Raw genomic sequence first — 56074 nt, 5'->3', positions numbered from 1 at the left:
GGGCAAGGTCAAGAATCTCGGTTGCGATGGCGACCGCTACGCGGTCGATCGCGGGCAAGCCCGCTCCTACAGATCGGTGCCGCCCGCGAGGGTTTCACAGTACCTGTGGGAGCCGGCTTGCCGGCGATAGGGCCCTAACAGACCCCAGAAGGATAAGGCCTGGCGCTTAGTTCCAGCCAGCCCGGTCCATCAAACGAATGGCCTCGGCCTGACGCTTGCCAGCCACCTCGACCGGAATGCTGTCCGCCTTGAAGCTCCCCCAGGCCGCCACTTCCTCCGAAGGCTTGACCTTCGGGTTGGCCGGGAATTCCTGGTTGATGTCGGCGAACAGCTTCTGCGCTTTCTCGCCGGTCATCCATTCCACCAGCTTCTTCGCCGCTTCAGGGTGCGGTGCATGCTTGGTCAGGCCGATACCCGACAGGTTGACGTGCACCCCGCGGTCGCCCTGGTTCGGCCAGAAGATCTTCACCGGCAGTTTCGGGTTCTGGTTGTGCATACGGCCGTAGTAGTAGGTGTTGACCACGCCCACATCGCACTGGCCCGCCTCGATGGCCTGGATCACCGCGTTGTCGTCCGAGAACACGTCGGTGGACAGGTTGTTGACCCACCCCTTGACGATCTTTTCGGCCTCAGCTTCGCCGTGGTTCTCGATCAGCGTGGCGGTCAGCGACTGGTTGTAGACTTTCTTCGCCGTGCGCAAGCACAGGCGGCCTTCCCACTGCTTGTCGGCCAAGGCTTCGTAGGTGGTCAGTTCCTCGGGTTTGACCCGATCGGTGGAGTAGATGATGGTGCGTGCACGCAGGCTCAAGCCGGTCCAGTCATGGGAAGAGGCGCGGTACTGCGGCGGAATGTTCTGGTCGATGATCGGCGACTTGATCGGCTGCAGAATGCCCATCTGCTCGGCCTGCCAGAGGTTGCCGGCATCGACGGTCAGCAACAGGTCGGCCACACCGTTCTCGCCCTCGGCCTTGATGCGCTGCATCAGCGGGGCTTCCTTGTCGGTGATGAACTTGATCTTGACCCCGGTTTCGGCGGTGTAGGCATCGAACACGGGCTTGATCAGCTCGTCGATGCGCGAGGAGTACACCACCACTTCGTCCGCCGCCTGGGCGGCGCCGCCGAACAAGGTCAGGGCCAGGGCGGCCAGTAGGGGCTTGCGTGGCAACATGGGAAGCACTCCTCGGATCGTATGAGAGGCGCAAATGGTAGTTAATCCCATTTTCTGGCTCACCTACCCAGCCGTTACCGGATGTTGCAGGCTGGGACTGCTTCGCAGTCCTTTCGCGACACAAGGCCGCTCCTACAAGGGACAACACGTTCGTGTAGGAGCGGCCTTGTGTCGCGAAAGGGCCGCAAAGCGGCCCCAGCCATCTCAGGCCCTGGCCAAATCCGGAAGATCACCACTCAACCCAAGCGCCTGACGCACGAACACCGCCTTGGCCTCCGGCATCTGCTCCACCAGCTTCAACCCACTGTTACGCAACCAGCGCAACGGCAGCGGATTGGCCTGGAACAACCGCTCGAAGCCTTCCATCGCCGCCATCAGCGCCAGGTTATGCGGCATGCGCCGGCGCTCGTAACGGCTGAGCACCTTCACATCAGCCAGGCGCTCGCCACGCTCACAGGCATTCACCAGCACTTCGGCCAGCACCGCGGCATCGAGGAAGCCCAGATTGACGCCTTGCCCCGCCAGGGGGTGGATGGTGTGCGCGGCATCGCCGATCAGGGCCAGCCCCTCATCCACATAGCGCTTGGCGTGGCGCTGACGCAGCGGTACGCAGACACGCGGGTCGGCCTCCAGCACTTCGCCCAAGCGCCCTTCGAAAGCGCGCTCCAGGGCCTTGCGGAAGACCTCGTCAGACATCCCCATGAGCTGTTCGGCCTGCTCCGGCGTAGTCGACCAGACGATCGAGCACCAGTCCTGCTTGCCGTCACGCAGCAGGGGCAGGAACGCCAGCGGCCCCTCATCGGTGAACCGCTGCCAGGCGGTGCCCTGGTGTGCGGCACTGCAGCGCACACTGGTGACGATGGCGTGGTGCAGGTAGTCCCATTCGCGGGTTTCGCAACCGGCCAGGCGCCGCACCGCCGAATTGGCGCCATCGGCGGCCACCACCAGCGGCGCACGCAGGCGGCGCCCATCGGCCAGGGTCAGCAGCCACTCGTCGCCAGAACGACGCAGTTGCTCCAGACGGGCATTGGGCAGCAGACCGATGTCGCTGTCGTGCAGGCGGTCCAGCAGGCCGTCCTGCACGACCCGGTTCTCGACGATGTGGCCCAGCGTCTGGGCATGCACGCTGGCAGCCGAGAAATGAATCTGCCCGGTGCCGCTGCCGTCCCACACATGCATGTCGGTATAGGGTGCGACACGCCGCTTGGCGATACCTTCCCAGGCGCCCAAGCGCTCCAGGATGCGCTGGCTGGCGGCCGACAGGGCACTGACCCGGGGCTCGAACGGCGCGTTGCCATCGAACGGTTTGACCGACAGCGAGCCGCCATCGAGCAGGAGGATTTCCAGGCCGCTATGGCGCAAGGCCAGGGCCAGGGCGCTGCCGACCATACCGGCACCGACAATCAACAGATCTGCGCGCATTTCCATGCCTTACGCCTGCCTCGCTTGCGGCTTGAGCCGCACGTATAGGGTTTTATCGACCCGCGCCACCAGCTCACCGGTGCCGTCGCGGATATCGACCTGCAAATGTGGCAGGTACTTCTTGCCACTGGCGGTCTGCTGGCGGATTTCCTCAAGCAGCGCGTCATCGACATGGAATTCGGCATACACCGGGCCCTTGCCTGGGGTGATGAAGTCGATGCTGGCGGCCTTGTCCCAGACGATGTACTCACGGCCCAGCTGCTCGATCAGCAGCAGCATGTAGAACGGGTCGACCATGGAATACAGACTGCCGCCGAACTGGGTACCGACATAGTTGCGGTTCCAGCGGGTGAGCTTCATGCACACCTTGACGCTGCGCATGTCCGGACTGATGTGCTGGATGCGGATACCGGCACCGAGGTACGGCGGGTAGAGGTTCAGCAGCCAGCGCAACATGCGCGCCCGGCGCGCCAGCCTGCGCGGGTCGCTCATGCCTGGCCCCGCGGATCGGGGCGAGTGCCCAGGCCCATGGCCTGGCGGGCGAACCAGCTTTTTGCCGGTGGCAGCAGGTCGAGGCCGAGCAGACCGATGTTGCGTCCAGCCGCCAGCAAGGGCTGATTGCTGCCGAACAGGCGAGTGACCTGGTCGGAGAAGCCGATGGTCAAGGCCTGGTCGAGCCGCTGGCGTTGATGATAGGCCAGCAAGGTCGCCAGGTCGCCTGGCTGCTGGGGACCGGCCAACAGCGCGTCGGCCAGCGACTGCACGTCGCGCAGCGACAGGTTGAAGCCCTGACCGGCGATCGGGTGCAAGCTGTGCGCGGCATTGCCCAGCACCACCAGATGCGGGCGTACCTGCTCCTGTGCTTCGACCAGCGCCAGCGGATAGAGGTGCCGCGCGCCGACCTGGCGCAACGCGCCAAGGCGGTAGCCGAAGGCATCCTGCAGCTCGCGCAGGAAGCTGCGCTCGTCGATTTCCGCCAGGCGACGGGCATCCATCCCCTGCCGAGTCCAGACCAATGCGCAGCGGTTTTCCGGCAACGGCAACAGGGCCATGGGGCCCTGCTCGGTAAAGCGTTCGAAGGCCTGGCCGCCATGCGCTTCGCCTGGGGAGATATTGGCGATCAGCGCACTTTGTTCATACGGCGTGCGGCGCACGTGGATGCCCAGTTGTTCGCGCAGATCGGAGCGGCCACCATCGGCCAGCACCGCCAAATCGCATTCCAGGCTGGTGTCGTCTTCCAGCTGCAGCCGGTAACCGCCTTCGATGGCCTGCATCGCCCGCACTTCGGCCGGGCAGCGCCAGCTCACCACTTCTCGGTCCAGCCCTTGCCACAGGCACTGGCCAAGCCAGGCGTTCTCGACCACGTAGCCCAGTGCCGGCACGCCTTCTTCCTGCGCGTCGAGGCGCGTGGCGCCGAAGCGTCCAAGGTCGGACACATGAATTTGCCGGATCGGCTCGGCACGCGGGCTGATCGCTTGCCAAAGGCCAAGGTGCTGATAGATCTGCTGAGTGCCGAACGACAGCGCCGACGAGCGTGCGTCGTAGCTCGGCTGGAAGCTGTCGCCTGGTGCGAAGGGTTCGATCAGCACGATTTTCCAGCCACGCGCCTTGGCCCCGGCCTGCAGTGCCAGCGCCAGGCTCGCGCCCACCAGCCCGCCGCCAATGATCGCCAGGTTGACCCGATTCATGCCGCGTCCTTACGGGCTGCCTGCATCAGCGCCTCGATCTCGGCGACCGTGCTGGGCACGCCCGAGGTGAGAATTTCACAACCTTGCCTGGTCACCACCACGTCGTCCTCGATCCTTACGCCGATGCCACGCCATTTCTTCGCGACATTCTGGTTGTCGGCGGCAATGTAGATGCCTGGCTCGACGGTCAGCGCCATGCCGGGTTCCAGCACGCGCCACTGGCCGCCCACCTTGTATTCACCGACATCGTGCACATCCATGCCCAGCCAGTGCCCGGCGCGGTGCATGTAGAAGGCCCGGTAGGCCTCACTGTCGATCAGCGCCTGCACTTCACCCTTGAGCAGCCCCAGTTCAACCAGGCCCTCGGTGATGACCCGCACGGTGGCCTCGTGGGCGTGGTTCCAGTGCTTGCCCGGTGCGATCTCGGCGAAGGCGGCGTGCTGGGCTTTGAGCACCAGCTCGTAGATGGCCTTCTGCTCCGGCGAAAAACGCCCGCTGACCGGGAAGGTGCGGGTGATGTCACTGGCATAGCAGTCGATCTCGCAGCCGGCATCGATCAGTACCAGGTCGCCTTCCTTGAGCGGTGCGTCGTTTTCCTGATAGTGCAGGATGCAGCCATTGCGACCGGCGGCGACGATCGAGCCGTAGGCAGGCATCTTCGCCCCGCCCTTGCGGAACTCGTAGTCCAGTTCGGCTTCCAGGCTGTATTCATGCAGCCCTGGCCGGCAGGCCTGCATGGCCCGTACATGGGCCCGCGCGGAAATCGCCGCGGCAGCACGCATCACCTTCACTTCCGTCGCCGATTTATACAGGCGCATGTCGTGCAGCAGGTGATCCAGCGCAACGAACTCGTTCGGCGGCTGGGCGCCGAGGCGGGCCTTGGAGCGGATCACGTTGATCCAGTCCATCAGCCGGCGGTCGAACTCGGCGTTGCTGCCCATGGCGCTGTAGACCCGCTCGCGGCCTTCGATCAGGCCGGGGAGGATCTCGTCGATGTCGGTGATCGGAAAGGCATCGTCCGCGCCGAAGTCACGGACCGCGCCTTCCTGCCCGGCGCGCAGGCCGTCCCATTGCTCGCGCTCGGGGTTGCGCTCGCGGCAGAACAGCACGTATTCGCCATGCTCGCGCCCTGGGATCAGCGCGATCACCGCCTCCGGCTCCGGGAAGCCGCTGAGGTACTGGAAGTCGCTGTCCTGCCGGTACACGTGCTCGACATCGCGGTTGCGGATGGCAACCGCGGCCGCCGGCAGAATGGCAATGCTGTTGGGGACCATCTGCGCCATCAGCGCCTTGCGCCGACGGGCATACTCGGCCTTGGGTATGTGGCTCATGGGCAGAACTACCCCCGGTTGATCAGTGCAGCGATGGTTTTGGCGCAGGCGCGGCGGGTGCGGCCAGTTCCGTGAACAGCAGCAGCGGTGCGACGCGCAGGTATTCCATGACTTCCATGTAATCGCTCTCGCCGTCTTCGGACTCTTCCAGGGCTTCCTGGACCTGGGAAATGGCCACCAGGTCCTGGAGCACTTCCTTGGCATCGGTGGACAGGTCCTTGCCGCCGGCGTTCAGCCCGAAGCCGGTGATGAAGCCCTGGCACCATTGGCCCAGCGCCGTGGCGCGGTCGGTCAGCGAGGTTTCGTCGCCCGGCAGCAGCAGGACGATGGCGATGTCTTCGCCGGTAAGCTCGGCTTTGACCATTTCCTGCAGGCCGATCAGGGCTGCGCGGACAGTGTCTTGCGGCTCGTTCTCCAGCACGCCGGCAGCGTCGGCCAGCCAGGAGTCGGGGTCGAAGCCGGCGCCGGCGCAGCTGCGGCCAATCAGCAGGCCATGCAGCTCGGCAGGGGAGACAGGGTGGCCGTTGCTCGAGAGCAGTGCGGCGAATGCAGTGTAGGGCGATTGGGTATTAGGCATGGTCGGCTAGGCGCCAGGCGGCGCATTTGACTAGAATGAAGACCTTGTATCCTAGCATCGGCAGGCGCGCCAAGACCATCGGCACTGGCCCTCGCCGTACAGGGAGAGGCATCATCGCAGGGTGATTCAACGACGGAGCGAATCGAGTGCAACCCACGCAAGAGAACGACCTGCAGGCGCTGATGAGCCGGTTCGAGTTGCTGATCGAACGTGTCGAGCAACTAAAACGGCAAAATGCACTCCTAATAGCTCAGGAAAAATCCTGGCGCGAGGAGCGCGCGCACCTCATCGAAAAGAACGAAATCGCCAAGCGCAAGGTCGAGTCGATGATTTTACGCCTGAAGGCCCTGGAGCAAGACTCATGAGTTCAAGCAATAGCGTCACCGTGCAGATCCTCGACAAGGAATACTCGATCATCTGCCCGCCGGAAGAACGCAACAACCTGGTCAGCGCCGCGCGCTACCTGGATGGCAAGATGCGTGAGATCCGCAGCAGCGGCAAGGTGATTGGCGCCGACCGTATTGCAGTCATGGCCGCGTTGAACATCACCCACGAGATGCTGCACCGCCAGGAAGATCGCACCGACGCTCCCGCTGGCGGCACCACCCGCGAACAGGTACGCGACCTGCTCGATCGCGTCGACAAGGCATTGTCCGACGATGCGGATACCAAAATCGGCTGAGATTGGTATACTGGCGCCACTCCCTGGGGGATGCGCCAGTCGGTTATGTCCCTGAGCCGATACGCACAACCACGGGGGTTGCACGCTGGGGCCGGTGTGCATGTCCGCCCGACGGAAAGCCTTAACGCCCCCTGCAATCTCCACCTTGAACTTTCGGGTTCAAGGGCTACACCGATAGCGGTCTTATCGGGGAGCCTGATTTCCTTTGCCTGCCGGCTCGGCAGGCAATCCGACACCTGGGACCGCCAGTGCCATGACTGAAACTGCGCCGCTTACCCGCCCCCAGCTTCGTCGTCTGCTTCGCAATGCCCGCCGCGCACTCACCCCTGCCCAGCAGCGCCAGGCCTCGCTAGGCCTGTATCGCCAATTGGCCCAGCACCCGCTGTTCCGGCGCGCCCGCCATATCGCCCTGTACCTGCCCAACGACGGTGAAATCGACCCGCAGATACTGCTGCGCGAAGCTCAGCGCCGGGGCAAACGCACGTACCTCCCGGTACTGCACGCCTGGCCGCGCACCCGCATGGTGTTCCAGCGCTTCGAACAGGGTGAAAAACTCAAGCGCAACCGCTTCCGTATTCCCGAACCGATAACCGACCGCAAGCGTCAGCGACCGATCTGGGCACTGGACCTGATCCTGCTGCCGCTGGTTGGCTTCGATGAAGTGGGTGGGCGGCTGGGCATGGGCGGCGGCTTCTACGACCGTAGCCTGGCCTACCAGTCGCGCCGCAAGGCGTGGAAGAAACCCTTGTTGCTGGGGCTGGCCCATGAATGCCAGAAGGTCGAACGACTGGCCCAGGCCAGTTGGGATGTACCTTTGCAGGGCACGGTCTCGGACCGTGGCTGGTACCTGGCGCCGAACTGAGCGGCGTCAGCGGCGGGGGATTAGCGCTGCGGCTGGCCGGCGTCGACCGGGGTCTGGTAGGCAATGTCCAGCTTGCGCTCCAGGATGCCCTGGGCATAACCGGTGGTGACCACGCCAAGGCCAAAGATGAAGACCAGGATCCACAGCAGATCCGGTTTGCGTTGGTTCATCGAAGCATGCCCCCCTAGGCACTGTCAGGCTCGGTGACTTTCTTGGAGTCCCCGGAGCGTCTAGCTTTAAAATCGGCGCATTCTCCGACAACCTGAGTCGACACGCAAACGTTGACGCCAACCGGCTGTCGGTTTCGTGCAACAGGTTATTTCAAACCTTTTCAGGAGCAGTATCCATGGCCTATTGGCTGATGAAATCCGAGCCCGACGAACTGTCGATCGAAGGGTTGGGCCGCCTGGGCGAAGCGCGTTGGGATGGCGTGCGCAACTATCAGGCACGTAATTTCCTGCGGGCCATGAGCGTCGGTGATGCGTTCTTTTTCTACCACTCCAGCTGCCCGCAACCGGGCATTGCCGGAATAGCCCGGATCACAGCAGCGGCTTATCCCGACCCTACCGCGCTGGACCCCGAGAGCCCCTATCACGACGCCAAGGCCACCCCCGAGAAAAACCCGTGGAGCGCGGTGGATGTGGCGCACGTGAAGACGTTCAGGCAGGTGCTGGGGTTGGGGCTGCTCAAGCAGCAGAGTGCGCTGGCGGAGCTGCCGCTGGTGCAGAAGGGGACACGGTTGTCGGTGATGCCGGTCACCGAGGAGCAGTGGGCGGCGATCATTGCACTAAGCAAATGAGCTGCTGGAATTCCAGGCTTGCATACATTCTGTGGGAGCCGGCTTGCCGGCGATAGGGCCTGTACAGACTATCCAGTTTGCCTGCCCCGGCCTCATCGCCGGCAAGCCGGCTCCCACCGCAATTTCCTCAGCTTTTAGAAGCTGTATATTTATTGCGCGTTCGATCACTGCACAATCAGGTTGTTGAACAGCAGATCCTCGACAATCGGCTTGCCCTCTTCCGCCTCCATCACCTGCTGCACCTGCTTCAACGCTTCCTGGCGCAGCTTCTCCTTGGCATCGACGTTGCCCAGGTTATCCACGGATTGCTGGGCAAACAGTGCCACCAGCTGATTGCGAATCAGCGGTTCGTGGTGCTTCACCGCCGCGGCGGCGGTATCGCCAGTCACGCGCAGGGCCACGTCGGCCTTGTACACCCGCAGTCTAGGACCGCCATCGAGGGCGTAGTTGCCGACAAAGGGCGGGCTCAGGCTGATGTAGGAGACCTTGGGCGCTCCCTCTTTGGCTTCCTCGGCCATCGCCGCCGCCGGCAGCATCAGGGCCAGCACCATCAACATCCACGCTTTCACGAATTCGCTCCTCAACACGATTGGCGCCAGCTTACCCAGCACACCTCTGAAACCCAAGCCCGGCCTTATGCCGGGCCATCAAGGCGGGGCATGCTCGTTGACCCGGCAAACGACCCTCCTACACTTATCGGCCACTACACGCAAAGGAATAGCCCCGATGAAAGCTGTGTTGTGCAAAACCCTGGGTCCGGCACGCAACCTGGTTCTGGAAGAGGTGGCCAGCCCGGTGCCGAAGATCAACGAGGTCCTGCTCGACGTCCAGGCAGCCGGGGTCAACTTCCCCGACACCTTGATCATCGAAGGCAAATACCAGTTCCAGCCACCGTTGCCGTTTTCGCCAGGTGGCGAGGCCGCAGGTGTGGTCGCCGCCGTCGGTGACAAGGCCGGGGCCTTCAAGGTGGGTGACCGGGTAATGGCCCTGACCGGTTGGGGAGCATTCGCCGAGCAGGTGGCGGTGCCGTTCTTCAACGTGCTGCCGATCCCCGCGAGCATGGACTTCCCCACCGCTGCCGCCTTCGGCATGACCTATGGGACTTCGATGCATGCGCTCAGCCAGCGTGGCCAGCTTCAGCCCGGGGAAACCCTGCTGGTGCTGGGTGCATCCGGCGGCGTTGGGCTGGCGGCGGTGGAGATCGGCAAGGCGATGGGCGCCAAGGTCATTGCCGCAGCCAGTAGTGCAGAAAAACTTGCCGTGGCCAAGGCGGCGGGCGCCGACGAACTGATCGACTACAGTCAGGCCAGCCTCAAGGACGAAATCAAGCGCCTGACCGGTGGCCAAGGTGTGGATGTGATCTACGACCCGGTCGGTGGCGAGCTGTTCGACCAGGCAGTGCGCGGCCTGGCATGGAATGGCCGGTTGCTGGTGGTCGGGTTTGCCAGCGGGACGATCCCGAAGATGGCGGCAAACCTGGTGCTGCTCAAGGGCGCTGCGGTGCTAGGGGTGTTCTGGGGCGCGTTTGCGCAGCGCCAGCCGCAGGATAACGCGGCCAACTTCAGGCAACTGTTTGCCTGGCATGCCGAGGGCAAGCTCAAGCCACTGGTGTCGAAGACTTATCCACTGGCTGAGGCGGGGGCAGCGATCGAACAGCTGGGGCAGCGTAAGGCTGTGGGTAAGTTGGTGGTGCTGGCCAGGTAAGGCTTTTGGTTGAGGTTGAGGTTGTTCGCACTGGCCCTATCGTTGGCAAGCCGGCTCCCACAGGTTCACCACTGAACTTGAGAGCGGTGAGGTACCTGTGGGAGCCGGCTTGCCGGCGATAGGGCCGGAACAGGCTGAATCAGACCTCGCGCAGGTTATGGCAGCGCCTGAACCGCGCTTCCAGGTTGCGATCCGGCATCTGGTGGCTGCGCAGCGCATTCAATGTCTGTTCGACATAGTCACGGGTGGTGCCATACCGCCCCTGGGCGCTGGCCAGAATCTGGCGGAGCAGGGTATCCGGCAGGTTGCCGGCATAGCACGGCAGATGCCGCTCCAGCACAAAGCCCAAAGCCTGCACCTTGCTTCCATCACTCAGCCGGCAACTGAGCCAATGCGGCCGATAGGCCGGGTACGGCATCTCTCGCTGCCACAGGGCCATCAGCGACTCGTCCAGATTGCTTTCATCGAGACGATAGGCAAACCCGCTGCAGGAACCACCGCGATCCAGGCCAAATACCAGGCCCGGCGTCTCGGGTGTGCCACGATGCTCGTGCGACCACAGGTAAAGCCCACGGTGATAACCATGCACTCGCGCTCGCTGACGCTCCACGGAATTGCACTCCGGGCGCCAGATCAGCGAACCATAAGCGAACAACCACACCGGCCCACCCTGATGCCGAGACATGGTCGACTGCATGGAATTGAACAGTTGCTCATGAGTCAGTTGTTGGCCGAAATCGAGCGCCGGAGGGTATGAAACTTCCCAGGATAAACTTTCAAGTGCCGACATAAGCTGCCGCCATTAATCCCCGTGAACTGTGCATGGAGCGAGAACCGCTGCGTGGCGGGGCTTGCGCCGCCACATCATGGGTGCATGCATTTACCTTAGGATACAAACACGCCAGTGCTCAAGCCCTGCACGCAAAGTTTTAGGCAAACTTCCGACGATTGGAGAGCATTGTTCCAAGTTGCGCGATAGTTATTGGTCAAGGCGGTAATAATTACCGCCTTATACCCACTAACAAGAACTTCGGTTATTAAGCGCGTGGCGCGTAGGCAAACACATCGGCGCGCATTCGATGCGCATCCATGCCCTTCTCCACCAGCGCATCCAGGGTGGCGTAGACCATGTTGGGCGAACCGCTGGCATAGACGTGAACAGCGTTGAGGTCCGCGACGTCTTCGCAAACCGCCTCGTGCAACAGGCCGCAACGGCCTTCCCAGCCACACAGGTCGCTGACCACCCTGTGCAGGAACAGATTCGGCAGGCGCTGCCATTCGTCCCAGTGTTCGATGGTGTAGAAGTCCTCGGGACGGCGCACGCCCCAGTAGAGGTGCACCGGGTACTTGAAGCCCTGGGCGCGGCAGTGCTCGACCAGGCTGTGCATCTGCCCCATGCCAGTGCCCGCAGCAATCAGCACCAGCGGCCCCTCGGGCAACTCGGCCAGGTGCGCGTCACCGAATGGCATCTCGATGCGGGCAATGCCATCACGCTTCAACTGCGCCAGCAGCTGCTGGGCGCTGTCTTCGCGGCACAGCACGTGCAGCTCCAGGTCACGCCCGCCATGGGGCGCCGAGGCCAGGGAGAAGGCGGCCTGCTTGCCGCCCTCGCGCTCGATCATCAGATACTGCCCGGCGTGATAGCGCGGTGGCTTGCCCGCAGGCGCGCGCAGGCGCACGCGCCAGACATCGCCGCCAACCTCGACGCACTCGGTGACGCTGCACGCCAGCTTGCGCACCGGCAGTTCACCCAGGGCCAGCACACCATCCCAGAGCAAGACGCAGTCCTCCAGCGGTTCGGCAATGCAGGTGAACAGCTCGCCGTGGTCACGGACCTCACCTTCCTGACGAACACGGCCTTCGACCAACAACGCGGCGCAGACATGGCAGTTGCCATTGCGGCAGCTGCTCGGGCAGTCATAGCCCAGCCGCCGCGCACCTTCCAGGATCCGTTCCCCGGGTTCGAGCGCCAGCACCGCCCCGGACGGCTGCAACGTTACCTGCATCAATCTATTCCCAACTGATCCCACAGCTCATCGATACGGCGGGTGACGGCCTCGTCCTTGACGATGACCCGGCCCCATTCGCGTGTAGTCTCGCCCGGCCACTTGTGCGTGGCGTCCAGGCCCATCTTCGACCCCAGCCCCGATACCGGCGACGCGAAGTCCAGGTAGTCGATCGGCGTGTTGTCGATCATCACCGTATCACGCTTGGGATCCATGCGCGTGGTGATGGCCCAGATCACATCGTTCCAGTCGCGGGCGTTGATATCGTCATCGGTAACGATAACGAACTTCGTGTACATGAACTGTCTCAGGAACGACCACACACCCAGCATCACGCGCTTGGCGTGGCCTGGGTACTGCTTCTTGATGGTCACCACCGCCATGCGGTAGGAACAACCTTCCGGCGGCAGGTAGAAATCGACGATTTCCGGGAACTGCTTCTGCAGGATCGGCACGAACACTTCGTTCAGCGCTACGCCGAGGATCGCCGGCTCATCTGGCGGTCGCCCGGTGTAGGTGCTGTGGTAGATCGGCTTTTGCCGATGGGTGATGCGCTCGACAGTGAACACCGGGAAGCTGTCCACTTCATTGTAGTAGCCGGTGTGGTCGCCATACGGGCCTTCGGGTGCCATTTCGCCTGGGTGAATCACGCCTTCGAGGATGATTTCAGCGGTGGCAGGGACCTGCAGGTTGCTGCCACGGCACTTGACCAGCTCGGTGCGGTTGCCGCGCAGCAGGCCGGCGAAAGCGTATTCGGACAGGGTATCGGGCACGGGCGTCACCGCACCGAGGATGGTCGCTGGGTCAGCGCCCAGGGCCACGGCGACCGGGAATGGCTGACCCGGATGCTTCTCGCACCATTCGCGGTAATCCAGCGCGCCGCCGCGGTGGCTCAGCCAGCGCATGATGACCTTGTTGCGACCGATCACCTGCTGGCGATAGATGCCCAGGTTCTGGCGGTCCTTGTTCGGGCCACGGGTGACAGTGAGGCCCCAGGTGATCAGCGGCGCCACGTCGCCCGGCCAGCAGTGCTGGATCGGCAGCTGGCCAAGGTCGACGTCATCGCCCTCGACCACGATTTCCTGGCACACCGCGTCCTTGACCACCTTCGGCGCCATCGACACGACCTTCTTGAAGATCGGCAGCTTGGACCAGGCGTCCTTCAAACCTTTCGGCGGCTCTGGCTCCTTGAGGAAGGCCAGCAACTTGCCGATTTCACGCAATTCATCGACCGACTCGGCGCCCATGCCCATGGCCACCCGCTCCGGGGTGCCGAACAGGTTGCCCAGTACCGGAATGTCGAAGCCCGTGGGCTTTTCGAACAGCAACGCCGGGCCCTTGGCGCGCAGCGTGCGGTCGCAGACCTCGGTCATTTCCAGAACGGGGGAAATCGGAACCTGGATGCGCTTGAGTTCGCCGCGCTGCTCCAGGCCACGGATGAAGTCGCGCAAATCGCGATACTGCATGCATGTGCCTCGTGTTGGCCGTATCGGTCGGGGTGCAGAGTGTAGCGCCGTTCAGGGCTTTATTGGGGGCAAAAATGATTTGGGGCCGCTTCGCGTCCCATCGCCGGCAAGCCGGCTCCCACAAAGATCACCAGGAACCCTGTGGGAGCCGGCTTGCCGGCGATGGGCTGCGAAGCAGCCCCAATCAATTCCAGTCGGAAGCGCTTACTTGCGCTTCATGGACAGGAAGAACTCGTCGTTGGTCTTGGTCTGCTTGAGCTTGTCGACCAGGAACTCGATGGCGGCGATCTCGTCCATCGGGTGCAGCAGCTTGCGCAGAATCCACATGCGCTGCAGTTCGTCATCAGCGGTCAGCAGCTCTTCGCGGCGGGTGCCGGAGCGGTTGATGTTGATGGCCGGGAACACGCGTTTTTCAGCGATGCGACGGTCCAGGGGCAGCTCCATGTTGCCGGTACCCTTGAACTCTTCGTAGATCACTTCGTCCATCTTCGAGCCGGTTTCCACCAGCGCAGTGGCGATGATGGTCAGCGAACCGCCTTCCTCGATGTTACGCGCGGCGCCGAAGAAGCGCTTCGGCTTCTCCAGGGCGTGGGCGTCGACACCACCGGTCAGTACCTTGCCGGAGCTCGGGATCACGGTGTTGTAGGCACGCGCCAGACGGGTGATGGAGTCGAGCAGGATGACCACGTCCTTCTTGTGCTCGACCAGGCGCTTGGCCTTCTCGATGACCATCTCGGCAACCTGCACGTGGCGGGTCGGCGGCTCGTCGAAGGTCGAGGCGACCACTTCGCCACGCACGGTGCGCTGCATTTCGGTCACTTCTTCCGGGCGCTCGTCGATCAGCAGAACGATCAGGTGGCACTCGGGGTTGTTACGGGTGATGTTCGCCGCGATGTTCTGCAGCATGATCGTTTTACCCGCTTTCGGCGGGGCGACGATCAGGCCACGCTGGCCTTTGCCGATCGGTGCGCACAGGTCGATGACGCGACCGGTCAAGTCTTCAGTGGAGCCGTTACCGGCTTCCATCTTCAGGCGCTTGTTCGGGAACAGCGGCGTCAGGTTTTCGAACAGGATCTTGTTCTTCGCGTTTTCCGGGCGGTCGAAGTTGATGGTATCGACCTTCAGCAGGGCGAAGTAACGCTCCCCTTCCTTCGGTGGGCGGATCTTGCCGACGATGGTGTCGCCAGTACGCAGGTTGAAGCGGCGGATCTGGCTGGGCGAGACATAGATATCGTCGGGGCCGGCCAGGTAGGACGCATCAGCAGAACGCAGGAAACCGAAACCATCCTGGAGAATCTCCAGCACGCCGTCACCCGAGATCTCTTCGCCGCTCTTCGCATGCTTTTTCAGCAGGGCGAAAATCACGTCCTGTTTGCGCGAACGGGCCATGTTTTCGATGCCCATCTGTTCGGCCATTTCCAAAAGATCGGTAATCGGCTTTTGCTTGAGTTCAGTCAGGTTCATAAGGGGAATGACGTAATCATGTAAGGAAGGGAGAATTAAGCGTTGGCTTAATGAGGCCGCGCCGCTAGATGGCGACAGGATCGCGTACTGATTCGAATTAGGGATGCTTCGGCGACGGCATGCAGAGGGCACTGGAGAAGCAGTGCGAGGTCGAATGTAACACTTGCTTTTTTCGACGTCTAGTGGGTTAAAAAAGAAAGCCCCGCATTTGCGGGGCTTTTTCACATCACAGGTGGGCGTCGAGGAACGCGGCCAGCTGCGACTTGGACAGGGCGCCGACCTTGGTGGCCTCGACGTTGCCGTTCTTGAACAGCATCAGCGTCGGGATGCCACGCACGCCGTGCTTGGCCGGGGTTTCCTGGTTGTCGTCGATGTTCAGCTTGGCGACGGTCAGTTTGCCCTCGTAGGTGGAGGCGATGTCGTCCAGTACTGGCGCGATCATCTTGCATGGGCCGCACCATTCAGCCCAGTAGTCGACCAGCACCGGGCCTTGAGCCTGCAGGACTTCGGTCTCGAAGGTGGCGTCGGTGACGTGTTTGATCAGATCGCTGCTCATGGATATCTCCAGGGTCGTAAGCAAAAAACGTGGCCCATGATAGCCGCACCCAGGCCCTACAGGAAGTCACGGACGATTGAGTGTAACTATAGTTGTGCAAGACGCCTCGAATCGAAACCGTCACACAAGTGTCATAGCATCGAATGGCACATTGCCTTGCATCAACCCTTGGCGTACCGCGCGTTGGCGACAGCCAAGGATCGTGGCACGATTGCCGGGTTAACGACCGAGAACACTCAGATCATGCCGCATACTACAGCGAAGAACCTGTCTCTGATCGCCGCCATCGACCTTGGCTCCAACAGTTTTCACATGGTCGTGGCCAAGGCCCACCACACCGAGATACGGATTCTCGAGCGCCTCGGCGAAAAGGTTCAGCTGGCCGCCGGCATCGACGAATCGCGCATGCTCAGCGAAGAAGCCATGGAACGGGGGCTCGAGTGCCTCAAGCGCTTTGCCCAGCTGATCAACGGCATGCCCGCAGGCGCTGTGCGCATCGTCGGCACCAACGCCCTGCGCGAAGCGCGTAACCGCAACGAATTCATCCAGCGCGCCGAAGCCATCCTGGGTCACCCCGTGGAAGTGATTTCCGGCCGTGAAGAAGCGCGCCTGATCTACCTGGGCGTCTCCCACACCCTGGCCGACACTCCGGGCAAGCGCCTGGTCGCCGACATTGGTGGCGGCAGTACAGAGTTCATCATCGGCCAGCACTTCGAGCCGCTGCTGCGCGAAAGCCTGCAGATGGGCTGCGTCAGCTTCACCCAGCGCTACTTCCGCGATGGCAAGATCACCCCGGCGCGCTACGCCCAGGCCTACACCGCCGCGCGCCTTGAGCTGATGAGCATCGAGAACGCCCTGCACCGCCTGACCTGGGATGAAGCCATCGGCTCGTCCGGGACCATCCGCGCCATTGGCGCCGCGATCAAGGCCGGCGGCCTGGGCAATGGCGAGGTCACAGCCGAAGGCCTGGCCTGGGTCAAGCGCAAGCTGTTCAAGCTCGGCGAGGTCGACAAGATCGACTTCGACGGCATCAAGCCGGACCGTCGCACCATCTTCCCGGCCGGCCTGGCGATTCTCGAAGCGATCTTCGACGCGCTGGAACTGCAGCGCATGGACCACTGCGACGGCGCCCTGCGCGAAGGTGTGCTGTTCGACCTGCTCGGCCGCCATCACCACGAAGACGTGCGCGAACGCACCTTGAACTCGCTGATGGAGCGCTACCACGTCGACCAGGGCCAGGCCGCGCGCGTCGAGCGCAAGGCCTTGCACGCTTTCGACCAGGTGGCCAAGGCGTGGAATCTTGAAGAAGGTAACTGGCGCGATCTGCTGGGTTGGTCGGCGAAAATCCACGAAATCGGCCTGGATATTGCCCATTACCACTACCACAAGCACGGCGCCTACCTGATCGAGCACTCCGACCTGGCAGGCTTTTCCCGCGAAGACCAGCAGATGATGGCCCTGCTGGTGCGTGGCCACCGCCGCAATATTCCCAAGGACAGGTTCGCCGACCTGGGTGATGAAGGCGTGAAACTGCTGCGCCTGTGCGTGCTGCTGCGTTTCGCCATCCTGTTCCACCACATCCGTGGCACCCAAGAGATGCCCAAGGTGCAGCTTCTGGCGGCCGACAACAGCCTCGACGTCGCCTTCCCGGAAGGCTGGCTGGAGCAGAACCAACTGACCCAGGCCGACTTCGCCAACGAGGCGGAGTGGCTGACCCGGGTCAATTTCGTCCTCAGCGTACGTTGAGGACCGGCAGGCTCAGGCGCTCCAGCAAGGTCGCCTGAGCACTGCGCGGGTTCTGGTTGCCGGTCGGGCTGCTGCGCACGTAGCGCCCGTCTGGCTGCAGGGTCCAGGCATGGGTGTTGTCGGTCAGGTAGCCTTCAAGCTCCTTCTTCACCCGCAGCAACAGCTTCTTGCCTTCCACGGGGAAGCAAGTCTCGACGCGCTTGTCGAGGTTGCGCTCCATCCAGTCGGCGCTGGACAGGTAGATCTGCTCTTCGCCGCCATTGAGGAAGTAGAACACCCGCGTGTGCTCCAGGAACCGGCCGATGATCGAGCGCACCTGAATGTTGTGCGACACCCCCGGGATACCGGGACGCAGGCAGCACATGCCGCGCACCACCAGGTCAATCTTCACCCCCGACTGACTGGCCTTGTACAGGGCCTTGATGATCTTGGCATCGGTCAGCGAGTTGAACTTGCCGATGATATGCGCAGGCTTGCCTTCCAGGGCGAACTGGGTCTCCCGGGCGATCATGTCGAGCATGCCCTTCTTCAGGGTGAACGGCGCGTGCAGCAGCTTCTTCATGCGCAGCGTCTTGCCCATCCCGATCAGCTGGCTGAACAGCTTGCCGACGTCCTCGGTGAGGGCGTCGTCGGAGGTCAGCAGGCTGTAGTCGGTGTACAGGCGGGCGTTGCCGGCGTGGTAGTTGCCGGTGCCCAGGTGCGCATAGCGGACGATCTCGCCTTGTTCACGGCGCAGGATCAGCATCATCTTGGCGTGGGTCTTGAAGCCGACCACACCGTAGATCACCACCGCGCCGGCAGCTTGCAGGCGGCTGGCCATCTGCAGGTTCGACTCTTCGTCGAACCGCGCACGCAGCTCGATCACTGCGGTGACTTCCTTGCCGTTACGCGCCGCGTCCACCAGGGCGTCGACGATCTCCGAGTTGGCGCCGGAGCGGTACAGGGTCTGGCGCACGGCAAGCACGTGCGGGTCCTTGGCGGCCTGGCGCAGCAGGTCGATCACCGGGGTGAAGGACTCGAACGGGTGCATCAGCAGGATGTCCTGCTTGCTGATCACGCTGAAGATGTTGTCGGCATTCACCAACAGCTTGGGGATCGCCGGGGTGAACGGCGTGTACTGCAGCTCCGGGTGGCTATCGAGCCCGGTGATGCTGAACAGGCGGGTCAGGTTGACCGGGCCGTTGACCTGGTACAGCTCGCTCTCGCTCAGGCTGAACTGCTTGAGCAGGTAATCGGACAGGTGTTTCGGGCAGGTGTCGGCCACTTCCAGGCGCACGGCGTCGCCGTAACGGCGCGAGAACAGTTCGCCGCGCAGGGCCCGGGCAAGGTCGTCGACCTCTTCGGAATCCAGCGACAGGTCGGCGTTACGGGTCAGGCGGAACTGGTAGCAACCCTTGACCTTCATGCCTTGGAACAGGTCGTCGGCGTGGGCGTGGATCATCGACGACAGGAACACGTAGTTGTCGCCGGCGCCGCCTACCTCTTCCGGCACGCGGATGACCCGTGGCAGCAAACGCGGCGCCGGGATGATCGCCAGGCCCGAATCGCGGCCGAAGGCGTCGACACCTTCAAGCTCGACGATGAAGTTGAGGCTCTTGTTCACCAGCAACGGGAACGGGTGGGTCGGGTCGAGGCCGATCGGCGTGATGATCGGTGCAATCTCGTCGCGGAAGTAGCGGCGCACCCAGGTCTTGAGCTTGGGAGTCCAGTAACGACGACGGATGAAGCGAATGGCGTGTTTTTCCAGCTCCGGCAGCAGCACGTCGTTGAGGATCGCGTACTGACGCTCCACTTCGATGTGCACCAGTTCGCTGATGCGTGCCAGCGCCTGGTGCGGCTGCAGGCCATCGGCGCCCGCCTGTTCACGGGCAAACGTGATCTGCTTCTTCAGACCCGCCACACGGATCTCGAAGAACTCGTCCAGGTTGCTGGAGAAGATCAGCAGGAACTTCAGGCGCTCGAGCAGTGGATAGGATTCATCCAGTGCCTGCTCCAGCACGCGAATGTTGAACTGCAGCTGCGACAGTTCGCGATGAATGTACAGGCTGCTGTCGTCCAGGTTCGGAACGGCGATGGCAGGGGTCGGCGCAGGGGCAGGCACAACCGCCTCGACCACGGGCTCCGGGGCCTCGGGCAGGTCTGGCGGGGTCTGCACCATTTCTTCGGGGACGGCCTGGGCATCCTTGATCGCGACAGGGGTTAGCACTTCATTATTCATCTGGACGTTCCTGGAGGACGTTAACGCCCTATCATCAATTGAGCGGGACGATAAGCGGCCATTATGACGCCTGTGTTACACCTTGAGGCAAGCCCATGACTTGCGGCCGAAGGCATTGTCCGTGTAGGAATTGTTCACGTCGAGACACATTTGGACACTTTCACGAAAGCGCGCGAAGGGGTAGGCTGCGCGTTCATTTCGCCAGCACCTCAGAAAATGCTTCAACAATTCCTGCAGGATTTCGGCTACTTTGCCCTTTTTCTCGGCACCTTCTTCGAAGGCGAGACCATCCTGGTGCTTGCAGGATTCCTCGCGTTCCGCGGCTACATGGATATCAGCCTGGTGGTGGTCGTAGCGTTCTTCGGCAGTTATGCCGGCGACCAGCTGTGGTACTTCATGGGCCGTCGCCACGGCCGCGCCATCCTCGCGCGCAGACCGCGCTGGCAGGCCATGGGCGACCGAGCGCTGGAGCACATCCGCCGCCACCCGGACATCTGGGTGCTGAGTTTTCGCTTCGTCTACGGCCTGCGCACGGTGATGCCCGTGGCCATTGGCCTGTCCGGCTACCCACCACGGCGCTATCTACTGCTCAACGGTATCGGTGCGGCCGTCTGGGCCTTGGCCTTGGGCGCGGCCGCGTACCACTTCGGCGCCATCCTCGAAGGCATGCTGGGCAACGTGAAGAAGTACGAGCTATGGGTGCTCGGCGGCCTGTTGCTGCTGGGTGCCCTGCTCTGGTTGCGCCGGCGCTTCCGCACCCTGCGCGCGGAGCGCAAAGCGGCGGCAGCAGGCCAGAGCCCAAAGGCTGAAAAGGCTGTAAGCCCCGAGCAGGAACCACGCCAGGGGCGTGACCAGCACTAAGCCAGACACGCCGGCCAGGTACAACGCCGGCGCATTCGACAGCAGGCGCGCCAGCTCCAGGCGCACTGCCCACGGCCGGTTCTCCAGGGCCGCACCCAGCACGAACAGGCCAAACGCCGTCACCGACCAGCCCAGCACCAGCGCGGCGCTCGACACCTGCTCGGCAACGTCCATCAAGTAACTGCCCAACGCCACGTAAGCCACGAACTGTGCGGCCACGTACACCTGCTGCGCGCGCCCCAAGGCAATCTCGAACTTTCGGAACAAGGCCAGGTTCTGCTTGGCCTGTGGATAACGCCCAGCGACATCCGCCGGGCGCCAACCGGTGGGCATGAACCAGATACGCAGTTTGTCCCGCAAGCGTCGGGTGCGCCGGGCATCGTCCCAGAGCTGTGCATAGAACTGCAGGTTGGCCCACAGCGGGTTCCAGCTCGCCAGCGGCGTGGTCACGCCAAACACCACCGGCTCGGCCGGATCCTCTTCCTTGAAGGTGCCAAACAGGCGATCCCAGAGAATGAACACCCCGCCGTAGTTGCGATCCAAGTAAGCAGGATTCTGCGCATGGTGGACGCGATGGTTGGACGGTGTGATCAGCACCCACTCAAGCCAGCCCAGCTTGGGAATATGGCGCGTATGTACCCAGAACTGGTACAGCAGGTTCAGCGACGCCACCGTGATGAACACCACCGGCGGCACGCCGATCAGCGCCAGCGGCAGGTAGAAGATCCACGAGAAGATGAAGCCGCTGCTGGTCTGGCGCAGGGCGGTGGTGAGGTTGTATTCCTCACTCTGGTGATGCACCGAATGAGCAGCCCAGAGCACATTGCGCTCATGCCCCAGGCGGTGCAGCCAGTAATAGCAAAGGTCATACAGCACGAACGCCAGCAGCCACACCCACCAGGCCTGCTCCGGCAAACGCAGAAGCGCCAGGTGCTCCCAGGCCAGTGCATAGGTCAGCAGCCCTACGCCTTTGGTCAACAGCCCCGTGCTGGTGGATAACACCCCCGTGCTCAAGCTGTTGATCGAATCGGCAACGGTGAAATTGCGCTGTCCGCGGACACGGTCGGCGATCAGCTCTACCGCTATCAGCACGAAGAAGAACGGCACGGCCAGCAGAATAAGGTCCATGGAGGGTAGCCTCGAAGGTTATCCACTGAGATTAGGATGCGCCCGCGCGAATCCCTATGGCCACATCTGCCAAACTAGAGGACATTTAGTGCCTCGAAAATGGAGTAATGAGCATGACAAAAAAAGTCGCGGTGATTCTTTCCGGCTGTGGCGTGTACGACGGCGCCGAAATCCATGAAAGCGTGATCACCCTGCTGCGCCTCGACCAGCGCGGTGCACAGGTACAGTGCTTTGCGCCGAATATCGCGCAGCTGCATGTGATCGACCACCTGACCGGTGAAGAGATGCCTGAGTCGCGCAACGTGCTGGTGGAGTCGGCGCGCATTGCCCGTGGCGAGGTGAAGGACATCCGTGAAGCCAGGGCTGAAGACTTCGATGCGCTGATCGTGCCCGGTGGTTTCGGCGCGGCGAAAAACCTGTCGAGCTTCGCCGTGGATGGCGCCAAGTGCACCGTGAACCCGGATGTGCTGGCCTTGGCCGAAGCCTTTGCCGTGGCCTGCAAGCCGGTCGGCCTGATCTGCATTTCGCCAGCGCTGGCGGCGAAGATCTATGGCCCGGGCGTGGTCTGCACCATTGGCAACGATGCCGGGACCGCTGCCGCCATGGTCAAGATGGGTGCAACCCATGAAGAATGTGATGTGCATGACATTGTCGAAGACACCCAGCGCAAGCTGGTGACCACCCCCGCCTACATGGTCGCCAAGTCGATCAGTGAAGCGGCCGGTGGCATCTACAAGCTGGTGGACCGAGTGCTGGAGCTGACCCACGAGGGTGAGTGATCAGCCATTGGCCAGGCGGGTCAGGATACGATCCAGCGCATTGGCGAACGCCTGTTTCTCGCGTTCGCCATAGGGCGCCTGCCCGCCCCCGACCTGCCCCTGCTCGCGCAGTTCGGTGAACAGGTTGCGCACCGCCAGACGCTCGCCCATGTTGCGCTCGTCGAATTCGCGCCCACGCGGGTCCAGCGCAGCCACGCCCTTCTTGATCAAGCGGTCGGCCAGCGGAACGTCACTGCAGATCACCAGCTCGCCGGGCACGGCGTGCTCGACCAGGTAATCGTCGGCAGCGTCCATGCCGCTGGGCACCACGATCAGCCTCACCACGGCGAAGGCGGGCTTGGCCACGGCCTGGCCGGCCACCATGATGACCTCCAGCTTGCGCTTGAGGGCGAATTTGACGATCAGGTCCTTGGCTGCCTTGGGGCAGGCGTCGGCGTCGATCCATATGCGCATGTAGCAATTCTCTCTCTAAATCTGCACTGGCCCTATCGCCGGCAAGCCGGCTCCCACAGGGACCGCATTGCCCTTGAGGCATGCATTGAACCTGTGGGAGCCGGCTTGCCGGCGATAGGCCGCATAACGGCCTCAGCTTGCAGCAGCCCGCCGCTTCTCGGCCAGGCGACTACGCCCATAGAGCACCAAAATAGCCAGCAACGCCACCGCCTGTGCCGCCAGCGAATACGCATCGGCATGAATCCCCAGCCAGTCGAACTCGAAGAACGCCACCGGCCGCGTGCCCAGTACGCCCGCCTCCTGCAACGCCTTCACGCCATGCCCGGCGAACACCACCGACAGCGCACACAGCAAGGCCGCGTTAATGCTGAAGAACAGCGCCAGCGGCAGTTTCGCCGAGCCGCGCAAAATCACCCAGGCCAACCCGACCAGCAGCACCAGCGCCGTGGCCCCCCCGGCCAGCACCGCTTGATGCCCGGCAGGGCCGGCCTGCAGCCACAGGGTTTCATAGAACAGGATCACCTCGAACAGCTCGCGGTACACCGAGAAGAACGCCAGCACGGCAAAGCCGAAGCGCCCGCCCCCGCTGACCAGGCTGCTCTTGATGTAGTCCTGCCAGGCCGCGGCGTGACGGCGGTCGTGCATCCATACGCCCAACCACAGCACCATCACCGACGCGAACAGCGCCGTGCAGCCTTCGAGCAGTTCACGCTGGGCGCCACCGACGTCGATCACATAGGCCGCCAGCGCCCAGGTGCCGAAGCCTGCGACCAGCGCCAGGCCCCAGCCGACATTGACGCTGCGCACCGCCGACTGCTGGCCGGTGTTACGCAGGAAGGCCAGGATCGCGGCCAGCACCAGGATGGCTTCAAGACCCTCGCGCAGCAGGATCAACAAGCCGGAAATGTAGCTCAGCGACCAGCTCAGGCCATCGCTGCCCAGCAGCTTGGAGGCTTGGTCAAGCTTGACCTTGGCTTCGGCCAGGCGCTGTTCGGCCTGGGCGACCGGCAAGCCGTCCTGCAGTGACTGGCGGTAGGCCATCAAGGACTTTTCGGTGTCCTTGCGCGCCTGGGTGTCGATGTTGTCCAGCGAGCTTTCCACCAGTTCGAAGCCTTCCAGGTAAGCGGCTACCGAGAGGTCGTAGGCCTGGTCGTGATCGCCTGCGCGGTAGGCGGCCAGGCTCTTCTCCAGGGTGCTGGCGGTGTATTCGAGCAGCTGCGCCGGGCCCCGCTTGACCTGCGGCGGCTGGGCACGCTGGGCACGGAATGCCGGTACGGCTGCGGCGCCTTCGTTGGCAGCGACTTCGGCCGGGGTCTGCCGGGCCAAGTCGGCCAGGTTCCAGGTCTTGTCGCCCTTGGCCGCCTGCGGGTCGGCGGTGAAGCTGGCGATGTAGGCGGCCACGTCCCACCGCTGGCGGTCATCGAGCTGGTCGGCGAAAGACGGCATCTCGGTGCCGTCAATGCCCAGGTTGATCGTGTTGTAGAGGTCGAACAGGCTGAGCTGGTCCAGGCGCTCGGTCTTGCGCAGGTCGGCCGGTGCGGGCTCCAGGCCCACGCCTGCCGGACCATCGCCCGCGCCGGTGTCACCGTGGCAGATCGAGCAATTTTGCGCATACAGCGAAGCGCCACGGGCCGGGTCCGGGGTGATCACCGGGGCCTGGCTGACTTCATAGGCTACCGCCAGTCGCGCGCCCAGCTGGCGAGCCTGCTTGGCGACTGCGGCACCGTCCTGACGTTGGTCGATGGCCTGGCGCAGCGCTTGGACGCCCTGCTCCAAGGCGTTTTGCTCGGCATTGGCTGGCAGCCCTTTGACCAGGTCGGCCAATACCGCGCTGAACTCTTGTTGCTCGCGGTATTCGCCGCTGTCGATCACCTTGCCGTCGCGCACGGTCGCCGGGTAGTCGGCGCCGATGTAATCGAGCAGGTGCAGGGCCTTGCCGGCCTCGGCAGGGGATTCGGCCAGCACCACGGTGCTGCACAGCGCCAGCAGGGGCCATAGCAACCAGGCTAGCAGACGGGAACGGGAATTCATGGCCAATCTCGAAGGAAATACGAAAGAGAACATTGTTCACTTCCACTCAGGTTCCCTCAAGGTTTGTGGGCGGATTTCATGAAAAATCTTGAGACAAATGCTTGGCGAGGGCTTCGCCCTCGATCGCCGGCAAGCCGGCTCCCACAGGTACCCCGCCGTTTCAGATCCAGCGGGGTACCTGTGGGAGCCGGCTTGCCGGCGATGGGCCGCGCAGCGGCCCCGGTGCTCAAGGCCTATTGAAGAACCTTGTTCAATCCCAGCTCCAGATCATCGATCAAGGCCTTGGCCATCTCACTGAGAATCCGCGCCGCACTACCGGCGACGCGGTCATTTTCCATCTCCGCTTCGGTGGTGAGGTGGCGGATGCAGCCGAGCAGCACCGACAGCTGCGAGAAGGCATGACCGAAGGGAACATCAGGTTTCAGGGTGAACAGGTCGAAAGTTTCAACACCTGCCGTTGAAGCGTCGCGTGGCTCATTCACGGGCTTCGCTCCTGTTCTCAAGTGCTTTGAGGCCAGGGTGATCCATGACGGCGTTGAGCACGGCGCAGGCCTGGAGGGCTGTCGATAAGCACATTGGCGGTTTGGACGAGGGTGAGGGTCAGTGCGCTCACCAGCAGATCGCGGTCCATCGGGGTGGGCGGAGTTGCGAGGGTAACGGCAGGCACATTGAGTGCGAGAAGGTAGGCGGGTGGATCAGGGACGAGCTTTTTCATGGCGGATCTCCTGTACTGGAAATGTTCTGCCTTCCTCCTCGTCTCACGGATTTGGGTGGCAGTCGTGCATGGGGTGAGACCCGGGGTACAGGAACCCGGCCAGACCGAAGCCTGCCCACGCACGACCGCCATTGAGCGGTGCTACCTGTAACCAGCCGGGTGTCTCACGCCCGATCGCCTTGCGAGGCGACCCCAGGACAGTATTCCGGGAACACTTTCCAGCCAAGACAGCACCTTCCGACAGGTGCCGTAGGATAATTCGACAGAGAACCAGAACTGAAGCATATGGTTTCAGATTCGGAAATGCCCTACGCACCTGACGAGGGCTTCGCCCTCGATCGCCGGCAAGCCGGCTCCCACAGGGTCAGCGCAGCCCTGAAGCTCTGCGCAATTCCTGTGGGAGCCGGCTTGCCGGCGATGGGGGCACCGCTGTAACACCAGGTACCAATTGAACCGAACCTGGCAGATCCATCATTACTAGCCTGATGAGCTAACCATCAGGAGGCAGGGAACATGGAACGTCCCCATTCAAATCAGCTGAGAATTGGCCGGTTCTCAGAAAGGAATCGGCTGTATCTCCTCACCAGCACCACATTGCACAGAGCCCCGGTACTGAGTGGATTTCACTCGGCTCGCCTGCTGGTCCGCGAGTTTCGCCAGGCCGAACTGGAAGGTGCCGCCCGATCATTAGCTTGGGTGGTGATGCCTGATCATTTCCACTGGTTGATCGAGCTGGGGCCGGTGAGCCTGAAAACCCTCATGCGCCGAGTGAAGTCGCGAAGTACCTGCGTGATCAACCATCATCTAGGGCGATATGGGAGGCTTTGGCAGAAGGGGTTTCATGACCGGGTTTTGCGGCGCGAAGAGGATGTGCAGGATGTGGCGCGGTATATCGTCTTGAACCCGAAACGGGCGGGTTTGGTTGATCGGGTGGGGGATTATCCGCATTGGGATGCGATCTGGCTTTGATCTAGGTGCTGTCTGTCAGGGCCTCATCGCCGGCAAGCCGGCTCCCACAGGGTCAGCGCAGCCCTGAAGCTCTGCGCAATTCCTGTGGGAGCCGGCTTGCCGGCGATTGGCCCTCAATGCTTGGCGGCATCCTTCCAGCCACCACCCAGCGCCAGGAACACCCCAATCTGCCCAAGCGCCACCTGGCTATTGGCAGCCGCCAACTGCGCACGCATGTCGGTATAGGTCCGCGTCGCCTGCAAGTCCGCCAGGAACGACTCACGCCCTGCCTGGTAATACCGATGCGTCTGGTCCGCCGCTTCCTTCGCCGACTGCTCCGCCTCGGCCAGCGCATCACGCCGGTCCAGCAAGGCGCTGTACTGCGCAAGCCGGGTCTGGGTCTCACGCACGGCGTTCAGGACCACGCCGTCAAAATGCGCCAGCGCGGCCTGAGTCGACGCCTCGGCCATGCGAATGCGGGCCCGGGTGCCGTTGGTGGGGATCGTCCAGCTGATCTGCGGGCCAAAGCCCCAGCGGTTGGTCGAAGGTTCGCCGAGGTTTTCGAGAATACCGATGGTGCCGACCTGGGCGCCGAAGCTGACGTCCGGGTACAGCGCGCCGGTGGCCACGCCGATGGTCGCGGTAGCCGCCGCCAGTTGGCGTTCGGCCTGGCGCACATCGGGCCGGCGCTTGAGCAGCGCGGTGCCATCGCCGACCGGAACCAACTGGTTCAGGTGCGGCAGCTCGGCGCAATCGGCAGTACCGGCAGGCAGCTGCTCGACCGGCTTGGCCAGCAGCGCCGCCAGGGTATACATGCCGGTCTCGCGCTCGGCCTTGAAGCGCGGCAACTCGGCGCGCAAAGACTTGAACTGGGTCTGCGAGCGGGTGACCTGGGTTTCATCGCCTCGGCCAGCATCGCGCAGGCGTTGGTTGAGCTGCACGCTCTGCTCCTGCAGATCGAGCGACTCACGGGCGATGTGGTACTCCTCGTTGGCCGAGCACACCTGCGTATAAGCCTTGACCACATCCGCCACCAGGGTGATGCGCGCGGTGTCGGCAGCAGCCTGCACGGCATCGGCATTGGCCTGGGCCGCTTCGGTGCCACGCTTGAAGGTGCCCCACAGGTCGAACTGGTACGAAGCGCTGATGATCGCCTCGCCGATGTTGGCCACCGGCACCTTCTCAGGCAGCAGGAAGGCTTCGCCCGACTCCTGCAAACGCTGGGCGCCGGCCTTGATGCCGCCATTGAAGCCACCCTGCGACTCGGCCACTTCGACCTGGGCTCGGGCCTTGGCGATGTTGGCTGCGGCCACGCGCAGCTCGGTGTTGGCACTCAGCGCCTGGCGTACCAGCTCGTTGAGGCGCTGATCCTGATACAGCTGCCACCAGTCCTCGGGCACCGGCGCCGACACCACGCTATCGGCATCCTGACGCAGCGAGCCGTTGAGGTCGCTGCGCTGCACCGCCGCATCCTTCGGCACTTCGTAGTCGGGGCCGACCATCATGCAGGCCCCCAGAGACAGGCAAACGCCAGCCAGGATCAGCTGTTTCATGGATGCTGCCCCTCGATGATCGAGACCGTGGCGGTACGCCCGGCGATCATGCGGAAGTCCTGCGGCACTTCGTCGAAGGCGATACGCACCGGGATCCGCTGGGCCAGGCGCACCCAGCTGAACGCCGGGTTGACGTTGGGCAGCAGGTTGGCGCCGCTGCTGCGGTCGCGGTCTTCGATACCGGCGGCGAAGCTCTGCACATGGCCGCGCAGGCGGGTGTTGTCGCCCATCACGCGGATGTCCACGGCATCGCCGATCTGAATGCCGCCCAGCTTGGTTTCTTCGAAGTAGCCATCGACGTGGTACGAAGCACTGTCGACAACCGACAGCACCGGGCGGCCAGCGGTGACGAACTCGTGGTTACGCGGCGCACGGTCGTTGAGGTAGCCATCGACCGGGCTGCGCACCACCGAACGGTCGAGGTTGAGCTGTGCGGTGTCGACCGCCACCTGGGCCTCGCTGACCGCCGAGCGGGCACGCGACTCGCGGGACTGGCTTTCTTCCAGTTGCTCCGCCGCCACCAGGTTGCCCAGCTTGCGGTTGCGCTGCGCCTCACGGGAGGCCTGGGCCAGGGTTTCCTGGCGTTCGCCCAGGGTTGCCTTGGCCTGGCGCAGCGCCAGGCTGAAGCGGTCCTGGTCGATGGTGAACAGCACGTCGCCGCGCTTGACGGTCTGGTTGTCGCGTACTTCGACTTTCTGGATCAGGCCGGAGACATCCGGGGCGATCTGGATCACGTCGGCGCGGATATGCCCGTCGCGGGTCCAGGGGGCGAACATGTAATACACCACCATCTGCCACACGAGCACGGCGGCGAAGGTCACTACCAGCAAGGTCAGGACCACACGGCCCAGGGTCAACAAAGGTTTTTTCATGGCAGCATCAGGCTTCGGCAAAAGTGGTCCACCGCGCCAAGCAGCACGGCATACAAAGCAACGTTGAACAGCGCCCGGTGCCAGACCAGGCGGTAGAAATGCAGGCGCACCAGCACCGCGTGCACCCCGAGGAACAGCAGGTAGGTGCAGACCATCATCACCAGCAGCGTGGGCAGGAACACCCCGCTGATATCCAGTTCACCGATCACAGGGGCGCTCCGTCCAGCCCAGGGGGCAGTTGCGGTTGTTCGGCAGGCTCGAGCATCACTTCGACACCCGGCAACAACGCCAGGCGCAGGCCGCTCAGGGCATGCAGCAGGTGGGTGCGGGCATCGCCGCGTTCGTACAGTTCATCCAGGTTCAGCGCTTGGCGCGCACGCTCCATGTTGCGCAGCAGCGCGGCGGGCGCATGCAGGCGTTCGCCGGCGCGCAGGCAGGCCGCGTAGTGGCTGCCGACTTCCTCGATCACCGTTTGCAGGCGTTCGCGGGCCTGGGTGCCGGCACGCGGCAGGTAGGCCAGCAGGTCGAGCAGGTTCAGGCCTACGCGCACGTCGCGCAGGGCCACACCGCTGTCCTGGCCGGTCTGCGACAGGCGCGGCAGGTGTTGCATCAGGCGGTCGAGCATCTGCACGCCAACCTGACGGTGCTCGGCCAGGGTGGCCGGCGCGGTCATTTCGACGATGTCGCGCCAGAGGAAACGGGTCATGCGCTTGGCCGCCAGTTCCACGCCGAACGGGCGCATCACCAAGGTCCAGATGAAGGCGAACAGCAGCCCGACCGGGCCGGCCAGGTTGGAGTTGAGGAAGGTGAAGAAGTCCGCGTCGTAGGCGCCCTGGATGCTGATGAAAGTCGAGGTGTTGACGATGGTCAGCAAGGTGCCCAGGTAGAAGCGCGGCTGCACGGTCAGGGTGCCGATGCAGATGAACGGCACGGCGAAGGCCAACACCAGCATCGGGAAGTCATGCAGGTTCGGCAGCACCAGGAACAGGTACAGGCTGGAGAAGATGACCGACATCAGCGTCCAGAAGAAGAACCGATAGATCTGCGGTGCCGGGTCGTCCATGGCGGCGAAGAAGCTGCACGACACGGCGGCGAGGATCACCGCGCTGGCGCCGTCGTTCCAGCCCAGGCCGATCCACAGGCCACAGGCCACGATGATCGCCAGCACCGTGGACACCACCGAATAGAGCATCAGGCCGCGGTCGAAAAATGCCGTCAGGCGGCCCAGTCGCCAGTGCCGGTAAACCGGGCGCCAAGGCTTGGCGTCGTCGGTGCGCAGGAAGTGCTGCAGGGTGCAGCAATCCTGCCACAGGTCGACCCATTCGGTCAGACGGTACAGCGCATTGGACAGCAGCAGTTCGGCACGCTGGTCAAGGGCGGCAGCGCCCGGCTGCAGGCGGTCGATGTGCTCGTGCAGTGCCGTCCAGCGCGCCACCGAGGCATGCTCGGCGGTGCCTGCAAGCCATTCGCGCGCTGCGGCCAGCACCGGCTGCAACTGGGCGAACTGCGCCGGGGCGCGGCCTTCGAGGGCGACCAGGGCGTCGTCGAGGGCATCGATCACCGGCAACAGGTGAATCATCCGGCCACGCAGCTCGCGGGCGTTCTTCAGGGTGTGCGGGCTGGCGCCTTCATGGCCGAGCTGGCCGATCATCAACTCCAGCGAGTTGAAGGTGGCGACCATCGTGCCGCGCATGCTGCCTACTTTGTCGGCGGCAACATCGCGGGCCAGGTAGGTATCGCTGTAGCGGATCGCCTCGGTGAACCAGCTTCCGGTAGCGCCGACTACCACCGGGGCCAGGCGCCGGGGCCAGAAAATCGCGCCCACCACCGCCGCGCAGACGATGCCCAGGCAGATTTCCTGGGCCCGTGAGGAGGCCACGTCGAATACTGCCAACGGGTTGTCGACCACCGCCAGGGCGATCATCGGCAGGGTGTAGCCCGCCAGCATCAGTACGTAGTTGTTGGCCGTGCGCAAGTTCAGCGACAGGTACAGCAAGGTGCCGGTCCACAGGGCAATGGCCACCGTCAGCAGCAACGGCGACTGCACCAGCGGCGGCACCAGAAAGATCGCCCCGCCCGCACCGAGCAGCGTGCCCATGGCACGATACAGGGCCTTGGAACTGGTCGGACCGACAAACGGGCTGGAGACGATGTAAACGGTCGCCATCGCCCAGTACGGGCGCGGCAGCTGCATGAGCAGGGCGATGTACAACGCGATCATCGACGCGGCGAAGGTACGCACACCGTAGAACCAGTCGCGGGCGGGTGGCACCGAGCTGAAGAAACCGTTCATGCCACCCCGCCCGCCGTGCCCAGGCCGGCGGCTTCGAAGGCACGCAGCACACGCAGGGTGGCTTGCAGGTCGGCCTCGTCGATACCTTGCAGCACGTCACCGCGCAACCGCACCAGTTCCGCTTCGATGGCCACGGCCAGGCTACGGCCTTCGGCGGTCAGGCTCAGGGCCTTGGCGCGGCGGTCCAGTGGGTCCTCGCTGCGGCACACCAGGCCGGCCTTGCACAGCTGGTCGAGCAGGCGCACCAGCGACGGGCTTTCCAGGCCGGCGGCCTGGGCCACGGCCACCTGGTGCACGCCATCGCCCAAGCGCACGATCATCAGCAACGGCGCGGCGCAGGCCTCGGAAATGCCGTAGCTGGTCAGGGCCGAGTGGCAGATCCGCCGCCAATGGCGGGCGGCAACGACCATGCCGGTGCTGACTTGCAGGCGCAGGGAGTCAAGGGTCATGTGGGGGGAACCAAGGATATTCATAGTTTGCTAACTATCAATATACGCCTTGCCCTCCCCCTCTCGTCAACCGGGGGCGACGGAGGGAATGGATGAATTGTTGTTCATGCTCAGGGATGAGGTGGCTGTACTGGCCCTATCGCTGGCAAGCCAGCTCCCACAAGTACAGCGCCGCATTCACGCCCTGCGCTGTACCTGTGGGAGCCGGCTTGCCGGCGATGAGGCCCCAACAGGCACAGCTAAACCTGATCTTCCAGCTTCATCGCCAAAGCCAACGTACTGCCCATCTGCACCGCCCGATCCCGCCAATCCAGATAGCTCGCCGGATCGAACCGGCTGAAATGCACCGCCAACTCTTCGGCCGCCTGCATTACCCCAGTCGCGGCCGCCAGCTCCAGCCAATACAACCCGGCCTTGATGTCGGCCGCCACGCACACACCATGCAGCAGGCGATAGCCCACCTCGAAGCGACAACGCGCTTCACCCCGTTCGGCGCCACGGAAGAACCACTGATACGCCCTTGGCAGATCCACCTGCCAGTCGAGCCCCACGTCGCACACCTCTTCCTCGTACAGATCGCCAAGCGCGGCAGCGGCGTGCAGCATGCCCCGCTCGAACGCCCGCCGGTAGCACTGCGCAGCTTGCACATAGGAGGTCTCGACGCCCTTGCCGAAGTAATGTTGCTGCCCCAGGTTGAACCAGGCCGCCGCATTGCCCTGCAGGGCCGCCATGCGCAGCAGGTGCCCGGCCAGCACGGTGTCGGCGCGCCAATACTTGCCATTGAGCCAGATCCAGCCGAGGTCGTTGAGTACCGCCACGTTGCCGGCCAGTGCCTGATGGCGCAGGTCGGCATACACCGCCTGCAGGTCCGATGCTTCATCCAGCCGGCTGACCAGCAACGTCCGCTGGCTGGGCAACCCCACGCCTGCGAACAGGCGCTGCCGCCTTCCGCCAGGGGTCGGCGGGCAAATCACCTGCTCAGGCAAAAGATGGGCGAGCAGCGAATGGATATTGCTGACAGCAGACATGTTCATCCTCATTGAACGATCCACAGGCCCGACCGCGGCTGTGATGAGGCGTAATTCTGCGCGATGGCACGTCGAAACCTGTCGCGAACGATTCGGCATGTGGCAACCAATCGCAGGTTCCTTGATCTGATCGTGCCATGGCTAATTGCCATGACCCCCTCATGCCGCCATGCTAATGCGGCAAGCCTAGACAAGGACGTTACCTTTTGCCGTTCGCCACCACCCGCGCCACCCTCAGCCGTCAGTGGGCGCTGCTGCGCCAGCTACCCAACCGCTCACCGGGCATCACCAGCGCCGAACTGGTGTGGCGTCTGCGCGATGTGGGGTTTTCCGTCAGCAAACGCACGGTCGAGCGCGACCTCAACGAGTTGTCGCTGATCTTTCCGCTGGAACGGAATGACAAGAGCATTCCGTTTGGCTGGCACTGGTCGGCGAAGGCTGTAGGAGAGCATCGCGGAAACTTCGACCTGCAAGGTTATCTGCGCGGTGAAACGCTGCAGCCGGCCCAAGGTGATGGACTGCAACTGCAGGCCTGGGTCAGCGATCAGGTGGCCCGTCAGTTGCGAGAGATGCCCTTGAGTGCGGACATGCAGCTCACGGCGCTGGAGCAGGGGCATCGGCTGCAGGCCACGTTGGAAGATGGCTGGGCGTTGCGTTGGTGGGTGTTGAGCCAGGGGGATGGGGTGATGGTGGAGCAGCCGGATCAACTGCGAGATGAGATAGCCAAAACCTTGAGTAATGCGGTTGCCCTTTACCAGAATTAGTGGCTGTACTGGCCCTATCGCCGGCAAGCCGGCTCCCACCGGTACCCCGCAGTTTCAGGTACAGCGGGGTACCTGTGGGAGCCGGCTTGCCGGCGATAGGGCCGGTAAAGATTACCGCTGCATCCCCCAACGCCGCACGGTCAGCCGCTCCAGGGTATTGAACACCAGCCCCTCAACCAGCAACCCGATCAGGATCACCACCGCCAGCCCGGCGAACACCTTGTCGGTATACAGCTCGTTGCGGTTCTGGAAGATGTACCACCCCAGCCCGCCCTTGCCACTGCTGGCGCCAAACACCAGTTCGGCCGCGATCAGCGTACGCCAGGCAAAGGCCCAGCCGATCTTCAGCCCCGAAAGGATCGACGGCAGTGCCGCCGGCACCAGGATGTGCAGCACCAGGCGCAGCCCTTTCAGGCCATAGTTGCGCCCGGCCATGCGCAAGGTTTCCGACACGCCGAGAAAGCCTGCGTAAGTATTCAGCGCCAGCGCCCAGAGCACCGAGTGCACCAGCACGAAAATCAGGCTGTTGTCGCCCAGCCCGAACCACAGCAGGGCCAATGGCAGCAGGGCAATGGCCGGCAGCGGGTTGAACATCGAGGTCAGGGTGCCCAGCAGGTCACGGCCCAACTGGGTCGACACTGCCAGGCTGGTGAGGCCGAAGGCCAGGACGATACCCAGCACATAGCCCTTGAGCAGGATCACCAGCGACACGCCGACCTTGGCCGGCAGCTCCCCGCTGACAAGGCCGTCCCAAAGGGCGGCGGCGGTCTGCAGGAAGGTCGGCAGCAGCAGGTCGTTGCCCTGGTAGCGGGCAATGCCCTCCCACAGCGCGGCGATCACGACAAGGATCACCGCCTTGCGCAACCAGCCGTGCTGCCACAGGCGCTGGGCCAGCGGCAGATTGCGTTCCACAGGCACGCTGAGCAAGGGCTCCAGATGCACCTCGTATTCCTGGCGTACAGGTGTAGTGGTCATGGCTGAAGCTCCTGTCAGTAGGCGATGCGGATGTCGTTGAAGCCCAGGTCATCGGCCTGCTCCGGGGCTTCGGCCTCGTCGAACAGGAGCCGATGGATGCGCCGTGCGCTGGCCTGGAAGTCCGCAGCGCCAAGGCTGCCGAGGTCGTACTGGTGGCTGTGCACCTCGGCCCGTACCCGTCCCGGATGCGGCGACAACAGCAGGATGCGATTGCCGACCACCAGCGCCTCCTCGATGGAGTGCGTGACGAACAGCAAGGTGAAGCGCACCTCCTCCCACAGCAGCAGCAATTCTTCCTGCATCTTGCGCCGGGTCAGCGCATCGAGCGCAGCGAACGGCTCGTCCATCAGCAGGATCTTCGGTTGGGTGGCCAAGGCTCGGGCAATCGCCACGCGCGCCTTCATGCCACCCGACAGCGTGTGGGGGTAGGCATCGGCGAAGGCAGCCAGGCCGACTTTGTCCAGGTAATGCAAGGCGCGCTCTTCAGCCTCGGCGCGCTTGAGCTGGCCAGACACCAGCAACGGGAACATGACGTTCTGCTTCACCGTCTTCCATGGCGGCAGTTGGTCGAACTCCTGGAACACGACGATGCGATCAGGGCCAGGGCCGTTGACCGGCTGGCCTTGCAGCAGGATCTGCCCTTCCCGGGGGCTGATGAATCCGGCCACGGCCTTGAGCAAGGTGGACTTGCCGCAACCGGACGGGCCGAGCAGGACGAAACGGTCGGCACGGTCGACTTCGAAGCTGACCTGGTGAGTGGCCCGCACCACGCGTTGCGAGGTGCGGTATTCGAGGCTCAGGTTGTCCACCTTGAGCAAGGGCGGCGTGGTGACACGGCTCAGGTTGCTGACCGTGTGGCCTGGCAATGGGGCGGTCATGATCGATCAGCTCCCCTGCAACGGGCGTTCATCCTGGAAGAAGTAGTCCTTCCACGATTCCGGCTTGTGCTTGATGGCGCCCACCCGGTACAGGAAGTCGGCCAGCTTGTAGGTGTTCTTCGGCGTGACGGTGAACTCGTACTGCGGGTTGTCGATCAGCTTGATCAGCGCATCGCGGTCGATCTTGGCCTTGGTCACGCGGATGTAGGTATCCGCCGCAGCCGCTTTGTCCTTCTGCGCGAAGTCCGCCGCCTCGGCCAGGGCGTCGACGAAGGCCTTGTAGGTCTTGGGGTTGTCGTTGCGGAATTTCTCGGTGGCGAACAGCAGCGTCGGCGAGTTGGGGCCAAGCAGGTCGTAGCTGTCGAGCACTACGTGAACGTTCTTGTTGGCCAGCGCCTGGTCCTGGAACGGCGGGTTGGAGAAGTGCCCGTTGAGCTCGGTGCCTCCGGCCAGCAACGCGGCAGTGGCATCCGGGTGCGGCACGGCCAGGGTGTACTTGTCGAGGCGGCTGTATTCCTTGTCGCCCCACTGCTGGGCGGCGGCGTACTGCAGGAAGCGCGACTGCACCGAGACGCCCACGGCAGGCACGGCAATGCGGTCCTTGTCGGAGAGATCGGCGATGGTCTTCACGTTCGGGTTGCTGCTGACCAGGTAGTACGGGAAGTTGCCCAGCGACGCCACGGCCTTGACGTTCTGCCGGCCTTTGGTGCGGTCCCACACGGTCAGCAGCGGGCCGACGCCGGCACCGGCGATATCCACCGAACCGGACAGCAGTGCGTCGTTGATCGCCGCGCCGCCAGAGAGCTGAGCCCAGTCGACTTCGATGTCGATGCCCTGCTCCTTGCCATGTTTTTCGATCAGGTGCTGATCACGCACCACGTTGAGCAGCAGATAGACGATGCCGAACTGCTCGGCGATGCGGATCTTGCCTTCGGCTTGGGCCACGGTGGGCGCTGCGAGGCTGCCGACGAACAGGCTGGCGCCCAGGCCGATGCTTGCCGCCAGGCGGCTGATGGATTTGCGCATGATGTTTTCCTCAGTCGTCAGAACGGGGCATCGCCCTGGATGGTGGTACGGAACAGTTTGCGCCGCAGGTGCGCCGGGCAGCCGGTGGCCAGGTGGATCAGCGAACGGTTGTCCCAGAACACCAGGTCATGGGGCTGCCACTGATGGCGGTAGATGTTCTGCTCAAGCACGCTCAGCGCGTACAACTGCTGCAGCACGTCGCGGCTTTCATCGTCCGGCAGGCCGACGATGCGGGTGGTGAAGCCCTCGCTGACGAACAGCGCCTCGCGGCCGTTTTCCGGGTGGGTACGCACGACCGGGTGGATGACTTCTTTCACCTGGGCAAGCTGCTCGGCAGTGAGCGTCGGGCGCCAGTTGCCCTCGAACTTGGTCTCGGCATAACGGGCGGTATAGGAGTGAGCGGCACTGCGGCCCTCGACCACGGTGCGCAGGGCATCGGGAACGGCGTCCCAAGCCTTGTGCATGTCGGCGAACAGGGTGTCACCCCCTTCGCTGGGCAACTCCTGGGCGTGCAGCATGGAGCCCAGGCTGGGGAGTTCTTTGTAGGAGAGGTCCGAATGCCAGAATTTGCCAGCATCGCCCAGGCCGATGTTCTGGCCGTTTTCGATGATGTTGGAAACGATCAGGATCTCGGGGTGACCAGACAGCAGAAACTGCTTGAGCACATGGATCTGCAGCTCGCCGAAGCGCCGGCTGAAGTCGATTTGCTGCTGCGGGCTGATGCGCTGGTCACGGAACACCAGCACATGGTGGTCAAGGTGGGCGCGATGAATACGGCTGAAATCTTCGGCTCTGACTGGCTTGGTCAGGTCCAGGCCGACAATCTCGGCGCCCACGGCACCGGAAAACGGAAGGACTTCGAAGAATTGCGGCTGGGCGCTGTCGATGGACGACAAGGCGTTCGAGGCGGCTGGCATGTGTCACTCCCACGCAGTGCGCGACTTCAATGGCGCGCAACGATCAGAAACGCACGGGGATTACCCGTGTGGGTTCAAGTCGTGCGGCGCATCGATTGGTCGACGGGTACGCAGTGGGAGCGACTATAAAGGCATAAGAAAAATAATTTAAATACCGTTAGAGAATAACCATATGAAGCAGTCAATTCTCCGCCGAGGGGCGCTGGGCGCCCCTTAGCGCCATTCGCTGTAGGGCTCCAGTGAGGTGACGGGCAAGGCCAGGTTGCCGCGCCACGGCTCGAACAGGTAGCGCACGTAGAGCAAGGCATGGCTTGGCGTGTAGTCATCGCTGTGCTGCCAGTCGAAACCTCCACCCAGTACCCAGCGATCATTCAGGCGTCGTTCGAACGCGCCATGCAGGCGGTAGCCCAGGCCGGTGCTTTCGCTGGAGTCTGTCATTTCATTGATGTTGGTTTCGCCGATGTCCGAAGGTGCAATCTTGTAGTAATCAAGAATCTTGCGGTTTACGCTCGAGTCCGGATATAGGCGGCTACTGCCACTGTGGGCGCGGGACCAACTGACCGAACCTTCCAGCAGGAACGACCAATCATAATTGCGCCAGGCATAGCTAACCGGCACACCAATCGATTCGTAACGTTCGGGGCTGTAGTACCCGCCCTGGCCGAGGCTGTAGCCACCCAGGTCCTTGTCATAACTCCAGCGCATCACGGTCAGGCCAACGCGCATCCGCTCGTCCGCCCTTTCCACGACGCGGCGGTAGTACCCCGCCATGAGTCGAGTGCGCTCGTTGTCAGCGACGTTCTCGCCATACAGCCAGTGGTGTCCCAGGCTGGCCCAGACGCCGTGATCACCACCCTGGTCCCAGCTCAGGCCAAGCGTGGCGCCATTTGCCGTCACACCGCCCCAGCGGATGCGAGTGTTGGGGTCTCGGGTGCCGCCAAACGAAAGCAACGAGTTGCTCATTGGCCGGCGCGAGGCAGCGAGTGACCAGCCAACCTGCCCGAGGTCGCCATTGAGAATCGCGCCGCCCAACCAGTTGTTGACCTCGAAGCCTTGGGTCGTACCCAGGTCGAAGCCCCAACGTTCGTTCTGCCAGCCTGCGGCCAGAACCGCACCGTTGGCGCTTTCGGAACTACCCTCACAGCCTACGCGCTCACCATCCTTCTTGATGAACTGGCAAGAACCAAAATCCTCGGTGTGCTTGTTGTTGTCACCCACGTCGAATGAACCAGCATCCATGCCAATGCGCTCCACGCGCGCAAACGCCCTGCCGTCTTCCCACGGGGTATCGACATGCAGCAAGGTCGTTTGGGTGCTCAGCCGGGAAATACCATCCGTACCGTCATTCTTGCGCCAGCCGTAGTCGTGCATGAGGGTGACGCTGGTGTTGCGCTGCTGGTACAGCTCATCGACGTCACTGCGCAGGCTGCGCGCCAGCCAGTCATCCGTGTCCTTCGCGCGGCTGGCGTAGGTCAGGGCGCGGTCATCACGCGGCGTCACTGCCTCGCGGCTGAGCAACTGCGCATCGGCCATGGCCGCCGCATACAGGTCGAGCGCGCGCTGTGGATCGTTGGCCGCCACCAGGCGGGCGGCGTCGCGGCGCAGCAACGGGTCGGGTTGCGTCTGCTGTGCGGCGATATGGTCCAGCAGACGGACAGCCTTGTCCTTCTCGCCCAGCGCAACCCAGACCGCAGCCAGGCGCCGCTGGGCATCGCTTTGCGCGTCGGTCAACTGCAGGGGCTGCGCGTCCAATGACTGGCGCACACGCGCCAGGTCGCCTTCGGCTATCCAGCTTTCCATCACGCCCAGGCGGGCCTCGGGGCGCTGCGGCTGAACCTGCAGCACGCGCTCGTAATAGCCACGTGCCTTGCGGTGGTCGCCCCGCTCTGCGGCCCAGTCCGCCATCAGCAGGAGGTCGTCCGGGTCACCCTGGCCGTGGGCCAGGCCGGCTTCCAGCACGGCAGTGGCCTCGTCGGTGCGGCCCTGGTCCTGCAGGCGCTGGGCCTGGGCCAAGGTCATGCGCCGGCGCACACGCTTGTCGAGGGTACGCATGTCGTCGGTCCAGGCGCCTTGCGGTACGGCGCGCAAGGTGTCCTGGGCCTGTGCGTCACGGTCACTGGATTCCAGATACAGGCCATGGGCATAACGCGTGGCGGGGTCGGCCGATTGACGTTGCAGTATCCGGGTGAAGGCGGCGTCTGCCTCGGCGTTGCGCCCCTGTTGGCGCAGGCTGCTGGCCAATTGGTAGGCCAGCCAAGGCTCATCGGGCGCCAACTCGGCAGCCTGTCCCAGGACCCGGCTGGCAGTAGCCCAGTCCTGACGTTGCAATGCCGCATCAGCCTGTTCGCGCAGGCGGCCAAGCTCCAGGCTGCGGCGCAGGCTGGCGAACTGGGTCTGTTGGGCTCGCGGCAAGCTGTCCAGGTAGGCTTGGGCCTTGTCTGTCGATTGCGCCTGGTAGATCCGCATCAGGCCACGCACCGCGCTTTCATTGCCCGGCACCATGCGCTGCACCTGCAGGTATTGCCGTTCGGCGCCGGCCAGGTCGCCTTCAGCAAGCGACACATCGGCCAGCCCGAGCAAGGCGAACTCGTCCTTGGGGCGCTGCTGGCGCGCCTGCTGGTAGAGCGAGCGAGCGGCGCGCAGGTTCTGCTTCTCCAGCGCGCTGTCGGCCCTCTGCAACAGCCCCCAGTACTGGCTGGAGGCTTCAAGATCTTTCCATTTGCTCATCAAGCGGGTGTTCTGCTCGATGGCGACAGCCCGGTGAAAAGACGCGTTCGCTTCCGAATAGCGGCGCTGGCGCATCAGCGCAACGCCAAGCGCACCGTGCAGGCTGGCATCGTCGGGGTAACGGCGCAGGGCCACGCGCAGTTGCGCCTCGGCCTGGGCGTTACGCTCCTGATCGAGCAGGGCCTTGCCACGTTGCCCAGCCTGCCAGGCCGGGTCACCCACCAAGGTGCGCTGCTGCTTGAGGTTCTCGTTGGCCTGCGACAACAGCGGCGAAGCGGGATAACGCTGGATGAATGCCTGCCAGGCAGCCACGCTGCTGGCATTCACCGGTTGCTCGGACAGGTAGTCGAACTCGCGCTGCGCGGCGGCATCGCGGGCCGTCGGGTCGCGCGACAACTGGTGGAGCACGGCCAGGGCCTCGCTGTCGCGATCTTCGCTGAACAGCCAGCTGGCCAAGGTCTGGCGCAGGCCGGCATTACCCGGGTACTGGCGGTCGAGCTGCTGCAGCTGGCGGATCGCTTCCGGCCGTTGCCCAGGCAGGTTGGCCCGCACGCGCCAGTAATCCAGCGCCAGCTCCAGGCTGGGCGGTTCCCCGGCGAACAACTGGTCATAAGCGACCAGGGCCTCTTCGTAGCGCCCAGTCACCGCCATCAGGCGCGCTTGCTGCAGGCGCCGCATCTGCTCCGGTTGCTGCAGCTGCATCAGGCGTCGGGCTTGCCGATCCTGAAGGCTGCCTGGCGCCACTTCGGCGATTCTTGCGCGCAGTTGCTCGGCTTCCTCAGGCTTGTGCTCACGCAGCGCCAGGCTCAAGGCGGCCAGCAAGGCATCAGGGTTGCGCGGCTCGAGCAGGCGCAACCGGGCCAGGGCGTCGTGAATCAGGTCGTCGCGGTGCAACGCCTCGCCGATACGCACCTGTTCGAGCAGCCATTGGCGCTGTTCATCCCGGTCCTTGGGCTGCGCAGCCACGGCGCAAGACAACGCGGTCAGCGTCAGCACGCCGATCATTCGGAACATGGCGCACTCCAGGCAGGCAGCAGACGACCTTGGTTGTCGAAGCGATAGCGGGCTTCGTCCCAGCCCTGGCCGAACATGGCCAGGACCTGGTTGTAATACGCCTGCGCGTCGACAGGCTGCTCGCGCAGCCTTTTGCGCTGGGCTTCGAGCGCCGTCGGGTCAGCAGAGGCGTTGGCCAGCAGCGGCAGCAGCGCCGCAGAAAAACCCGCCGGGCCATGACCGCTCAGCTTGCCGCTGCGGGCATCGACGCTTTCCGGCGGCAGGCCGCCTTGCGTGGTGGCGGCGACCATCGGCGCGAAGTGACGCAGCAGCTCGTCGCGCTGCGGCGCGCCGTTGGCCAGCATGCCCAGCCACAGGTAAACACGGATGGCGTCATAGTCCCCGGCGTTGCCGTGCTCAGGGTCCGGTTCGATGCCTGCCGCAGGTGTCCACAGCAGCCAGTCCGGTGCAAAGCCCTTGGGCGACGCCTGTAGCCAGACACGTCGGACGTTGCCCGCCATCTCACCCCACAACGGGTCCACAAGGGCAAAGCGGTCGAACAGTTGCGGCGGCAGGTAGCTGGGGTTCAGGCGCCAGCCACGGTTGTCTTCGAAGCCATAGTCTGCGGGCAACAGCATCACACCCAGGCCGGGCAGCTTGCGCACGGTCTGCGCGGCGATGCGCCAGAGCATCTGCGTGCCCAGCTGGGCATAGGCCGGCTCGTCCCACAACCGCCCCGCTTCGAGCAGGCTGTAGGCGATCCACAGGTCGGCATCGCTGGCGTTGTTGCTGTCCAGCACTTGCCATTGCTGCTTGTTGCGGCCCCACAGCCAGGCCGGCAGGTGACGCGAAAGGTCGCCTTCGGCCAGGTTGTTGCCGGTCCAGCGCAACAGCTTCGCGAACGCCTGCCGGTCATTGCCGACCAGGGCGAAGAACAACGCATAGCTCTGCCCTTCGGAGGTGGTGATCAGGCGCTCGTCACTGCGGTCGATTACCCGGCCATCGGCGCTGACCAGTTCGGTCTTGAAGCGCTCCCAGGCCGGCCACGGACAAGCCGTCGACGCCGTGGCGACAGCGGGCATGCACAGCACCAGCAGCACTGCCAACAACTGGCGCATGGTCAATCGGCTCCGCCCAGGCGACGACGCGAAGCCCAGCGCAGCGCACGCCACAACAGGAAGGCGAACAGCAGCACGCTGACGGTGGCGATCACGGCGATCAGCGCCGGGTAGTCGGACAGGTGGAACCACAGCAGCAGCCACCATGGCAGCTGGCCGACGTAATAGTGTTCGCCAACGAACTGGCTGCTGACGCCGCTGCTGCGCACCAGGGCGACAGAGCCTGCCACTGCATCCAGCTTGCCGGAATCGGCCAGCACATCGCGCAGCATGCCGTAAGCGGCATCGGAGCTGGCCAACAGTGCGACGACGCTGCGTTGCTCGTGGAACGGCGACTTCAGGCCGGTGATCGCCGCGATCGGCGCCTGGGCACTGATTTCGACCCGGCTATTGGATACCACCGGTGAGGTATCGAAGCGGCGGTTGCCGGTTTGCTCCAGCACACGCCCCTGCACCATCCAGTCACGCTGTGCATTGAGCAACAGGCCAAGGTTGGGCTGTTCGCGCAGGTCTTCGGGCAGGCTGCCGATCAACAGCAGGTCGGCATCGGCTTCTGCAGCCTGCTTCCAGTTGTCGCTCAGGCGCACGTTCAGGGCCGGGTAACCCACCTGCCCGCCTATGCTGCTGATCACATCCAGCAAGGTGCCAACCTGCATTGGCGTCGGCTTGGCCGGCACCACGATCACGGTATCGGACAGGTCGGCCATGCGGCTGTAGGGGAAGCCGCTGCGGACGAAGGCACGCAGGTCAGGCATGGCCATGTAGTGGTGGTAGCCGGACAGGTCGATGGTCGAGTTCTCGTCGATCGCCGCGCGCACATCCACCGGCAGGGTGGTCTGGCAATGGTCGCGCTGTGCGCTGCCCATTGTGCTGGCAAAGCTGAAGTCGAAACGCAGGCGGTTGCGTGCGCCGATCTTCAGCGCCGGGACCAGCGATTGCTCGGTCAACGCGGTGCTGTCGGTGGACAGCACGTTCAGGCGCATTTCTTCCAGGGTGCTGCTGCGACGGTCGTTGCCCACCAGCGGCATGCTGGTGATGTACTGGTCGTTGACGCTGATGCTCAGCCGCGATTCGTCGGTGACGGCGGGCGGCGTGTAGCGATACAGGGTCTGCAGCGGGATGCCCTGGTTGCGCCAGACGAACAGGTCCGGCGGCAGGTTCACATCCAGGGTGATCGGCCGCGGCTGCAAGCCGCTGACCTGCAGCTGCTCGGGGTAGTCGAGCAGCTCGGAGAAACGCACCGGCCGGTCGGTACGCGTCCAGTTCGGCGCATCGTACGGCTTGCGCGGTTGCAGGGCGGTCATCTGCTCGACCTTGACCCGCGGGCCGCGGAACAGGTCGCTGCCAACGGCCAGCGCCGACGCGGCCTTGATCAGGTCCTCGTCATTGCGGCCAAGCACCAGCAAGAGTTTGCTCCAGCGATCGTCCGGGTGGTCGATCAACTGCACCACCGGGCCATCGACCGCGGGGAATTTTTCCAGGTCGGCGATAAACGCCGGGCGCCGCTCGTTGGTGGCGAACACCACGGCAGGCCGGGGTTTGTCGCCGCTGGCCGGCAGGCTGTTGAACGACACCGGGAAGGTCGCCTTGCGCCAGCCCGCCTTGCTGCCGAAGTACGACGCGAGGATGGCTGCAGCACGCTGTTCACCCACGGTCGGTGCGTCGGCGAACACCACCGGCAGCTCGACCTTGCTGGTGTCGCGCGCGTCATAGAACGGCAGCGGGAAGTAGGCCAGGTCATTCTCCAGCGCCAGCGCCTGCTCGCGCAGCTGGACCTGGCTCTTGCGGTTGACGTTCAACCACAGGCCACTGTGCGCCGGGTCTTCACAGATATCGGTGTAATGCCCGACGAACTCCAGGCGCACCCGGTTGAAGTCGCTGATCAGCTTCGGATCCAGCGGCATCTGGCGCCGCACGCGCTGGCCGAGCTGGTCCTTCTCGATCGGCACCACGCCCATCAGCTCATCGTTGAGGTAAACGCGCAGATGGGACAGGTTTGGCAGCAGCGCTGGCGAAGGGGTGTAGTCCAGCTGCAGCACCGCGTCGGTTGCCAGGCGGTCCCGGCGCACGCCGAATTCGATGTTTTCGCTGTTACGGACTCCCAGCAACAGGCTGTCGGCCGGTCGGCCAAGCTGCTCGAACGTCTGGTTGACGGGCCAGGTGGGCACCGATGGCTCCTCCGGTACGGCAAGGGGGGCTACATCGGCGACGGCAGCGTTCTGGAACAGCGAGGCAAGCAGCGCCATCGCCAGGCCCCAGGTGCGTGCGGGATAACGAGTCATCATGCGTCTCGGTCAACAAGGTTCGTGGATGGGAGAGGTCGGGGGGTGCGCGGCAGGTAGCTGCCCAGCCAGCGCGCCAGGTCGCGCACTGGCAGCAGTCGATCGCGCAGCCAACCAGGTGTGTGTTCGATCAGGCGCAGGTAACCGATGCCGCCCATCTTGAGGACGTCGACCAGGCTGCGCAGCGGGCGTTCAACTTCGTGTCTGTCCTGCCAGTTCAGCCAGGCATCGGCGCGGGCGAAGGTGCAGTGCACCAGGTCGATGCGCTGCTGCTGGGTGAGACCATCGAAGGTCAGGCCCACATGTCGGCCGACGATGCGGGTCACCCGTGCATTGAAGGCAAATTCACGCTGTCCACGGCTCAGCAGCAAGCGCACGCGATCGCCTGGCGCAGGCGACACGCCGTCACCCAACTGCAGGCCGATGCCGCCATCGGAATAGTCGACCAGGGTGCAGGGGAAGCCGTGGCCGCTTTCCAGCTGCAGGGCGGCCGGCAAGTTCATCTGCACACGGTGTGCACGTCGCACCTGACGCACTTCGGCGGCCACCGCGCAGGCGGCGCCGATGATCAGCAGGTTGTAGAGCACCCACAGCGAACTGACGATCACCGTGCCGATTTCCGCAACCGGGCCGGTGAACAGCCGCCAGACGGCAATGCCCAGGCCAGCCACGTTGAGACCGGCGAGGAACAGGTAGGGCCTGGCGATGTGCCAGTCGAACTGGCCATGCTCCATCAGGCCGCCCTTGGCCGTGACGTTGAACGTGCCTTTCTTCGGCGCGAACAGCGCGACCGTGGTCGGGCGGGCGATGTACCAGGCCAGTACGGTCTCGTAGACCTCGCCCCAGAAGGTTTGCCGGTACTTGCCCTGCGTGCGCGAGTTGGTGAGGCTGGCGTGAATCATGTGCGGCAGCACGTAGAGCAGGATCATCACCGCCGGCGCGTAGATGATGTAGGCGTGCAGCAACAGGAACGCCAACGGTGCGGTGAGGAAGACCAACCGCGGCAGGCCGGCGAGGAAGTGCAGCATGGCGTTGGCGTAGCAGATCCGCTGGAACAGGCTCAGCCCACGACCGAACAGGGGGTTGTCGGTACGGAAGATCTGCACCATGCCGCGCGCCCAGCGTATCCGCTGGCCAATGTGCGCCGACAGGCTTTCGGTGGCCAGGCCCGCAGCCTGGGGAGTGCTCAGGTAGGCCGAGGTCCAGCCCTGGCGGTGCAGGCGCAACGCGGTATGGGCATCTTCGGTCACCGTTTCGACGGCAAAACCACCAATGCTCTCCAGCGCGGTACGCCGCAGCACGGCACAGGAGCCGCAGAAGAAGGCGGCGTTCCACATGTCGTTGCCGTCCTGGATCAGCCCGTAGAACAGCTCGCCTTCGTTGGGACGACGGCGGAAGGAGCCCAGGTTGCGCTCGAACGGGTCGGGCGAGAAGAAGTGATGGGGCGTCTGCACCAGCGCCAGCTTGGGGTCCTTGAGGAACCAGCCGACCGTCATCTGCAGGAAGGAACGCACCGGCACGTGGTCGCAGTCGAAGATGGCAATCAGCTCGCTGTCGGTCACACCCAGCGCATGGTTGAGGTTACCGGCCTTGGCGTGCTTGCTGTTCGGCCGCACGATATAGCCCACCCCGACTTCGTCGGCGAAGGCACGAAACGCCTCGCGCTTGCCATCGTCGAGGATGTAGATGCGCAGGCACTCGCGCGGCCAGTCCAGGCCCAGGGCGGCGAGCACGGTGGTGCGCACAACCGATAGATCCTCGTTGTAGGTGGGGATCATCAGGTCGACTGTCGGCCAGTGCGCAGGGTTTGCCGGCAGGGCCGCCGGCTTGCGCTCCAGCGGCCAGCAGGTCTGGATGTAACCCAGGATCAGCACGAACCAGGAGTAGGTTTCGGCGGCGAGCAGAATCACGCCGCAGACCAGGTCGAGCGTGTCGTTCCAGTTCAAGGTCGAGGTGTAGCGCCACCACAGGTAGCGGCACGAAATGATCGTCGACAGCACGATCAGCATCAGGGTCGGGAACCGGCCTGGCATGTAGCGCACCAGCATGGCGATGCCCCACAGCAGGAAAATGAACACCAGCTGCGCCTGGTAGCCGAACGGCTCGGTCACGCAGAGCACGGCCAGAAGCACGGCGCACGCGGTGAGCAAGGTATAGAACAGACGGCGGCCAAACACACTCAGCCGACGCAAGCGCTGGGCGGCATCCTGCTGCAGGTTGCTGTCGCGAAAACGTCTCGGCACCTGGCGCATGGTTTCAGCCAGCCGCGCGCGATACCTGCGCAGCACCTGCCATGCCCCGTGCAGGTGGGCGACCGCGAAGGACCAGGCGCGCATGGGTCGGCCCGGCTTGCGCGGCTGAGGCACACGCCGCAGCAGCAGCCAGAGGCACTGGATCAAAAGGCGCAGCGGGTCGCCCAGCGTCGGCCGCTTGCCGACGAACTGCGGAAACAGTCGCTGATGCTCGGCCAGCAATGCCTGCCAGGACGGCGATTCGAGCCGCAGGAACAGGAACGCCACCCACACACCCAGGGTGAACAGCACGGCGACCGGCCAGTGCGCGCCGCGTGCGGTGAAGTAGGCGTAGGCCGAGCGTGGCGTCACGTTCACGCTTGCCGCCTCGCCAGGCAGCGCACCGCCAGGCTTTGCACATCGCGCGATGCCAGGCACTGGGGTGCGTAGTGACCCACTGGCGCCTTGCTGGCGAAGGCTTCGCCGAACGCTTCGTCACGGTGCACCAGCTGCAGCGGCAACTGGTTGCGGAACAGGTCACGCCACACCATCACCACATCGCTCTGCAGGCTGCTGGCAGGGTCGTAGCGGTTGACCAGCAGCAGGTCGTAGCGCTCGACCGACTGGCGACCGAGCAATACGTGGCTGGTCATCTCGGCCTCGGCCACCAGGATCCGCATGTCGGTGTCGAAGCCGCGTGTAGCTTTGGCCGCGACCGGGTGAGGCAGGTCGAACAGCAGCCAGTCGAAATGGTCAGCCAGCGCGGCCTGGCGTGTACGCCACACTTCGGGCTGCTGGTAGGCATCCAGATCGTCGAGCCGGTCTTGCGCCACTTCACCGAAGGGCATCAGGCACAGCCCGTCGAGCACTTCATAGATGGGCTCGCCGAAAGGCCGCCCCTGTAACTCGGCGCACGCCCAGCCATCGCGCTGGTCGAGCGGCAGGTTGAAGTGCAGGCCCAACAGGTTGTCCGGGCTCATATCCACCAGCAGCACGCGCTCGCCCAGCTCGCGCATGGCATAGCCCAGCGCTGCCAGCAGGGCAGTACGGCCCAGCCCGCCGCGCAATCCATGCAAGGCCAGGCTGATCATGGCCGCAGGGCCTCATGCTTTTCGGGCTGCTCGACGGCAGCGTTGCCGAGGCTGGCCATGCAGCTTTCGCCCAGCAGCGGCCAGCGCTGCAAGGCCTGCTGTACGCCGACCATCATGGAGATGTCCTGGTAGCTCAAGGCAGGCATGGCCAGGTACTGACGCAGTTGGGCGATATCGTCACTGCGGTCGGAGGGGTCAGCTTTGCCAGCGATCATGGGCTCTCCTTGGGAACAGGCTGCCAATCCGGCTGGCCTTGCAGACGCATGTAGGTCCGGCCCTGGTAGTCCAGGACCTGGGCACCGGAGGTTTCCGAAACACGTTCGGTGGTGGGCAGGTCAGTCAGCAGGCTCGGCAGGTCCAGGGTCTGGCCGGCCCCCAGGCCGGCATAGACACGCGACACCAGCTCGGACAGGGCCAGGAAGCTGGTCGGTGCCGTGACTTTCAGCGGCTCGCTGCGGGCCGGCTGGCCCATGCCGATGAACTTGAGACCGACCGGCACGTGGGTGATCGACGGCGTAGGGATCTCGCGCATGCCGGGCAACTGCATGCGGTCGCCGTGCAGGGCAGCGCCGTGCTCGGGAACGATGGCAACCACCACGCGGCGGCCGCTGGCTTCGAGTTCGTCGAGGAACTTGCCGAGGTCGCCGAACAGGCGATTGGCCCGCGTGGCGTAATCGGCCTGGCGCGTGCCGCCGTCGGCGGTCACCAGGCGATTGCCGTCATGCAGGCTGATGGTGTTGTAGAACAGCGAGACATGCTCGGCACCGGAGCTCTTGCGCTTGCCCCACCAGCCGTTCAGGACGTCCAGGTCGCCAGCGATCGGCGAGCCGTCGAAGCTGACCAGCGCCCGCGGGAAGTCGCTGACACTGAAGCCAGGCTGAGGCATGTGCTGCCGGGTGATGTCGCCGATGAAGTCGTCGAAGCGCCCGCTGTGGTTGAGCAAGGTCTGGCTCTGGAAACCGAGGTTGGCCAGGTTCTGGAACAACAGGCACTGTTCGGGCGCCTGCTGGTACAGACCCACATGGGACGATTGACCACAGCTGGCCCGCAGCAGGCGAATCGCCGCCGGACCACTGTAGGAAGTGGCCGAGTTGAACTGATCGAAGACCACGTCCAGGCGCGAGAACAACGGGTTCTCGTGCAGGCCCACGGCCGAAAGGTCATCCCAGGCCAGGGAGCACACGTTGATCACCAGCAGGTCGAACGCCTGTTCATCCGGCTTGGCAGCAGGGAACGTGGTCACCCGTTGACGTTCGCTGGTGAAGAAGCGGTCAAGCCAGGCATTGAGGGTCGCGGTGTCGGCGACCGCCCCGGCAGGCGCAGTGGCGGCGGTGGCGGCCGTGTTGGCTGCACCGGCAACGGCCGGCTGGCCGGCCCCGGTGCCCAACGACGGCAGCCCGCCAACCGCCAGCCACGCCAGGCCGACTAGGCTCAAGGTGCTCAGGCGCACCCAGTGCCGCAGGAACAGGTACCCCACCACCAGCAGCACCAAGGCGCCGACCAGGTTCCAGTTGACGAACCTGGCCATCAGTTCCAGCAGGTAGTCCCACGAGAAATCGAGCACGCCCGGCTGCTCCAGCAAGCGCCGGAACGGTGGCAGCCAGGTGTCTTGATAGAACAGGGCGACACCCACTGGCACGGCCACCACCTGGCGCCCGACGCGCAACCAGCGTCCAGGCAGGGGGACCAGCAAAAATGCGGCGAACAGCAGGTTGGGCAGCGCCTGGAAGTCCAGCATGCCGCCGGCAACCAACAGGAACTTGGCCAGGAAGTAGAGGTTCCAGGCACCCAGACCCTGCCAACGGCCCGGTATCGAGGTGGAAAATGTCGAGCTAGTCATGATCAGGGTCCTGACGCACAACACGGCGGCGTACACCCACCGGCTTCAGGTAACGGGGTCGCAGATGACGGTTGAGCCAGCCTTGCACCATGGCACGTACGCGAAGCACGAACATGACGAGGATCAAGGTAACCAGCGCACTGATGCCGATTACCTGGAGCAATTGCGCGAAGTTCACTTGGCCCCCCAATGACGCAGGGTGATCTGCCGCGGTGCCAGGGCAGGCCTCTTATGCGCCGCTGGCAGCGCCAGCGACTCGGCCAGTGGCGGTTGCGGTATGGTTTCGTCGAGGAAGGCCGTGCCGCCCAGGCTGTCGAGGCTGACCAGGACCTCCTGGCCGATGAACAGCTCTTTCCAGGACAGCTGGAAGATATGGTCCAGCGCCTGTTCGACACCTTCCGAACGGCAGGCGAACAGGAACAGGAACAGCACGTCGTCGACCACACAGGCGATATCGCCATCGCGGCGGAACACCGTGCGCGAGCAGGCCTGTAGTGGGCTCAGGCCTGGTGCGGGGCGCAGCACCAGCAGCTGGTGCACGATTTCACCATTGCGATGGCCGTGCCACATCTGTTGCACCGCCTCGGTAAAGGCACGCGGGGCCACCAGCCCACAGATCGGCAGCGGCCGCAGGCGGGCGAGCAAGGCATCGAAATCAGCCGGCAGGTGGCGGGGCCAGACATAACCCTGAATGCTGTCCACCATGGTCAGGAAGCGCGAAAGGCTGGCACCGAAGGGCACGATCTGGCTGGCACCACAGGCCAGCAGCAGTTGCTCGTCTTGATAACGCAGCGTCGGCGCCATTTCGCGCACCACCAGCTTCAGGGCATTGCCGCGCAGTTGCCGCAAGGTGTGCAGTTGACGGGCCAGCACGTCGAGACGCTGGCCACCGTCCATGGCGAAGATCACGGTTGCCGATACGGCGCGGCCGGCCTTGGCCCCTAGCTCGCTGATGCTGTCGAACACTTGCCAGTGCTCGGACAGTGCCGGCGCACCTTCAAGCACCTGGCTCTGGGCCAGGCACAGCAGTTCATCGCCACCCGCATCGGACAGCGGCTGAAGCCGACCGGCAACCGCAAACCCACTGGCCTGGCGCGCCAGTTCGACGTCCATGGGGCCGACAACGCCAAGCAGGTTGCTCCAGTAATGCTGCAGGTAGCGCACACCGCCCTGGCCACGGTAGAGCTGGGCAAGTCCGTCGAGGGATTGGTTGAATGCGCGCAGGCGCTCGATCAGCGAGGCGCTCTGACCTTCACTGATCACCACGATCAGGGCACCGGCGGCGAGTGCCGCCTGGCGCAAGGCCTGGCACCAGCGCTCGACCTTGCCACCTTCCCAGGCAGCCGTCGGTACCAACACCACCAGCACCCGACCCGGCAAGTCGATGCGCGGCAGGTCGCCTTTCAGCTGCAGAATGGCCTGCGTGTCAGCCTCGTACAGGGCCAGTTCGGCAGGACCACACGCCGGGTCCAGCCCTTCGAGGGACTCTTGCATGACACGCGCATCACCGAGCAACGCCGCCCGGGCTTGTTCAGGCATGGCGGCGATGACTTGGAGGCAAAGCGTAGCGGCATTTTCTGTGGTGTCACAGGCCAACCAGTACAAGCCTTGGTCATGAAACTGACTATGCTCGGCACCCAAACCGGGAATAGCCAACAATGGAATACTTTTCGTCAAAACGATGACTCTGAATTCGAAATCGAAGCTGATTCAAGGATGGAGGCCGCACGCATGTCGTCGCGGCTTTTTGACGAAATTGCTCGTCAAAAAAACGGCGCCTGCAGATTGGGCTTGGTTTGAAAGCGTCAATTCTACAGCACCAGGGGAAAATAGTGTCAAGTTGCTATTTAACAGACAGCCGCACACGTTTGCCAGAGACAATCTGACGCAGCGTTGCAAACGGTGATCCAGCTCTCAAATAGCGGTTTGAGCAGGTAGCGCTCGGTACCCCCTGGATGAACAGGCGCAATACCGCATCATTGCCTATGCTGCGCCTTAGCCAGCAAGCCAAGGAACCCACGTGACGAGGATGGACGCCATGTTCTACGTGCAGCGTAACGCCAGCGGTCAGTTGCAGCGGGTGGAAGCCGCCCCTTACGCCGAATACACGGAAATTCTCCCGGCCGACCATGTCGAAATCCTGGAGTGGTTTGCCGACGACGTCGTCGAGAACAGCCTCAAGCAGCTCAAGCAGAGTGATCTGGACATGATCCGCGTGCTCGAGGACCTGATCGAGGTGCTGACCACTAAGGGGGTGATCAGCATCACCGACCTTCCGGCCGGCGCACAGGCCAAGTTGCTCAGTCGCTCCACAGCGCGCAAGGCGCTGGGTAGCCTGAATAACCTGATCGAGGAAGAAGAGGACGGTGGGTTGATCTGAGACCTGGGGCGCGTGGCGCCCCAGCACACTTGAAGTTAGCGCCAGGGCGCAGGTTCGCCAACCAGCTGGCCCTGGATACCGCCCACACCCATTTCCACCAGCACCAGCCGCTCCCCTTCTGTCTCCACCCGCTCGGCGATCAATGGCAGGTCGATGCTGTGCGCCGCGCGCTGGATAGCTTCGATGAACAATCGCTTGTGCTGTTCCTGATCGATATTGCGGATGTAGCTGCCATCGATCTTCAGGTACGCCAGGCCCAGATGCGCCAGGTTGCCGATCATGCTGAAGCGGCCACCAAAACGCTGCAGTGCCAAGCCAAAACCAAGCCCTCGCAGGCGCCGGGTCAACTGTTCGAGCGCCGCCTGCTCGGGCAGTTGCTCTTCGCCGATCTCGAAGATCAGCCGCGTGCCCAGTGCCGTGTTCTGGCCCAGCAACGCATAGACCCGCTGCAGGGCCTTGGGGTCGGCCAGGGTCGCGGCGGTCAGGTTCAACGCCAGCACCTGATCATGGCTGCGCAGGTGCGCGAGCACTTTTTCCAAGACCAGCAGATCCAGCCGCGACATCCAGCCGAAACGCTCCAGCCAGGGCAGGAAGCGGCCGGCGGGCAATGCCTGGCCCTGGTCGTCATGCAGCCGGGAGATCACTTTGTAATGAAGGAGCCGCTGGCCCGTCTGGGCATCCACTACCGGCTGGAAGAACAGCTCGAACTGGCCGCCGACAAACGCCTTGTCCAGGCGCGTATGCCATTCGTGCTGGTTGTCGCCGGCAATGGCGGCCATGCCCTGCTCAAGGCATACCCAGCCCGGTGTCGGTTGGTTCTCGGCACGCGCCAGTGCCTCGTCGGCCAGTTTGAGCAGCGCCTGCGGGGCATCGCCTGGGCTGAACGGCGCCAGCCCAATACAGGCGACTGGGGAGATATCGCAGGCCCCCGTCTGGTGCAGGCTTTGCAACGCCGTCTCAAGGGCCTGGGCAAGGCCTACCGCGTCTTCGTGGACCATACCGGGCGCCAACACTGCGAACTCCCCGCCTCGGCTGCGTGAAATCAGGTCGTTGGTCTCGGGGAAGCTGGCACAGGTGCGCCGCAGCTGCTCGCCAACCGCCTGCAACAGCTGGTTGGTACGTTGCCCGCCGAGACGCGCGTTGAGCCCGGCCAGCCCCTGCACACGCAGCAGCAGCAGGTAGCCGGCACGGGCCTCCTCCAGGTTGCTGACGCGGGCGTTGAGCTGCATCTCGAAGTAGCGCCGGTTCGACAGGCCGGTCAGGCTGTCCTGATAGGACTCGGCACGCAACCGCTCACTGCGTTCGGCCTGTTCGCTGAACAGGGCCTTGAGCTTGTCGACCATCTGGTTCATTGCCTGCACCACCCGGCGCAGCTCCGGCGTGCGCGGCTCGGGCAGGCTGAGAAACTCGCGGTGGGCAATGGCCTGGGACTGCTCGACCATGGCATCCAGCGGGCGCAGCTGGCGGCGCAGCAGCAAGGCTCCCAGCGCCGCGCTCGCGGCACCGCACAGCAGCAGCCAGCCCAGACTGCCCAGTGCGCTCTGCCAGAGCTTGCCGATGGCGAACATCGGATGGCTGATCACCTCGACCCGGGCGGCCTGCTGCCATCCGCGGCTGACGATGGCATCGCCGCCCGCTGCTTCCAGGCCGATCAGGCGGATGAACCAGGCAGGGACACCCCCAGGGTCCGGTTTGGCGTGGCGCTCCACCAGCACCGCGTTGGAGCCCAGGTCGATGACCTTGATGCTGGCGTAGTAGCCACTGTCGAAGATCGAACTGACCATCAGCTCTACCATGGCCGGGTCATCGATGCCCGGCGTCAAGGATAGCGCCAGTGCGGTGGCCGCATCCTGGGCATGCGAGCGCAGCTGGTTGACGTACTGACTACGCGAGCTTTCCAGGCTCACCATGAAACTGCCGCTGAACGCGACCACCAGGAACAGACAAATGGCCAACAGCAATTGTTTGAACAGTGACATCTGCGCTCCTTCAGTAGACCGGTTCGGCCGGGAACCCTTCGGCCTGCATTTTCTTCAACAAGTCCTGCCAGCGTGACAGGCGCTTGGTGTCACCGACTTTCTTGTTGCCCGCGGCACCCGTCAGCCACAGGCCTTCGCCATTGAAGGCGTAGACCGGCAACAGGTCGGTGCGTTGGCTGGCCGGCTCGATCGCGTCCATCAGGCTGTCGAGCACCAGCGGCTGTGCCTGTGGGTTTGAATAATAGGTCAGCACCATGTGCGCACGGTTCTGACGCAGGGCCTTGACGTAAGTGATACGCAGCTTGTCGCTGGCAATACCCATGCGCCGCAGGCTGAAGTACTTGGCGATGGCGTAGTCTTCGCAATCACCGGCACCCTTGATGAGTGCCTGGATCGGCGTGGCCCAATAATCGACTTCACGCCAAAGGTCGATGTCTTCGACGTAACGCAGTTGCTGGTTGAAGAACAGGTTGACCGCCTGCAGGCGCTGCAGCTCGGTGCCCTGGTTTTGCGTGGCCATCAGGTTCTGCCAGGCATCGATGCGGCCTTTCCCTGCACCGAGAGGGCCATACAGCTTTTGTGATTTACGGCTGATGTCGGTGAAATCCCAATCCGCATGCAAACCGCCGAGCAACAGGCTACCCAGTAGCACAGCAAGGCCGGCACGGCGCACGGCAATTTTGAGGACCCAGGATATCGCCACTGCGAAGACCTGTTCAGACCAATCGAAAACAGCGATGGTGGCGCCAGTCGGTTTAAAAGACAATGGCATCCTGTAATCAGGACACCAGTGGTCGGGGCGCTATAACTTTATAGATAACGCTTAATGTGTAGCGCTTTCTTTGCCAAGCGACTTCATCCAACATGAATGTAGTCTTCCTTCGCGCGTCCCAGTACGCACGTTGGTTTGACAAGCCTCCTTGCCGGTTACTAGTGTCCTTGGATCCAACTTTCGTTATCGAGGCAGACTCCGCGTGGCCGAGAAAATCAAACTGAGCAACGTGCTGACCGCTGAACAGCTGCCGTCGCATCTTGCCCGTGCCGTGATCGAAGAGCGCCTGCGTAGCGCCATTCTCGATGGCCGCCTGCCGCCCGGTACCCCCGTGCGTCAGCAGGAGCTTGCCACCTTGTACGGCGTCAGTCGCATGCCGGTACGGGAAGCGCTGCGCCAGCTCGAAGCGCAGTCGCTGCTGAGGGTGGAGATGCACAAAGGTGCAGTGGTTGCCCCTTTGATTGGCGTGGACGCGGTCGACACCTATGAGTTACGCGTGCTACTGGAGAGCGAGGCGTTACGCCAATCGATCCCGTTGCTCGATGACGCTGACATTGCCAGTGCCCGCAGTTACATCCAGCAACTGGAAAACGAAACACGCCATGCGGAAATCGGTCGCCTCAACCGGCTGTTCCACATGTCTCTGTATGGCAAGGCACCGAATCAGAAGCTGTTGCGCCTGATTGAAATCGAGCTCAATGAGGAAGAGCGCTTCCTGCGCTTCCACTTGTCATCGATGGGCCTGGGTAAACTCACCCAGGACGATCACAACGCGCTGGTGGATGCGGCGAGCGACAAGCTGGTGGACGAAGCCGTGAAGGTGCTGGAGCAGCACCTGAACAAAGCGGCCCGGGTGATGAGGGCTTACCTGGACAAGCAGGTGGCCGAGTAGTACTTCTACACCGCCAGGCGCCTGCGCCGAAGCCTGGCATGTGACGCGGTTCTGTGAACGGCCCGGAAAAGACAAAGCCCCTGTCTGCGATGCAGACAGGGGCTTTGTGTTTGAATCTTGACGATGACCTACTCTCACATGGGGAAACCCCACACTACCATCGGCGATGCATCGTTTCACTGCTGAGTTCGGGATGGGATCAGGTGGTTCCAATGCTCTATGGTCGTCAAGAAATTCTGTGTGCTGGCCCGTCCTCGGGACGTGCCTGCGAATTTCTATGGCTTCTACTTAAAGACAAAACCCCTACCTGCATGTGCAGATAGGGGTTTTGCGAAATGAATCTTGACGATGACCTACTCTCACATGGGGAAACCCCACACTACCATCGGCGATGCATCGTTTCACTACTG

Annotated in this window: 53 protein-coding genes, 1 rRNA gene, 1 other RNA gene and 1 pseudogene (1 of these 56 cut by a window edge); 14 read left to right on the top strand and 42 right to left on the bottom strand. The window is 63.7% G+C overall.

The annotated features are described in order from the left end of the window. The 7 genes from ACIPZB_RS26640 to ACIPZB_RS26610 all read right to left on the bottom strand — a co-directional run. Positions 1-6, bottom strand: partial view of an ABC transporter permease gene (locus tag ACIPZB_RS26640; protein WP_400643408.1) — the start only. Its footprint begins 1617 nt before the window's first position; the window shows 6 of its 1623 coding nt (coding positions 1-6); it begins with the start codon at positions 4-6; its stop codon lies beyond the left edge, outside the window. Positions 7-166: 160 nt separating this feature from the next. Then, the gene (locus ACIPZB_RS26635; protein ID WP_400643407.1) at positions 167-1168 is read right to left on the bottom strand and encodes an extracellular solute-binding protein; all 1002 of its coding nucleotides are present in this window, start codon (positions 1166-1168) and stop codon (positions 167-169) included. 204 nt (positions 1169-1372) lie between these two features. Then, the gene (locus tag ACIPZB_RS26630; protein WP_400643421.1) at positions 1373-2590 is read right to left on the bottom strand and encodes a 2-octaprenyl-3-methyl-6-methoxy-1,4-benzoquinol hydroxylase; all 1218 of its coding nucleotides are present in this window, start codon (positions 2588-2590) and stop codon (positions 1373-1375) included. Positions 2591-2599: 9 nt separating this feature from the next. Continuing rightward, positions 2600-3082, bottom strand: a complete 483-nt coding sequence (locus tag ACIPZB_RS26625; RefSeq protein ID WP_008099375.1) for a DUF4442 domain-containing protein — start codon at positions 3080-3082, stop codon at positions 2600-2602. Further along, on the bottom strand, positions 3079-4278 hold the full coding sequence (ubiH, locus tag ACIPZB_RS26620) for a 2-octaprenyl-6-methoxyphenyl hydroxylase (protein ID WP_400643406.1): 1200 nt from the start codon (positions 4276-4278) through the stop codon (positions 3079-3081). The genes ACIPZB_RS26625 and ubiH overlap by 4 nt, the downstream gene beginning before the upstream one ends. Beyond that, positions 4275-5609, bottom strand: coding sequence for a Xaa-Pro aminopeptidase (gene pepP, locus ACIPZB_RS26615; RefSeq protein WP_400643405.1), 1335 nt, complete (start codon positions 5607-5609; stop codon positions 4275-4277). The genes ubiH and pepP overlap by 4 nt, the downstream gene beginning before the upstream one ends. Positions 5610-5631: 22 nt before the next feature. Then, a complete protein-coding gene (locus tag ACIPZB_RS26610) occupies positions 5632-6186 on the bottom strand; it encodes a YecA family protein (protein ID WP_008099383.1) in 555 nt (184 codons plus the stop codon). A gap of 182 nt (positions 6187-6368) precedes the next feature. On the opposite strand from ACIPZB_RS26610, the gene ACIPZB_RS26605 reads away from it, so the two are divergent. The 4 genes from ACIPZB_RS26605 (at position 6369) to ACIPZB_RS26590 (ending at position 7730) form a co-directional block, all read left to right on the top strand. Further along, the gene (locus ACIPZB_RS26605) at positions 6369-6551 is read left to right on the top strand and encodes a TIGR02449 family protein (RefSeq protein ID WP_043274084.1); all 183 of its coding nucleotides are present in this window, start codon (positions 6369-6371) and stop codon (positions 6549-6551) included. Next, positions 6548-6868, top strand: coding sequence for a cell division protein ZapA (locus ACIPZB_RS26600; protein WP_008099387.1), 321 nt, complete (start codon positions 6548-6550; stop codon positions 6866-6868). The genes ACIPZB_RS26605 and ACIPZB_RS26600 overlap by 4 nt, the downstream gene beginning before the upstream one ends. A gap of 17 nt (positions 6869-6885) precedes the next feature. Then, positions 6886-7065: non-coding RNA, 6S RNA (gene ssrS / locus ACIPZB_RS26595), on the top strand. Between the two features lie 56 nt (positions 7066-7121). Further along, entirely contained in the window at positions 7122-7730 is a 609-nt protein-coding gene (locus ACIPZB_RS26590; RefSeq protein WP_400643404.1) for a 5-formyltetrahydrofolate cyclo-ligase, read from the top strand. Positions 7731-7750: 20 nt separating this feature from the next. Here the strand turns inward: ACIPZB_RS26590 and ACIPZB_RS26585 are convergent, their stop codons facing one another. Continuing rightward, positions 7751-7900: a hypothetical protein gene (locus ACIPZB_RS26585; protein ID WP_008099392.1), complete on the bottom strand. Its 150-nt coding sequence runs from the start codon at positions 7898-7900 to the stop codon at positions 7751-7753. 176 nt (positions 7901-8076) lie between these two features. On the opposite strand from ACIPZB_RS26585, the gene ACIPZB_RS26580 reads away from it, so the two are divergent. Next, positions 8077-8529: an EVE domain-containing protein gene (locus ACIPZB_RS26580; RefSeq protein WP_400643403.1), complete on the top strand. Its 453-nt coding sequence runs from the start codon at positions 8077-8079 to the stop codon at positions 8527-8529. A 164-nt stretch (positions 8530-8693) separates the two neighbouring features. Here the strand turns inward: ACIPZB_RS26580 and ACIPZB_RS26575 are convergent, their stop codons facing one another. Continuing rightward, positions 8694-9098 (bottom strand): flagellar basal body-associated protein FliL, encoded by a 405-nt coding sequence (locus ACIPZB_RS26575; RefSeq protein ID WP_008096843.1) that lies wholly within the window; start codon positions 9096-9098, stop codon positions 8694-8696. A 157-nt stretch (positions 9099-9255) separates the two neighbouring features. Here ACIPZB_RS26575 and ACIPZB_RS26570 point away from each other — a divergent pair, with 157 nt between their 5' ends. After that, on the top strand, positions 9256-10233 hold the full coding sequence (locus tag ACIPZB_RS26570) for an NADPH:quinone oxidoreductase family protein (RefSeq protein WP_400643402.1): 978 nt from the start codon (positions 9256-9258) through the stop codon (positions 10231-10233). Between the two features lie 139 nt (positions 10234-10372). Here ACIPZB_RS26570 and ACIPZB_RS26565 read toward each other — a convergent pair whose 3' ends face one another. The 5 genes from ACIPZB_RS26565 to trxA all read right to left on the bottom strand — a co-directional run bounded on the left by ACIPZB_RS26565 (position 10373) and on the right by trxA (position 15725). Next, positions 10373-11023, bottom strand: a complete 651-nt coding sequence (locus ACIPZB_RS26565; protein ID WP_400643401.1) for a gamma-glutamylcyclotransferase — start codon at positions 11021-11023, stop codon at positions 10373-10375. A gap of 247 nt (positions 11024-11270) precedes the next feature. Beyond that, positions 11271-12239, bottom strand: coding sequence for a CDP-6-deoxy-delta-3,4-glucoseen reductase (locus ACIPZB_RS26560; protein ID WP_400643400.1), 969 nt, complete (start codon positions 12237-12239; stop codon positions 11271-11273). Continuing rightward, on the bottom strand, positions 12239-13705 hold the full coding sequence (gene ubiD / locus ACIPZB_RS26555) for a 4-hydroxy-3-polyprenylbenzoate decarboxylase (RefSeq protein WP_008096851.1): 1467 nt from the start codon (positions 13703-13705) through the stop codon (positions 12239-12241). Before ubiD ends, ACIPZB_RS26560 begins: the two co-directional genes overlap by 1 nt. Before the next feature lie 204 nt (positions 13706-13909). Then, positions 13910-15169, bottom strand: coding sequence for a transcription termination factor Rho (rho, locus tag ACIPZB_RS26550; protein WP_003253661.1), 1260 nt, complete (start codon positions 15167-15169; stop codon positions 13910-13912). 226 nt (positions 15170-15395) lie between these two features. Continuing rightward, positions 15396-15725 (bottom strand): thioredoxin TrxA, encoded by a 330-nt coding sequence (trxA, locus tag ACIPZB_RS26545; RefSeq protein WP_008096856.1) that lies wholly within the window; start codon positions 15723-15725, stop codon positions 15396-15398. A 243-nt stretch (positions 15726-15968) separates the two neighbouring features. On the opposite strand from trxA, the gene ppx reads away from it, so the two are divergent. Then, positions 15969-17471: an exopolyphosphatase gene (gene ppx, locus ACIPZB_RS26540; protein ID WP_400643399.1), complete on the top strand. Its 1503-nt coding sequence runs from the start codon at positions 15969-15971 to the stop codon at positions 17469-17471. Here ppx and ppk1 read toward each other — a convergent pair. Next, positions 17458-19689 carry a polyphosphate kinase 1 gene (gene ppk1, locus ACIPZB_RS26535; protein ID WP_400643398.1) on the bottom strand — a complete coding sequence of 744 codons (2232 nt, stop codon included), beginning with the start codon at positions 19687-19689 and terminating at the stop codon, positions 17458-17460. The two genes, ppx and ppk1, sit on opposite strands and share 14 nt — an antisense overlap. Before the next feature lie 216 nt (positions 19690-19905). Between ppk1 and ACIPZB_RS26530 the strand changes: the two genes are divergently transcribed. Beyond that, positions 19906-20550, top strand: a complete 645-nt coding sequence (locus ACIPZB_RS26530; RefSeq protein ID WP_400643397.1) for a DedA family protein — start codon at positions 19906-19908, stop codon at positions 20548-20550. A gap of 501 nt (positions 20551-21051) precedes the next feature. Here the strand turns inward: ACIPZB_RS26530 and ACIPZB_RS26525 are convergent. After that, a pseudogene (locus tag ACIPZB_RS26525) lies at positions 21052-21678 on the bottom strand (sterol desaturase family protein); the annotation flags it as partial. A 113-nt stretch (positions 21679-21791) separates the two neighbouring features. Here ACIPZB_RS26525 and elbB point away from each other — a divergent pair. Beyond that, positions 21792-22457 (top strand): isoprenoid biosynthesis glyoxalase ElbB, encoded by a 666-nt coding sequence (gene elbB / locus ACIPZB_RS26520; protein ID WP_008096866.1) that lies wholly within the window; start codon positions 21792-21794, stop codon positions 22455-22457. On the opposite strand, the gene ACIPZB_RS26515 is transcribed toward elbB, so the two are convergent. The 4 genes from ACIPZB_RS26515 to ACIPZB_RS26500 form a co-directional block, all read right to left on the bottom strand. Next, complete coding sequence (locus ACIPZB_RS26515) at positions 22458-22910, bottom strand: YaiI/YqxD family protein (RefSeq protein ID WP_400643396.1); 453 nt, start codon at positions 22908-22910, stop codon at positions 22458-22460. Positions 22911-23042: 132 nt separating this feature from the next. Then, positions 23043-24974, bottom strand: coding sequence for an FTR1 family protein (locus tag ACIPZB_RS26510; RefSeq protein WP_400643395.1), 1932 nt, complete (start codon positions 24972-24974; stop codon positions 23043-23045). Between the two features lie 200 nt (positions 24975-25174). Continuing rightward, complete coding sequence (locus ACIPZB_RS26505) at positions 25175-25423, bottom strand: DUF3077 domain-containing protein (RefSeq protein ID WP_400643394.1); 249 nt, start codon at positions 25421-25423, stop codon at positions 25175-25177. Positions 25424-25440: 17 nt separating this feature from the next. After that, positions 25441-25656: a hypothetical protein gene (locus ACIPZB_RS26500; RefSeq protein WP_400643393.1), complete on the bottom strand. Its 216-nt coding sequence runs from the start codon at positions 25654-25656 to the stop codon at positions 25441-25443. A 513-nt stretch (positions 25657-26169) separates the two neighbouring features. On the opposite strand from ACIPZB_RS26500, the gene ACIPZB_RS26495 reads away from it, so the two are divergent. Next, entirely contained in the window at positions 26170-26625 is a 456-nt protein-coding gene (locus tag ACIPZB_RS26495; protein ID WP_400643392.1) for an REP-associated tyrosine transposase, read from the top strand. Between the two features lie 113 nt (positions 26626-26738). On the opposite strand, the gene ACIPZB_RS26490 is transcribed toward ACIPZB_RS26495, so the two are convergent. The 6 genes from ACIPZB_RS26490 to ACIPZB_RS26465 all read right to left on the bottom strand — a co-directional run bounded on the left by ACIPZB_RS26490 (position 26739) and on the right by ACIPZB_RS26465 (position 32799). Further along, entirely contained in the window at positions 26739-28157 is a 1419-nt protein-coding gene (locus ACIPZB_RS26490) for an efflux transporter outer membrane subunit (RefSeq protein WP_400643391.1), read from the bottom strand. Next, positions 28154-29029, bottom strand: a complete 876-nt coding sequence (locus ACIPZB_RS26485; RefSeq protein WP_400643390.1) for an efflux RND transporter periplasmic adaptor subunit — start codon at positions 29027-29029, stop codon at positions 28154-28156. The genes ACIPZB_RS26490 and ACIPZB_RS26485 overlap by 4 nt, the downstream gene beginning before the upstream one ends. After that, entirely contained in the window at positions 29026-29238 is a 213-nt protein-coding gene (locus ACIPZB_RS26480; protein ID WP_008096887.1) for a DUF1656 domain-containing protein, read from the bottom strand. Before ACIPZB_RS26480 ends, ACIPZB_RS26485 begins: the two co-directional genes overlap by 4 nt. Next, positions 29235-31322: an FUSC family protein gene (locus ACIPZB_RS26475; protein WP_400643389.1), complete on the bottom strand. Its 2088-nt coding sequence runs from the start codon at positions 31320-31322 to the stop codon at positions 29235-29237. Before ACIPZB_RS26475 ends, ACIPZB_RS26480 begins: the two co-directional genes overlap by 4 nt. Then, positions 31319-31771, bottom strand: coding sequence for a MarR family winged helix-turn-helix transcriptional regulator (locus ACIPZB_RS26470; RefSeq protein ID WP_400643388.1), 453 nt, complete (start codon positions 31769-31771; stop codon positions 31319-31321). Before ACIPZB_RS26470 ends, ACIPZB_RS26475 begins: the two co-directional genes overlap by 4 nt. 239 nt (positions 31772-32010) lie before the next feature. Beyond that, positions 32011-32799, bottom strand: coding sequence for a tetratricopeptide repeat protein (locus ACIPZB_RS26465; RefSeq protein ID WP_400643387.1), 789 nt, complete (start codon positions 32797-32799; stop codon positions 32011-32013). Between the two features lie 206 nt (positions 32800-33005). On the opposite strand from ACIPZB_RS26465, the gene ACIPZB_RS26460 reads away from it, so the two are divergent. Beyond that, entirely contained in the window at positions 33006-33563 is a 558-nt protein-coding gene (locus ACIPZB_RS26460; RefSeq protein ID WP_400643386.1) for a WYL domain-containing protein, read from the top strand. 111 nt (positions 33564-33674) lie between these two features. Here ACIPZB_RS26460 and ACIPZB_RS26455 read toward each other — a convergent pair whose 3' ends face one another. The 13 genes from ACIPZB_RS26455 to bcsE form a co-directional block, all read right to left on the bottom strand. Beyond that, positions 33675-34538, bottom strand: coding sequence for an ABC transporter permease (locus tag ACIPZB_RS26455; RefSeq protein ID WP_400643385.1), 864 nt, complete (start codon positions 34536-34538; stop codon positions 33675-33677). Between the two features lie 14 nt (positions 34539-34552). Further along, positions 34553-35416 (bottom strand): ABC transporter ATP-binding protein, encoded by an 864-nt coding sequence (locus ACIPZB_RS26450; protein ID WP_008095477.1) that lies wholly within the window; start codon positions 35414-35416, stop codon positions 34553-34555. Positions 35417-35422: 6 nt separating this feature from the next. Continuing rightward, positions 35423-36442 carry an ABC transporter substrate-binding protein gene (locus ACIPZB_RS26445; RefSeq protein ID WP_400643384.1) on the bottom strand — a complete coding sequence of 340 codons (1020 nt, stop codon included), beginning with the start codon at positions 36440-36442 and terminating at the stop codon, positions 35423-35425. Positions 36443-36459: 17 nt separating this feature from the next. Next, on the bottom strand, positions 36460-37359 hold the full coding sequence (locus ACIPZB_RS26440; RefSeq protein WP_400643383.1) for a TauD/TfdA dioxygenase family protein: 900 nt from the start codon (positions 37357-37359) through the stop codon (positions 36460-36462). Positions 37360-37572: 213 nt separating this feature from the next. Continuing rightward, the gene (gene bcsC, locus ACIPZB_RS26435) at positions 37573-41100 is read right to left on the bottom strand and encodes a cellulose synthase complex outer membrane protein BcsC (protein WP_400643382.1); all 3528 of its coding nucleotides are present in this window, start codon (positions 41098-41100) and stop codon (positions 37573-37575) included. Then, entirely contained in the window at positions 41088-42197 is a 1110-nt protein-coding gene (gene bcsZ, locus ACIPZB_RS26430; protein WP_400643381.1) for a cellulose synthase complex periplasmic endoglucanase BcsZ, read from the bottom strand. Before bcsZ ends, bcsC begins: the two co-directional genes overlap by 13 nt. 2 nt (positions 42198-42199) lie before the next feature. After that, positions 42200-44482, bottom strand: coding sequence for a cellulose biosynthesis cyclic di-GMP-binding regulatory protein BcsB (gene bcsB, locus ACIPZB_RS26425; RefSeq protein ID WP_400643380.1), 2283 nt, complete (start codon positions 44480-44482; stop codon positions 42200-42202). Continuing rightward, entirely contained in the window at positions 44479-47088 is a 2610-nt protein-coding gene (gene bcsA / locus ACIPZB_RS26420; protein WP_400643379.1) for a UDP-forming cellulose synthase catalytic subunit, read from the bottom strand. Before bcsA ends, bcsB begins: the two co-directional genes overlap by 4 nt. Further along, positions 47085-47801, bottom strand: coding sequence for a cellulose biosynthesis protein BcsQ (gene bcsQ / locus ACIPZB_RS26415; protein ID WP_400643378.1), 717 nt, complete (start codon positions 47799-47801; stop codon positions 47085-47087). The genes bcsA and bcsQ overlap by 4 nt, the downstream gene beginning before the upstream one ends. Further along, on the bottom strand, positions 47798-48016 hold the full coding sequence (gene bcsR / locus ACIPZB_RS26410) for a cellulose biosynthesis protein BcsR (protein ID WP_400643377.1): 219 nt from the start codon (positions 48014-48016) through the stop codon (positions 47798-47800). Before bcsR ends, bcsQ begins: the two co-directional genes overlap by 4 nt. Further along, the gene (gene bcsG / locus ACIPZB_RS26405) at positions 48013-49641 is read right to left on the bottom strand and encodes a cellulose biosynthesis protein BcsG (RefSeq protein ID WP_400643376.1); all 1629 of its coding nucleotides are present in this window, start codon (positions 49639-49641) and stop codon (positions 48013-48015) included. The genes bcsR and bcsG overlap by 4 nt, the downstream gene beginning before the upstream one ends. Then, complete coding sequence (gene bcsF / locus ACIPZB_RS26400; RefSeq protein WP_043273702.1) at positions 49634-49819, bottom strand: cellulose biosynthesis protein BcsF; 186 nt, start codon at positions 49817-49819, stop codon at positions 49634-49636. The genes bcsG and bcsF overlap by 8 nt, the downstream gene beginning before the upstream one ends. Continuing rightward, on the bottom strand, positions 49816-51246 hold the full coding sequence (bcsE, locus tag ACIPZB_RS26395) for a cellulose biosynthesis protein BcsE (protein ID WP_400643420.1): 1431 nt from the start codon (positions 51244-51246) through the stop codon (positions 49816-49818). The genes bcsF and bcsE overlap by 4 nt, the downstream gene beginning before the upstream one ends. Between bcsE and ACIPZB_RS26390 the strand changes: the two genes are divergently transcribed. Both ACIPZB_RS26390 and ACIPZB_RS26385 read left to right on the top strand, forming a co-directional pair. Next, positions 51130-51441, top strand: coding sequence for a hypothetical protein (locus tag ACIPZB_RS26390; RefSeq protein ID WP_400643422.1), 312 nt, complete (start codon positions 51130-51132; stop codon positions 51439-51441). The genes bcsE and ACIPZB_RS26390 overlap by 117 nt on opposite strands. A 238-nt stretch (positions 51442-51679) precedes the next feature. Continuing rightward, positions 51680-52021 carry a tryptophan synthase subunit beta gene (locus ACIPZB_RS26385; RefSeq protein WP_400643419.1) on the top strand — a complete coding sequence of 114 codons (342 nt, stop codon included), beginning with the start codon at positions 51680-51682 and terminating at the stop codon, positions 52019-52021. Between the two features lie 35 nt (positions 52022-52056). Here ACIPZB_RS26385 and lapD read toward each other — a convergent pair whose 3' ends face one another. Both lapD and lapG read right to left on the bottom strand, forming a co-directional pair. Then, on the bottom strand, positions 52057-54000 hold the full coding sequence (lapD, locus tag ACIPZB_RS26380) for a cyclic di-GMP receptor LapD (protein ID WP_400643375.1): 1944 nt from the start codon (positions 53998-54000) through the stop codon (positions 52057-52059). A 10-nt stretch (positions 54001-54010) separates the two neighbouring features. Continuing rightward, positions 54011-54772 (bottom strand): cysteine protease LapG, encoded by a 762-nt coding sequence (lapG, locus tag ACIPZB_RS26375; protein ID WP_400643374.1) that lies wholly within the window; start codon positions 54770-54772, stop codon positions 54011-54013. A 202-nt stretch (positions 54773-54974) separates the two neighbouring features. On the opposite strand from lapG, the gene ACIPZB_RS26370 reads away from it, so the two are divergent. Beyond that, positions 54975-55664, top strand: a complete 690-nt coding sequence (locus ACIPZB_RS26370; RefSeq protein ID WP_400643373.1) for a GntR family transcriptional regulator — start codon at positions 54975-54977, stop codon at positions 55662-55664. Positions 55665-55779: 115 nt separating this feature from the next. Here the strand turns inward: ACIPZB_RS26370 and rrf are convergent. Continuing rightward, a 5S ribosomal RNA gene (rrf, locus tag ACIPZB_RS26365) occupies positions 55780-55895 on the bottom strand. Positions 55896-56074 lie beyond the last annotated feature (179 nt).

Source organism: Pseudomonas sp. NPDC089396, assembly GCF_044749545.1.
In the GTDB taxonomy this organism is placed as follows: Bacteria; Pseudomonadota; Gammaproteobacteria; order Pseudomonadales; family Pseudomonadaceae; genus Aquipseudomonas.
This window is presented reverse-complemented; position numbering and strand designations above follow the sequence as displayed.

Coding starts and splice junctions, on each gene's coding strand:
- ACIPZB_RS26465 (WP_400643387.1), bottom strand. CDS start 32,799: ATGTCTGCTGTCAGCAATATCCATTCGCTGCTCGCCCATCTTTTGCCT.
- ubiD (WP_008096851.1), bottom strand. CDS start 13,705: ATGCAGTATCGCGATTTGCGCGACTTCATCCGTGGCCTGGAGCAGCGC.
- ACIPZB_RS26625 (WP_008099375.1), bottom strand. CDS start 3,082: ATGAGCGACCCGCGCAGGCTGGCGCGCCGGGCGCGCATGTTGCGCTGG.
- ACIPZB_RS26450 (WP_008095477.1), bottom strand. CDS start 35,416: ATGACCGCCCCATTGCCAGGCCACACGGTCAGCAACCTGAGCCGTGTC.
- ACIPZB_RS26495 (WP_400643392.1), top strand. CDS start 26,170: ATGGAACGTCCCCATTCAAATCAGCTGAGAATTGGCCGGTTCTCAGAA.
- bcsC (WP_400643382.1), bottom strand. CDS start 41,100: ATGTTCCGAATGATCGGCGTGCTGACGCTGACCGCGTTGTCTTGCGCC.
- elbB (WP_008096866.1), top strand. CDS start 21,792: ATGACAAAAAAAGTCGCGGTGATTCTTTCCGGCTGTGGCGTGTACGAC.
- ppk1 (WP_400643398.1), bottom strand. CDS start 19,689: ATGAATAATGAAGTGCTAACCCCTGTCGCGATCAAGGATGCCCAGGCC.
- bcsZ (WP_400643381.1), bottom strand. CDS start 42,197: ATGCGCCAGTTGTTGGCAGTGCTGCTGGTGCTGTGCATGCCCGCTGTC.
- ACIPZB_RS26510 (WP_400643395.1), bottom strand. CDS start 24,974: ATGTTCTCTTTCGTATTTCCTTCGAGATTGGCCATGAATTCCCGTTCC.
- ACIPZB_RS26530 (WP_400643397.1), top strand. CDS start 19,906: ATGCTTCAACAATTCCTGCAGGATTTCGGCTACTTTGCCCTTTTTCTC.
- bcsQ (WP_400643378.1), bottom strand. CDS start 47,801: ATGATCAGCCTGGCCTTGCATGGATTGCGCGGCGGGCTGGGCCGTACT.
- ppx (WP_400643399.1), top strand. CDS start 15,969: ATGCCGCATACTACAGCGAAGAACCTGTCTCTGATCGCCGCCATCGAC.
- ACIPZB_RS26475 (WP_400643389.1), bottom strand. CDS start 31,322: ATGAACGGTTTCTTCAGCTCGGTGCCACCCGCCCGCGACTGGTTCTAC.
- ACIPZB_RS26630 (WP_400643421.1), bottom strand. CDS start 2,590: ATGCGCGCAGATCTGTTGATTGTCGGTGCCGGTATGGTCGGCAGCGCC.
- ACIPZB_RS26635 (WP_400643407.1), bottom strand. CDS start 1,168: ATGTTGCCACGCAAGCCCCTACTGGCCGCCCTGGCCCTGACCTTGTTC.
- bcsB (WP_400643380.1), bottom strand. CDS start 44,482: ATGATGACTCGTTATCCCGCACGCACCTGGGGCCTGGCGATGGCGCTG.
- ACIPZB_RS26500 (WP_400643393.1), bottom strand. CDS start 25,656: ATGAAAAAGCTCGTCCCTGATCCACCCGCCTACCTTCTCGCACTCAAT.
- ACIPZB_RS26590 (WP_400643404.1), top strand. CDS start 7,122: ATGACTGAAACTGCGCCGCTTACCCGCCCCCAGCTTCGTCGTCTGCTT.
- ACIPZB_RS26515 (WP_400643396.1), bottom strand. CDS start 22,910: ATGCGCATATGGATCGACGCCGACGCCTGCCCCAAGGCAGCCAAGGAC.
- ACIPZB_RS26610 (WP_008099383.1), bottom strand. CDS start 6,186: ATGCCTAATACCCAATCGCCCTACACTGCATTCGCCGCACTGCTCTCG.
- ACIPZB_RS26440 (WP_400643383.1), bottom strand. CDS start 37,359: ATGCCAGCCGCCTCGAACGCCTTGTCGTCCATCGACAGCGCCCAGCCG.
- pepP (WP_400643405.1), bottom strand. CDS start 5,609: ATGAGCCACATACCCAAGGCCGAGTATGCCCGTCGGCGCAAGGCGCTG.
- ACIPZB_RS26565 (WP_400643401.1), bottom strand. CDS start 11,023: ATGTCGGCACTTGAAAGTTTATCCTGGGAAGTTTCATACCCTCCGGCG.
- trxA (WP_008096856.1), bottom strand. CDS start 15,725: ATGAGCAGCGATCTGATCAAACACGTCACCGACGCCACCTTCGAGACC.
- ACIPZB_RS26490 (WP_400643391.1), bottom strand. CDS start 28,157: ATGAAACAGCTGATCCTGGCTGGCGTTTGCCTGTCTCTGGGGGCCTGC.
- bcsR (WP_400643377.1), bottom strand. CDS start 48,016: ATGATCGCTGGCAAAGCTGACCCCTCCGACCGCAGTGACGATATCGCC.
- lapD (WP_400643375.1), bottom strand. CDS start 54,000: ATGTCACTGTTCAAACAATTGCTGTTGGCCATTTGTCTGTTCCTGGTG.
- ACIPZB_RS26485 (WP_400643390.1), bottom strand. CDS start 29,029: ATGAAAAAACCTTTGTTGACCCTGGGCCGTGTGGTCCTGACCTTGCTG.
- ACIPZB_RS26585 (WP_008099392.1), bottom strand. CDS start 7,900: ATGAACCAACGCAAACCGGATCTGCTGTGGATCCTGGTCTTCATCTTT.
- ubiH (WP_400643406.1), bottom strand. CDS start 4,278: ATGAATCGGGTCAACCTGGCGATCATTGGCGGCGGGCTGGTGGGCGCG.
- ACIPZB_RS26570 (WP_400643402.1), top strand. CDS start 9,256: ATGAAAGCTGTGTTGTGCAAAACCCTGGGTCCGGCACGCAACCTGGTT.
- ACIPZB_RS26470 (WP_400643388.1), bottom strand. CDS start 31,771: ATGACCCTTGACTCCCTGCGCCTGCAAGTCAGCACCGGCATGGTCGTT.
- ACIPZB_RS26600 (WP_008099387.1), top strand. CDS start 6,548: ATGAGTTCAAGCAATAGCGTCACCGTGCAGATCCTCGACAAGGAATAC.
- lapG (WP_400643374.1), bottom strand. CDS start 54,772: ATGCCATTGTCTTTTAAACCGACTGGCGCCACCATCGCTGTTTTCGAT.
- ACIPZB_RS26455 (WP_400643385.1), bottom strand. CDS start 34,538: ATGACCACTACACCTGTACGCCAGGAATACGAGGTGCATCTGGAGCCC.
- bcsG (WP_400643376.1), bottom strand. CDS start 49,641: ATGACTAGCTCGACATTTTCCACCTCGATACCGGGCCGTTGGCAGGGT.
- ACIPZB_RS26445 (WP_400643384.1), bottom strand. CDS start 36,442: ATGCGCAAATCCATCAGCCGCCTGGCGGCAAGCATCGGCCTGGGCGCC.
- ACIPZB_RS26385 (WP_400643419.1), top strand. CDS start 51,680: ATGTTCTACGTGCAGCGTAACGCCAGCGGTCAGTTGCAGCGGGTGGAA.
- ACIPZB_RS26560 (WP_400643400.1), bottom strand. CDS start 12,239: ATGCAGGTAACGTTGCAGCCGTCCGGGGCGGTGCTGGCGCTCGAACCC.
- ACIPZB_RS26605 (WP_043274084.1), top strand. CDS start 6,369: ATGAGCCGGTTCGAGTTGCTGATCGAACGTGTCGAGCAACTAAAACGG.
- rho (WP_003253661.1), bottom strand. CDS start 15,169: ATGAACCTGACTGAACTCAAGCAAAAGCCGATTACCGATCTTTTGGAA.
- ACIPZB_RS26580 (WP_400643403.1), top strand. CDS start 8,077: ATGGCCTATTGGCTGATGAAATCCGAGCCCGACGAACTGTCGATCGAA.